We start from the raw sequence: 57671 nt of genomic DNA, 5'->3' as shown, positions 1-57671 counted from the left end.
TCCTCGCCGGGGCGTTCTCCTCCGTCCTGCTGATCCGCCTGGCGCAGCGCTCCATCCAGGAGCTGCGGATGGAGCTGTGCCGCCGGATCCTGGACACCGGCATGCGGCGGATCGAGAGCATCGGACCCGCCCGCCTGCAGTCCGCTCTCACCGACGATGTCCAGGTGATCACCGGGGCGGTCAGCAGCGTGCCCCTGCTGTCGATGAACGGCGCGATCGTCATCGGCGCCTTCGTCTACATCGGGGTGCTCTCGCTCAAGATGCTGCTCGGCATGGTCGTCGTGCTCGCCGTGGGGCTGGTGCTCTACCAGCTCCCGGTGCGCCGGGCCGGCGTCCACCTGCGCCGCGCCCGCGAGCACCAGGACGTCATGCACGGCCACCTGGAGAGCGTCACCCGAGGCGCCAAGGAGCTGAAGCTCGACCGCGAGCGCCGCGCCGCCGTCCTCGACGGCGGGGTCGGCGCCACCGGCCGGCTCCTGGTGCGGGACACCACCCGGGGCGTCTCCCTGTACACCGTCGCGGGTTCCTGGGGCCAGTTGCTCTTTCTCGCCTGCATCGGCATCATGCTGTTCGCCGGTCCCCGCTTCGGCATCCCCGCGGACGATCTGACCGGCTTCACCCTGGCCGTCATCTACATCAACACGCCGCTGGTCACGGTGCTCAACCTGATCCCGGCGATCGGCCGGGCGGGGACGGCGCTGCGCTCCCTGGCCGCCCTCGACCTGGGCGACGAGAGCGGCCTGCGGACGCCCGAGGCGCGGACCGGCGCGCAGGCCGCCGGGGCGGAAGTCCGGCTGCGCGACGCGGTCTTCCACTACGACTCCGGCTCCGACGACACCGACTTCCTGGTCGGCCCGATCACCGCCGACTTCGCTCCGGGCACCATCACCTGTCTGGTCGGCGGCAACGGCAGCGGCAAGACCACGCTGGCCAAGATGATCTGCGGGCTCTACCCGCCCAGCGGCGGCGAGATCAGCCTCAACGGCACGCCGGTGACGGGGGACCGGATCGAGGAGCTGCGGCAGAGCGTCGTCGGGGTCTTCTCCGACGTCCACCTCTTCCGCACCCTGCCGGCCCACCCGGACGCCGACGCGGAGGCCAACCGCCTGCTCGCCGAACTCGGCATGGCGGGCAAGGTGACGGTGCGCGAAGGGGAGTTCTCCACCATCGCGCTCTCCACCGGCCAGCGCAAACGCCTCGCCCTGGTCTGCGCCCTGCTCTCCGAGCGGCCCGTGCTGCTCTTCGACGAGTGGGCCGCCGACCAGGACCCGGAGTTCCGGGAGTTCTTCTACACCGACGTCCTCCCCGCCCTGCGCAAGCAGGGCAAGACGGTGATCGCCATCACCCACGACGACCGGTTCTTCGACATCGCCGACCGGATCCTCAAGCTCGACCGCGGCAGGATCGTCGACCCCGTGGCGGCGGCGGTGTCCGCCGTCTCCTGAAGTGCCGCGGCACCTGCCCGCCCGACCCGTCACCCCACACCCCGAGGAGCACAGCCATGTCCGACGCCACCGTCTACGACGTCGTCCGCAACGAGGAGGAGCAGTACTCCCTCTGGGACGCCGAGCGCGAACTCCCCGCCGGCTGGCACCGGGAGGGGACCCGCGGCACCCGCGAGGAGTGCGTCGCCCACATCGACCGGATCTGGACGGACATCCGCCCGCTCAGCGTCCGCGAACGCCATGCCCGGACCGCATGACACCCCAGACCGCCGCACGGCCCCCGATTCCTGAGGAGAGCCCCATGAGCAACGCCTCGCTCGACTATCTCCGTACCCACGTCACCGGCGACTTCGCCGACCTCCTCGTGGACGTCCGCGCCAGCAAGGGCTGCTGGCTGGTGGACCAGCGGGACGGATCCCGCTACCTCGACATGTCGATGTTCTACGCGTCGGCTCCGCTGGGCCACAACCACCCCGGTCTGCACGACGACCCGGAGCTCGACGAGGCCCTGCTCGCCGTCTCCCGCATGAAGCCGGCCAACCCCGACTTCGGCACCGGCGAGCAGATCGCGTTCGTCGACGCCTTCATGAAGGCCCTCGCCCCGGACGACATGCCGTACGTCTTCTTCATCGACGGCGGCGCGCTCGCCGTCGAGAACGCCCTGAAGGTCGCCTTCGACTGGAAGACCCAGCACAACGCGGCGCGCGGCGTCGCGGTGCGCGGCTCGCGCGCCCTGCACCTGCAGCACGCCTTCCACGGCCGCTCCGGCTACACCATGTCGCTCACCAACACCGACCCGTCCAAGACCCGGGACTTCCCGGTCTTCGACTGGCCGCGCATCCCGAGCCCGGCCGTGAACGACATGGCCCTCTGGGACGAGCCGGACCTCCTCGACGAGGAGCTGCGGTCGCTCGCCGCCGCCGAGGAAGCCTTCCGCCGCTATCCCGACGAGATCGCCTGCTTCGTCTTCGAGCCCATCCAGGGCGAGGGGGGCGACCGCCACCTGCGCCCGCGGTTCCTGAACGCCATGGCCGAGCTGTGCCGCACCCACGACGCGCTCTTCGTCGCCGACGAGGTGCAGTCCGGCTTCGGCCTCACCGGGGACCGCTGGGCCTGCGACACCCTGGGCCTGCGGCCCGACCTGATCGCCTTCGGCAAGAAGACCCAGGTCTGCGGCGTCCTCGGCGGCCGGCGCGTCCTGGAGGTCGAGGACAACGCCTTCCGCGCGTCGAGCCGCCTCAGCTCCACCTGGGGCGGCAACCTGACCGACATGGTCAGGGCCACCCGGATCCTGGAAGTCGTCGAGCGCGAAGGGCTCTTCACCGCGGCCCGCACCACCGGCGCGTACCTCCTCGACGGGCTGCGCGAGCTCGCCGCCGACCTTCCGGAACTCGTCAGCGCCCCGCGCGGCCGCGGCCTGATGTGCGCCATCACCCTGCCGGACCGGGAGGTGCGCGACCGGATCCTCGCGCGGGCCTACGACAAGCACGGGGTGATCTTCCTCGGATGCGGCGAGCGGGAACTGCGCCTGCGGCCGCCGCTGTCGGTGTCGGAGGTCGAACTCGCCACCGCCCTGGAGGCGTTGCGCGACGTGCTCAAGGAAGAGTCCACCACCGGGGGGCGGGCGTGAACCGAATAATCCGGCCCCACCCGCGTCCCTGGGCGTCCCGCCGCCTGGTCTGCCTCGGCTTCGCGGGCGGGGGGACCGTCGGCTTCCGGCCGTGGGCCCGGCAGCTGCCGGTCGACGTCGAACTGCGCGCCCTGTGCTACCCGGGCCGCGAGTCCCGCTTCGGCGACCGGGTCACGGGCGGCTGGCAGGGCCTGCTCGACGACTGCGTGGAGGCCCTCCGGAGCGAGGTGCGCTCCCCCTACGTGCTCTACGGCCACAGCATGGGCGCGCTGGTCGCCTACGAGGCCGCCCGCGTCCTCCAGGAACGCGGCGCCGAGGGGCCGGAGAGCCTGGTCCTCTCCGGGCACATCGCCCCGCAGCACTGGACCGGCACCGGCTCGGCCGCCCTGGCCGGCGCGCCGGACGAGGACCTGGCCTCCTGGCTGGAGGCCACGGGCGGCGTCCCGCGCGCCGTGCTCGCCGATCCCGACCTGCGGTCCCTCGCCGTCGACCTGCTGCGCATGGACATGGAGGCCTACTCCTCCTACCGGTACCGGCCGGGGGAGCGGCTGCGGGCCGCGATCCACCTCATGGTGGGCGAGGCCGAGCTGAGCCCCCTGCACGAGGGCTGGGCGGAGCTGACGGACGGGCCGTTCTCGCAGGAGGTCCTGCCGGGCGGGCACTTCTTCACGCCGCGGGTCTGGGGCGCGCTGCCGCGCCACATGCCCGTCTTCGCCGGAGCCGCCGGAGCCGCCGGAGCCGCCGCGACGGCCGGGGTGGCCGGGGTGGCCGGCTGATGGGAGCGGGAGAGCGCGCCCCCCGCCTCCCCTCCTCCGCGGAAGTGGTGATCGTCGGCGGTGGGGTCATGGGCACCAGCATCGCCTTCCACCTCGCGGAGGCCGGTGTCCGGGACGTCCTGCTGATCGAGCGGGACGCGCTCGGTTCGGGGTCCACGAGCAAGGCCGCGGGCGGTGTCCGCAGCCAGTTCTCGGACGCCGTCAACATCCGGCTGGGTGCCCGGAGCCTGGAGCTGTTCCAGGACTTCGGCAACCGGCCGGGCCAGGAGATCGACCTGCACCGGGAGGGCTACCTCTTCCTGCTCACGCGAGCGGAGGACGTGGCCGCGTTCGAACGCAACGTGGCCGTGCAGAACGAACTCGGCGTGCCCAGCCGCATGGTGGACGTCGCCGAGGCCCGCGCCCTGTCGCCGCTGATCTCCACGGACGGCGTGCTGGCCGCGGCGTACTCGCCCGACGACGGGTACTGCTCACCGGAGTCGGTGGTGCTCGGGTACGCGACGGCCGCGCGGCGGCTCGGCGCCCGGCTGGTGACGGGGTGCCGGGTCACGGGCGTGGAGCGGGGGGCGACCGCCTCCGGCGCCACCCGGGTCGTCACCGACCGCGGCACGGTCACGGCGGACACGGTGGTCTGTGCCGCCGGGGCCTGGTCGGCGGCGCTCGGCGCGATGGCCGGGGTCGACCTCCCCGTCGTGCCGTACCGGCGCCAGATCCTCGTCACCGGACCGCTGCCGGACGCGCCCCCGCGCATCCCCATGACGATCGACTTCTCGACCAGCTTCTACTTCCACGGGGAAGGGCCGGGCGTGCTGCTCGGCATGTCCGACCCCGACGAGCCCCCGGGGTTCGACCTGTCCCGCTCGGACGGCTGGCTTCCCCGGCTCTCCGAGGCCATGTCCGTCCGGGCCCCCCGGCTCCTCGACGCCGAGATCGCGACGGGATGGGCCGGCCTCTACGAGGTCACCCCCGACCACAACGCCCTCATCGGCGAAGCTCCCGGCACGGGGCGGTTCCTGTACGCGACCGGCTTCTCCGGCCACGGCTTCCTCCAGGGGCCGGCGGTGGGCGAGGTGGTCCGCGACCTCTACCTGGGGCGGCGGCCGTTCGTCGACGTCTCGGGCCTCTCGGCGGAGCGGTTCGCCCACGACGCGCCGCGAAGGGAACTCAACTGCGTCTGAGCGCCCCGCACCGCCCGCTCTCCCGGGGGCAGCCGAAGCCCCCCTTCTCCCGCCCGCGCGGTCCCGGCCGGCGGCCCTCCCCGACCCGGGGGCGCCGGCCGTCCCGTACCGACCGCCCGTGTGCCGCACCACGACCGTCCACACCACCCACAGGAGGAACCTCCATGCGCAGCCGACTCTCCGCCCTCGCCGTGGGCACCGCCTCTCTCGCCCTCGTGATCGGAGCCGCCGCCGCACCGGCGTCCGCCGTACCGGCCGACAAGGCGAGCGTGCTCAGCAGCTGGACCCAGACGGACGCGGGCAGCTACCGGGCCTGGGCCGCGGCCCGCGCCAACCAGGGCGCGTGGAGCGCGTACCAGTTCAACTGGTCCACCGACTACTGCTCCTCGTCCCCCGACAACCCCTTCGGCTTCCCCTTCCAGAACTCCTGCGCCCGGCACGACTTCGGCTACCGCAACTACAAGGAGGCGGGCACCTTCGCGGCGAACAAGGCGCGCCTCGACAACGCCTTCCACGCGGACCTGAAGAGGGTGTGCGCGGCGTACACCGGCGCGAAGAAGACGGCGTGCGACGCGACGGCCTGGACGTACTACCAGGCCGTGAGCGCCCTCGGCCGCTCCGCCGTCGTGGACAACGGCCGCTCCGCCTGACCCCCGGCCGGCCGCCGCCCCTGACCGCAAGGAACCCCATCATGCGTACCGCCAGGACCCGGCACTACCTCATGTGCCGTCCCACCTACTTCGACGTGGTCTACTCCATCAACCCCTGGATGGACCCCTCGAAGCCCGTCGACACCCGACTGGCCATCAGCCAGTGGGAGAACCTCCGCGAGGTCTACCTGGGCCTCGGGCACACCGTCGACACGATCGATCCCGTCCCCGGCCTGCCCGACATGGTCTTCGCCGCCAACGGCGCCACGGTGATCGACGGCCGGGCGCTCGTGGCGAGGTTCCGCGACGCCCAGCGCGTCGCGGAGGGCCCCGCCTACCACGACTGGCTGCGCGACAACGGATTCACCGACCTCCGCACCGCCGGCGCCGTCAACGAGGGCGAGGGCGACTACCTGCTGGCCGGGGACTGGCTGCTGGCCGGCCAGGGCTTCCGCAGCGACCCGCGCTCCCACGAGGAGGCACAGGAGTTCTTCGGCCGCCCCGTCGTCGGCCTGACGCTCGTGGACCCGCACTACTACCACCTCGACACCGCGCTGACGGTGCTCGACGAGCGGACGATCGCCTACTACCCGGCCGCCTTCTCGCCGGGCAGCGCCGCCGTCCTGCGCCGGCTGTTCCCCGACGCGGTCCTCGCCACGGCCGAGGACGCGGCGGTCTTCGGGCTCAACGCCGCCTCGGACGGCCGCAACGTGGTGCTCCCGGACAACGCCACGGGCCTGAAGGACCAGCTGCGCGCCCGGGGCTTCCACCCCGTCGGCGTGGACCTCTCGGAACTCCTCAAGGCCGGCGGCAGCGTCAAGTGCTGCACGCTGGAGCTGCGCGGGGCCGCCACGTAGCGGTCGCGCCCGTCCCCCACCGCGAGCCGCGGGCGAGGAACCCCTCCCGCCCGCGGCTCGCCGCTTCCGCGCCCCGCGAGGATCCGGGCGGGGCCGTCGCGTCCCCGTCCCGCGTGTCCGCGCCCGGGAAGGAGCAGAATGGCCTATGTGGTGGGATATGGGTTTTTCCGAGAGCCGGCGCGGAGCGGTGAGCCGCCGCGCGTTCACGGCGGCGGTCATGGGCGGAACGGCGGCGGCGGTCCTCGGCGGCTGCTCGTCGGGCCGGCGGGCGGAGGACGGCGGCGTGGGTGAGGAGGAGGCGCTGGCGCGCGCGTACACCTTCCTCGACCGCCGGGTCGACGAGGCGGCGGGCGGCACCCGGCAGGGACTGCCGCGCAGTTACACCGGGGGCTGGATGGAGACCCACCACTCCACCGTGGCCTTCACCTACGATGTCGCGCTCACGGTGATCGCCTACTGCGCCCGGGGGACCGACGCCGACCTGAGACGGGCCGGCGCCCTCGCCGGGACCCTGCTCGCCCTCCAGGAGGGCGACCCCGCCGGGGACGGCCGGATCCGCCAGTCGTACGTCTCGGGGAAGGTCACCGCGGCGGACGGACTGCCGGCCGTCGCCGCCGCCGACTCCTTCACCGGCGCGCAGGCGTGGACCGGCCTGGCCCTCCTCCACGTCCACCGGGCGACGGACGGCGCCGCCCACCGGACCGGCGCGCTGCGGCTCGGCGAGTGGATCCGGGACCACACGGCCTCCACGACCGGCACCCCGGGCTACACCGGCGGCGTCCCCGCCTCCGGCTCCCCCCTCACCTGGAAGTCCACCGAGCACAACATCGACGTCGCCGCCTTCCTCCGCGGCCTCGCGGACGCCACCGGCGACCGGGAGTGGGCCGACCGGTCGGCCGTCGCGACCGGCTTCCTCGACGCCCTGTGGGACGCGGACTCCGCCGCCTTCTGGACCGGCACCGGCACCGACGGCGCCACCGTCAACCGCTCGCCGGTCCCGGAGGACCCGCAGAGCTGGTCCTTCCTGGCGACCGGCGACACCCGGCACGCCGGCTCGCTGGACTGGGCGCTCACCCACCTGGCGGCCGAGGACGGCGGGTTCGACGGGGTGTCGGTCAGCGACGCCGACACCTCCAAGGTCTGGTTCGAGGGCACCGCCCACATGGCGGCGGCCCTCCGCCGGCGGGACGGCGACGGCGACGGGGAGCGGGCCGGACGGCTCCTCGCCACCCTCCGCGCGGCCCAGGCCCACGCCCCCCACGCCGACGGGTACGGCATCGTCGCCGCCTCCTCGGACGGACTGCGCACCGGCGACGGCGACACCCTCTACGCCAGCCTCCACACCGGTACGACGGCGTGGTTCGCGCTCGCCGCACAGGGCGCCGACCCCTTCCTCACGGGGTGAGGGGTCAGGTCGCCCAGAGGGCGCGGGCCGTCAGCAGGACGGCGACGAGCAGCACCGCCAGCAGCTCCCACCACAGCAGCCGCCGGTCGTGCCGCCGGTCCTCCGCGGTCAGCTCCGCCACGTGCCGCGCCATCTCCGCGTCCGCGCCCGGCTCCCCGGGTTCCGCCGCCCTCATCGTCCCGCCGCCACCTTCCCGGTCTTCTCGGTCTTGTCCCACTTCAGTTCGGCGTTCCGCCGCTCCTGCACCCAGGCCGCCACCAGACAGGCCGCGAGCAGCGAGCCGTACCCCACCAGGTGCAGCAGCACCGGCGCGAGGAACCGCATCCGGGTCCCGGTGAGCAGCTTCGCGAGCCACGCGAGGGGCAGGGCGAGGCCCATCCAGGCGTAGACCACGACCATCAGGAGCTGCGGCGAGCCGTCGTCCGCGAACAGCCCGGCCCGCTCCAGGAGCGGCAGGAAGACCCCGGGCAGCGCGGTGAGCACGAGGACGCAGGTGGAGACGAGCCCCGGATAGACCAGCGCCTCCCGCCAGCACCGCCGGAAGGTCCCCGGGTCCACCGCCGCCGCCATCAGGATGATCAGCAGGTAGCAGACCAGGTTGATCACCCACAGCCAGTGGAAGAGCTCCCACGAGCGGTCCGAGTCGGTGAAGTAGAGGAAGAGCAGCGAGGCCGAGCAGACCGTCAGCAGCACCGGGGTCGCCAGCAGCGAGTACCAGATCAGGCCGAAGAGGACCGAGCCGAGCCGGTGCCCCTCCCGCCGCTTCCACGGCCGGAACCACAGGTGCCGGTAGCGGCGGGTCACCTGGAGGTTGCCCCGCGCCCAGCGCAGCCGCTGCTTCCACAGCCCGGCCAGGTCGCCCGGCTCCTCGGCGAGCACGGTGGCGTACCCGTCGAAGACGACGCGGCGGCCGGCCAGCTGGGTCTCGAAGGTGGTGACGGTGTCCTCGGCCAGCGTGGAGGTGTCGATCCGGCCGCCGATCGCCTCCAGGCTCGCCCGGGTGTGCAGCTGCGCCCCGCCGGCCAGGCAGGCGACGACGCCGAGGACGTTCTGCGCGCGCCGGGCGGCGGCCTGGGCGGTGATGTACTCGAAGGCGATGTAGCGGGTCAGGTAGTTGCCCTGCTTCCCGCTGCCCTCCTTGATGTACGCGGTGACGGCGCCGACGCCGGGGTCGGCGAGGTGGCGGGTCATCCGCAGCAGGGCGTCGCGGTCGAAGACGACGTCGGCGTCCATCACCAGCACGGCCTCGGCCCAGTCGTCGTCGAGGACGTGGGCGAGGCCGTGGTTGAGGGTGTGGGCCTTGCCCTGGCCGCCGTCCTCCCGGCGCAGGTGCACCACCTGCCCGGGGTGGCGGGCCATCAGCTCCCGCATCACCTCCGGCGTCGCGTCGGTGCTGGCGTCGTCGACGACCACGACCCGGATGCGGTCCGGCGGGTAGCGCATGGCGAGCAGCCCCTCGACCGACGAGGTGAGCACCGGCGCCTCGTTCCAGGCCGGGATGAGGACGGCGGTGCGGGGCACGTGCGGCGGCCGGTCCTCGTACAGGTGCCGGAAGCGCTGGAGGCCGACCAGCAGGAACTGGACGACGGCGACGACCAGCGGCACCGCCCCGAGGAGGACGAGGACGGTCGCCACGACGTGCAGGATCTGGTTCAGGACGTGCACCGTTCCTCCGTCGTCGCGCCTGCCAGTGCCCGGGCGACCCAGGGGAAGCGGCCCGCGTCCCGTGCCCGGTGGGCGTCGCTGCCGGCCCCGAGCCGGACCCCGGCGCGGTGCAGCAGCCGGGCCGTGCGGACGGAGGGGCAGCGCCACTTCTCGTTCAGCTCGACCGCCGCGTCCCGCTCCCGGCAGGCCCGTACCAGCGGCTCCAGCAGCGCCGCGTCGACGCCCTCCTCGTCGAGCCCGGCCTTGGGCAGCACGCTGAACAGGTGCGCCACGTGGGCGGTGAGGCCGGCGGGGACCCGCTCCACCGCCCGGGCCGTCGCGAGGACCAGCAGCCGCAGCGCCTCGTCCGGCGCGAGCCGCCCCTCGTCGAGCAGGGCCCGTACGGCGTCGGGGTGGGCGGGCCCGTCGGGCAGCGGGAACCGGTGGTCGGCCAGCGCGACGTGCTCGATGCCCGGCAGGTCCGCCGGGAGGTCGATCCGGCCCCCGGTGTCGAGGATCTTCGCCTCCACCCCGCACACCACCTCCAGGGGCGCCGCGGCGCGCACCGCGCGGACGGCCTCCGCGTACGCCGGGAGGTGGGCGGTGTCCGCGCGCACGTGGTCGGTGAGCACCAGCGTGCGCAGTCCGGCGTCCGCCGCCGCCGCGACGACGGCCCCGGGGGAGTCGTGCCCGTCGGACGAGAAGTCGGTGTGGGTGTGCAGGTCGGTGCGCAGCGGATCGCCGTCCGGGAGCGGCCGGTCCCGCACCGCCTCGCCGGTCACGCCGCCGCCTTCCGGACCCCTCCGGCGTCCGGCGGGGCGGCCTCGGTGACGTCGCCCATGTCGCCGAGCTCGCGCGGCGCGAGGACGACGTCCTGCCAGTGGCGGACGACCGCGGTCTCCCGCTGGACGATCCGGTCCGGCAGCCGGGCGCCGAGCAGCGAGGCGACCGCCCACTTCGGCATGTCCACCCCGGCCGCCACCGTCAGCGACATCCCGCCCGGCGGGCGGGGGTTGACCTCCAGGAGGGCGGCCTTTCCGGCCCGGTCCTCGCGGACCTGGACGTTGAGGACGCCGCGCAGCCCGAGGGTGCGGACGGTGTCCTCGGCGATCCCGGACAGCTCCGGCAGGTCCAGCACCCGGCCGGCCACGACGATGCCCGAGTCCGTCTTGTCCCGGGCGCGGGGCACGGCGGCCACGACCCGCCCCGCCGCGTCCGTGAGCACGTCGACCGAGTACTCGGTGCCGGGCAGGAACTCCTGGAGCAGGTACGAGCCGTCCTGCGGGAGTCCGGCCAGCTCCTCCGCGGAGCGGACGAGGACGATGCCCCGGGAGCCGGAGCCGGTGCGCGGCTTGGCGATCGCCGGGAAGCCGCCCCCGGGCTCCGCCGCGCCGGGGGAGCCGACGAGCCGGGTGTCCGGCAGCCGCACCGCGCCCTGGCAGGCCTCGGCGAGCAGCCACTTGTCCAGGCAGGTCTCCAGCGCCTCGGCGGGGGAGACCAGCACCCGGACGCCGGCGGCGGCGAAGGCGTCGGCCGCGTGGGCGAGCGCCACCAGTTCGGCGTCGACGGTCGGCACGAGCACGTCGATCGCGTGCCGCTCGCACAGGCGCAGCACGGCCTCGGCGTAGCCGGGGGCGGCGCCGGGCGGCACCAGCATCCGGTAGGCGCGCGGCACGAGGTAGAGGCCGGCGCCGTTGGGGTCGAGGTCCGCCGCGTAGCGCTCGGCCGCTCCGTCCAGAGCCCGCAGGAAGCACACGCCGGAGGGCCCGCCCGCGCCCGTGACGAGGACCCGGGGAGGCCGGCCGAGGGGCAGCGAGAGATCGGGCCCGGAAGGGTCAGAGGAGGAGGGGGTTGCGCTCATGGACGAGCTCCAGGGGTTCGGCGTAGCGGGTCTGGGAGAAGCGGCCCCAGTAGCGGGCGGTGGAGCGCAGCAGGTCCTCGTCGAGGTACCAGCGGCTGGCGGCCTGCGAGTGGTGCGCGGCGATGGCGGCGAGCTTGGCCTCCACGTCGACCTCGCTCAGTTCGATGAAGCGGTTGGGGCGGTAGGCGACGGTGGCGGAGGGGGACTGGTAGCAGGCGAGCCGGGCCACCTTGCGGCAGGCCACGAGGGTGGCGCGGTGCACGGCCCGGTGGTCCTGGTGGGTGTCGCTCTCGGAGTGGACGACGACGACGTCCGGCGCGGTCTCGGCGACCGCCCGTTCGACGGCCTCCACGGTGGTCCGGTCGTCCGCCATGGACCCGTCCGGCAGGTCCTCCATGAGGAGGCGGGCGCCCAGCACCTCGGCGGCGCGGTGCGCCTCCTTCCGGCGCAGCGCGGGGTCGCCGCCGTTCCCGCCGCCGGACATGGTGAGGACGGTGACGTCCCAGCCGCTGTGCGCGCGGCGGTGGATGGTGCCGCCCAGGCCGATCTCGACGTCGTCGGGGTGGGCGCCGACCACCAGCATGCGCAGCGAACCCTGGCCGGAGCCCTCGACGCCCAGCGGGTCCGCCCGCTCCGCGACGGCCCGCGCGACGGCCACCGCCAGTCCCTCCGGGTCGGAGCGCTCGACCAGGTCGGCGGCCCGGCCGCGCAGCGCGGTGACCGCCAGCCGGGCGCTGGGGGCGTCGTCGGTCACGACGACGGGGATCCCGGGGTGCTGGGCCCGCCACTCCTCCAGGAACCGGCCCAGCGAGCCGTCGCCCCCGCCGAGCCCGGTGTGCCACACGGCCGCGTCCCAGAACCGCACGGGCGCGGGCGGGGCGGCGCCGGCGCGCAGGAACGCCTCCGGCGAGTCGACGGCGTGCACCGAGGAGGCGCCGTGCTCGCGCAGGGTCCGGGCGAAGCGCGCGGCGGTCTCCGCGTCCCGCTCGCCGAGGAGGATGTGCGTCCCGGCGAGGGGGGAGGGTCCGGCGCCGCCGTGGGGGGCCGCATCCGCACCATCGGGTATTTCGGACATATGGTGCACATTACAGTGTGAGATCGATCTCTCCACCGGGACGAAAGCCCCCTCCGTCCCGGGCCTCCGTCCCGGAGCGGGGACACGGCGCCGCGTTCCCGCCCTGCCCGCCCTCCCGGAAAGGTCCCGCCCCATGGAGCACGATCCCACCGGACAGGACCCCCGGACCGCCCTGGACCGCCGGGCCCTCCGCGCGCTCCTCGACGCCCAGCGCGACCGCATCGGGGCCTACGCCCGGACCCGCTCCTCCCGGCCGCGCGCCCCCGCCGCCCCGCCGGCCGACCCGCCCCCGCCGGTCCCCGCCCCCGTGCAGGAACTCCTCGACGCCTTCCCCGTGGCCGCCCTGCTCGTCGCCCCCCTCCTCGGCGCCGACGGCCGGATCACCGACTTCCTCTACCTCACCCAGAACGCCCGCGCCGTCGCCTACTCCCGCGCCCACGTCCCCGCCGCCTCGGTCCCCCGATGGTCGGGCCCGGTCCGCCTCTTCGACCGCTTCCCCGTCCTGGAGGACACCGGCCTGCCCCGCATGCTCGCCGACGCCCACCACGAACGCGCGCCCCAGGGCCCCGAGATCGTGGAGTGGTTCATCCCCCGGGCCGAAGGCCCCCCGGCCCGGCTCAGCAACGACGTCGTCGTGGCCCCCTGCGGCGACCACCTGCTCGTCACCTGGGAACCGGGCCACCGCGTCCGGATGGCCGTCGCCGCGCAGAAGCTCGTCCGCACCTGCTGGGCGGAGTGGAACGTCGCCGACGGCACCGTCGCCCCCTCCCTCGGCTTCGGCCACGTCCTCGGCCTCGCCCCCGGCGCACCCGTCCCCGCCGACCTCCTCGACCTCGCCGCCCTCGCCACCCCCGGGAGCCTCCCCGAGCTCTACCGCCTCCTCTACGAGGTCTTCCTCCGCAAGCACCGCTCCGAGTGCGCCCTACGGCTCACCGGCGCGTACGAGCGCGTCATCCGGGTCGTCGCCGAACCGGTCCGGCCCCGCGGCGGACCGGTCTGGGCCGTCCGCGCCGTCCTCGTCGACATCACCGACGACACCCGCCGCCGCGCCCTCGCCGAGGCCGCCGGCGCGGAGGCCCGCCGCCAGCGCGCCCGCGCCGAGGCCCTCGGCGAGGTCGCCGACTCCCTCCGCGAGGCCGTCCTGCCCCGCTCCCCGGGCGGCCTCGCCCCCTACGGCATCGACACCGCCGTCGTCTACCGGCCCGACTCCACCCGCTCGGGCGTCGGCGGCGACTGGTACAAGGCGCGCAGGCTGCCCGGCGGCCGGCTCCTGCTCGCCCTCGGCGACGCCCGCGGCCACGGACTGGCCGCCGTCACCCTCATGGCCAAGCTCCGCTACGCCCTGGCCGGACTCGCCTACACCGACGCCCCCGTCGAACAGCTCACCCACTGGCTCAACGACATGGCCTGCGACGACGGCGCCGAGTCCACCGCCACCGCCGTCATCGCCCGCTACCACCCCGAGCGCGGCGTGCTCCGCTGGACCTGCGCGGGCCACCCCCTCCCCGTCCTCCTCAGGGACGGCCGGGCCACCCTCCTCCCGCCCCCGCCGGGAGGCCCCGGCCTCACCCTCGGCGTCCTCCCCGACCAGCCCTACGCGGCCTCGGAGACCCCGCTGGCCGAGGGCGACGTCGTGCTGCTCTACTCCGACGGCCTGGTCGAGCGCCGCGACTCCGACCCCGACGAGGACGCCGCCCGTCTCCTCGACGCCGCCGGGGACCTCCTGCGCACCCGGCCCCCCGTCCGCGACCACGCCGGCCTCCAGGCGTACGCCGACGCCCTGGTGGCCCGGCTCGACGGCCCCCACCGCTCCGACGACGTCACCCTCCTGGCCCTGCGCCACACCTTCCCCTGACCCCCGGCCGGCGCCCCTCAGGACCCGGAGCGGAAGCCCAGCAGCGCGCTCGCCCCGACCGAGAGGGGGAGGAGGGCCTCGTAGTCCGGCGGGGGGACGCGGAAGCCGTTCTCGCGGGCGGCGCGCAGGAAGTCCCCGGGGAGGTCGATCCGGTAGTGCTCGACGTACTTCGCCAGGTCCGCGCGCCAGACGAACGTGCCGTCGGAGAGCAGGGAGGAGCCGCCGGGGACGCGGAAGGCGCCGCCGATGACGTCGGTCGTGAGTTCGGTGACGTCGAAGAGGGGGTGGCCGGCGGAGAGGTACCCGACCACTTCCGCGACCGGGTACTTCCCCTCGCCCGACCCGGGCGCGGGGACGGGGCCGCCCCAGGCCGTGTCGTAGTGCGCGTCCATTTCCCGGTAGAAGCCGATCAGCTTCACGTCAACCTTCGATCATGGGTAGGAAGATTCGCCAGTACCCGCCGTTGTCGATCTGCGGGACCTGGCCGGTGCCGAGCAGGGGGTTGGTGCCCACCCGGTCCGTGGGGGCCTTCACGGTGACGCCCATCTCGTTGGCTATGCGCTGGGCGATCCCGGAGGTGTCCGCCCCGGAATGGCACACCATCAGCCGGAGCGGACCGCCATCGTAGTTCGGATTGTTGCGGATGGCGTCCACGAGCTGGCCGCCGTTGACCGGCCCGTCCGGCATCTCCAGGAAGCCGTCCCGCGAACCGTGGGCGACCACGTCGTGGTGGCCCTCGTTCAGCACGTTGCGGAAGTTCCGCACGCTCGGCCCGTCCTCGCCGACGAGGGTGCCCGTGGGACCGTGCGTCACCGGCGCCCCCGAGGGGATGGCGTTGTCGCTCATGTAGTCCATGCCGTCCCGGCCGCCGCACGGCGCCAGCCCGAGCGGGTCGGTCCAGGCGAACGGGTTCCCCACGTAGGTCGCGGGGTTCGGGGCGGCGGCGAGGCCGAGGGGGTCGGGGGAGGTGTAGCGGCCGGTCTCGGGGTCGTAGTGGCGGAAGAGGTTGTAGTGGAGGCCGGTCTCCGGGTCGTAGTACTGGCCGGGGAAGCGCAGCGGGGTGTAGGCGGTGCTGGACCGGGCCCAGGCCGTCGTGCCCCAGAGGGTGGTGCGGGTGTGCCAGGCGATCTCGCCGCTCTCGTCGACGAGTTCGGTGGGCGTGCCGACGAGGTCGGTGGCGATGGCGAAGAAGCGGCGGTCGACCTCCCGCCCGCCGTCCGGGGTGAGGACGCGTTCCGTCTGCGCCAGCGGGGTGGTGCCGCGGTGGTCCCAGGTGAGGGCGACGGGCCGGGGCAGTTCGGCCGAGACCGTGGTCTGCTCGCAGAGGTGGGAGCCGTCCCAGGTGAAGCGGGTCTCCTCCACGACGGTCAGGCCGTCGTCGGCGAGGCGCTGCTTGGCGGTGCGGCGGCCCAGGGGGTCGTAGCGGTAGCGCCAGCGGGTGCCGTCCGGGGTGGTCACCTCCTTGAGCCGGTCCTCGGCGTCCCACGTGTACCGCCAGGTGTCGGGCTTGCGGGACAGCCGGGTCTTCTGGCGCAGGGTGACGCGCCCCCGGGCGTCGTGCTCGTACCGCACCGACCCGGCGCGGGTGAGGGAGGTCCCGTCGTAGGAGCGGGGGCCGGTGGCGTCGTGGCCGGGGTGCGAGCCGGGCCAGGAGGCGGACGTCTGGTTGCCGGCGGCGTCGTAGGCGTACCGCTCGGTCCACCCTTCGGCGGTCACCCCCGTCACCCGCCCGGTCGCGTCCAGGTCGAAGGCGCGGGTGCCCGCCAACAGGTCGGTGACGGAGGCGAGGTGACCGTCGGCGCGGTAGGAGTAGGCGCGGCGGTTGAGCGTCCGGCCGCCGGCGAGCAGGTGCTGCTCGGCCAGCCGGCCCGCGGAGTTCCAGGCCGAGGAGAGGGTGAGCGTGCCGTCGACGGTGCGCTCCACCTCCCGGCCGGCCGCGTCGTGGGTGAAGGCGACCTCGTGGCCGCCCGCGGTCAGCCGCGACGGGCGGCCCGCCTCGTCGTAGGCGTAGGTCGTGACCTGGCCGGTCGGGGTGGTGCGGCGGACGCGGCGGCCCGCCGCGTCGTAGCGGTAGTCGATGGTGCGGCCGTCGACCAGCTCGGACTTGAGCAGCCCGCGCCGGTCGTAACCGCGCAGCACCTCGCCGTCGGGCCCCGCCGCGTGGACCAGCCGGCCCGCGGGGTCGTAGCGGTAGGTGGTGACGTGGTCCGCCGTGCCCTTGGAGGTGACCCTGCCGAGCGCGTCGTAGGCGTACTCGACGGTGGTGCCGGACGGATCGGTGCGCGCCGTGAGCTGCCCGGCCGCGTCGTGGCGGTACGTCCGGACGCGGCCGTCGAAGTCGGTCTCGGAGACCAGCCGCCCCGCGGCGTCGTAGGCGTACCCCCACTCCAGCCCCTGGGGGCCGGTCACCCGGGTGAGGCGCAGGCTCGCGTCGTGCTCGAAGGCGTGGCGGGAGCCGTCGGGGCCGGTGCGGGCGGCGAGCAGGTCGAAGTGGGTGTACTCGAACCGGGTCACGCCCCCGGTCGGGTCGGTGTGGGTCAGGCGGTTGCCCTCGCCGTCGTAGGTCCACGACTCGGTCGCCCCGTCGGGCCCCGTACGGGAGGCGAGGTACCCGTCGGCGGTCCAGGCGAGGTGCGTGGACGTGCCCAGCGGGCCGGTGATCCGCACCGGGCGGCCCAGGGCGTCGCGCTCCAGCCGGGTCGTGGCCCCGGCCGGATCGGTGACCTCCACCGGCAGGCCGGCCGCGTCGCACCGGATCCGGGTGACGGCGCCGAGCGGGTCGGTGACGGCGACGGGGCGGCCCTGCGCGTCGTACGCGTGACGGGTGGTGCGGCCCGCCGGGTCGGTGGTCGCCGTCCGGTTGCCGCGCTCGTCGTACTCCAGCGACCACCGGGCGCCGTCCTGGGCGTGGACCGCGGTCGGCAGCCCCGCCGCGTCCCGCTCGGTGCGCAGGGTGCTGCCGTCCGGGTGGGTCACGCAGACCATCCGGCCGTGCTGGTCGTGGGTGAAGGCGGTGGTGCGGCCGAGGGGGTCGGTGCGGGAGAGGAGGTTGCCGTGGGCGTCGTGGGTGAAGGTGGTGGTGTGGCCGAGGGGGTCGGTGGTGGCCACCACGCGGCTGTGGCGGTCGATGCGGTGGCGGGTGGTGTGTCCCGCGGCGGTGGTGAGGGTGGTGGTGCGGTGGCCGGTGTCGGGGTCGGGGCCGGTGTAGGCGAGGGTGATCTGGACGTGGCCGGCTTCGCCGCCTTCGGCGACGACGCGGTCGAGGTCGTCGTAGGCGTAGTGGTAGCGGCTGTTGTTGGAGTCGGTCCAGGCGGTGACGCGGTGGCGGTCGTCGTAGGTGAAGGCGGTGGTGGCTCCGGAGGGTTTGGTGACGGTGGTGAGGTCGCCGTCGCGGTAGCCGTACCGCATCAGCGGCAGGTCGGCGCCCGCCTCGCCCGCCCCGGCCAGGGACAGCGCGGTGATCCGGCCCTCGGCGGTGGTCAGCCGCACCTGGTGGCCGGCCGAGTGGACGAGGGCCAGCGGCAGGCCGTCGTCGGCCCGGTCGACGGTGACGGTGTTGCCGTTGCGATCGGTGAGCGAGGCCAGCCAGGCGGTGCCGTCGCCGCCGGGTCCGTCGCCTCCGGTGCCGCCGGCGGGGGCGGTGAAGTGGCGGGTCAGACCGGTGTCGGGGTCGGTGACGGTGTAGTCGCCGGAGGCGTCACGGGCCAGGAGGGCACGGGACCGGCCCGACCCGGCGCGGGTCGGGACGCCGGGGACGGGGTGCGGGTAGGGGACGAGCAGGCCGTCGGCGGTGACGTGGACGACGCCGACCGGGTCGACCTCCAGGCGTTCGTCGACGGTGGAGGTCCACGAGGGGCCCAGGAAGCGGCCCGCCGTCAGCCCGGACTCGGTGCGGCGGGTGAAGACCAGCGGCAGGGTGCCGGGGATCGCCAGGTCGGTCTGGGGCAGGAACATCCGTCCGGAGGCGAGGTCGACCGGGTCGGTGCCGTCGGTGGTGCGCTCGCCGTCGGGACGGTTGTGCGTGCCGTCGGGGGCGTCGTCGATCAGCCTGCGCACGCGCGCGGCGTCGGCCGCGTCGGCGGCGATGCGGACGCCCTTGACCGCGGCCCCGCCACCACCGGTGGCCACGGTCAGGGCGGCGTCGGGCACCAGCCGGCCCAGACCCTCGTACGGGTCCTTCATGAAGTCGCCGATCATCTGCTTGCCGGTGCCGACCGGATCGTTGGCGGCGACGACGAGCCCGGCGGCCAGACTGTTGAGACTGGTGACGTACTCCGCCGGATGGGTCAGGTTGTACGGATCCAGCGGGTTGATCCCCCGGACGAAGTTGACCAGCCCCGCGGTGCCCTTGATGATGCCGCCGCCGACGTGATCGCCCATGATCCGCAACTCGCCCAGACCGTCGCCCAGCTGCTCCGTGTACGACGGCTTCTCCGGCGCCAGGTCCCGCGCCGCCCGGACCGCGCTGCGCGCCGTCTCCGCCGCCGTGTTCCGCTGCTTCCGCGCCTCCGCGAGGAGGTCCTGCGCCTCCTGCATCAGCTTCTTGCCGGGGTCGTCGAAGGTGGCGGCGGGGCGCGGCGGGAGGGTGGCGGGGTCGCGCTTGTCCGGGGCCTGGGCGTTGTAGCGGTCGACGGCCTTGTTGTAGTCGTCGACCTTCGCGCGGTGCGCGTCGGCGGCCTTCTCGGACGCCTGCACGCCCTCCTTCCACCGGTCGATCGCCGTCTGCGCCTGTCCCTGCGCCCAGGTCACGGTTCCGGCGAAGGCCTCCAGCGCGCCGGCCGCCTTCTCGCAGGCGTCCGCGCCGGTGAACCACTTCGGCGGCTGCGTGCTCACCGCCTTGCGCAGCGCCTCGGCCGCCTCCCCCTTCAACTCCGAGGAGTCCAGCCCCCGCAGACCACCGCCCGCGCTGTCGAACGCCTTCTGGAAACCGCGCAGCTTGCCCGCCGTCGAACGGATCTTGTCCGCACTGCCGTAGACCAGTTTGGTCTTGTCCTCGGTCTGCCCCAGGTCCATCTCGTCGACCTCGGCGCCCATCCGGTTCGCCACCGAACGCGACTGCTCGCGCACCCAGTCCGCACCGGACTCCCAGCCGACGTCCTCCAGCCGGTCCGCCGTCCAGTTCCCCGCGTCCTCGACCCGGTTGCCGACCCACTCCACGCCGTCCTCGACGGCGTCCTCCACCACGTCCGGCGTCAGGTCGCTGACGATGTCGCCTATGCCCACGCTCAGTGGCCCCCGTTCTCACCCTGCTGCTGCGCCTGTCGGGCGCGTTCCTCCGGCGACGGGCCGAAGGTGTCGTCCAGTGCCCGGTCCCACTGCTCGTCGGAGATGCCGAGCGCGTCGTTGAGCATCTGCGACTGCCGGCCGCCCTGACCCTCGGTCAGGACGGTGCGTCCGGTGTCCTTCCAGGTCTGCTCCATCTCCTGGCCGGCCTTCTCGAACGACTCGGGACTCCAGTCGGGGTCCAGGTAGTCGGGGGTGAAGACGTCGCCCCAGCCCTGCCGGGTGATCTCGTCCTCCGAGGCGTGCGGGTTGCCGCCCATCACGGAGTTCACGCCCACCTTCAACGCGCCCTCGACGTACTGGTCGTGCTCCCACTGCGTGCCCGCCGCCAGCCCCAGGCGGTTGGCGATCTCGCTCGCGTCCCGCACCAGCGCCCGCACCCCCCACTCCCAGCGCTCGCAGAAGTCCTCGAAGTCGGTCGACAGGCCGTGGTGTCCGGCCTCCATCCCCGTCATCGACAGTTCGGAGAAGCCCTTGCCCATCACCGAACCGGTGGCACCGCCCAGGTCGCCGAGACCGTCGATGGTGGCGCCCACGCCCTGCGTGAACTTCGCCACCGCCGCCTGGTCGAAGTTCAGGTCCGCCCCGTCACCGCTCATGCCCGCGGCCCTCCGTCCCGTACGTCGCGGTCGACGGCGACGCCGTCCGGGACGATCCCGGTGACCGGCGGGAAGAACATCGACCCGTCCTCGTCGGCGATGTCGACGGCCAGGCCCGCGGGCTCGCCCAGCGACGGCACGATCTCGTCCACGAGGCGGGCCCCCAGGAGCGCCGCGTACTCCACCGGCCGGCCGCCGGGCCCGTGACGCAGGGCGAACCTGGCCAGGGCGGCCTCGTCGGTGAAGCCGCAGATCCAGCGCACGCCACCGGAACGCGCCGACCACAGCCCTCCGCCGTCGACCGGCACCAGCAGGACCGAGCGCCTCATCTCGCCCACCAACGCCCGGGGATCGCCGACCCCCGCCCTCCGTTCGACGATCCGCTCCGCCAGCGCCGTCCTGGACCGCTCCACGAGCCCTTCCTCCTCCTCGACCACCGGGGACACCCTGGGAACAGACGCTCTCGAAGGCCGAGTGGTTCCGGCCGGGGCGCCCGCCCGGGCTCCGCACCCGGCCCCGGTCCGGGGCCGCCGCGGACCGGACGGTGTCCGGTGAGCGAGACGGCCCGTCCGGAACGACGCCTTCCGTGGCAGACTCGCGCCATGCAGCGGCGGCTCATTACCAGCGCCCGCGTGCCGGCACCGAGGTGACCCGGAGGCGACCCCTCCCGCCCCACCGCCCGCGCGCAGACCTCTCGTGTTCCACGAGGGGTCTTTTCGTTTTCCCGGCCCCGACACCACGGCCCCCCCGGCCCGCCAGACCTGGACAGGAACAGCCCATGGCACACGACAGCCTCACCCGCCCCGGTACGACGCTCCCCGACGCGACGCCCGCCGACACCTGCACGGTGCTCGTCTCGCTCCGGGACACCCCCGGGGCGCTGGCCCGGATCGCCGCCACCCTCGGCGGGACGCCCGTCCTGGCGCTGGCGTACGTCGTCACCGGATCGGCGCGGGCCCGCGCCGAGATCAGGCTGCCGCGCGCCCACGCGACGCGCGCCCGGAACAAGCTGAACCGCATGGTGGACACCCTGTCCGTGGGGGAGCCGGTGCCGGCCCCCGCCCGCCCCCTCTGACCCCGCGCGCTCCGGCCCCGCCCGGGAGAACGCCCCGGGCGGGGCCGGCCGAGGGGGAGCAGCGCTCAGCGCACCAGCTCCGACGCCAGCAGGTCCATCAGGAGGCCGTCGTGCCAACTGCCGTCCGCGCCGCGCTCGTACTGGCGCATCACCCCGACGGGGCGGAAGCCGGCCTTCTCGTAGCAGCGGATCGCCGCCGCGTTGTCGGCGGCCGGATCGATGACCAGCCGGTGGAAGCCCCGGTCGTCGACGAGATGGCGGGCGAGGGTGCGGACCGCGTCCGTGCCCAGGCCCCGGCCGTGGACCGACGGATCGAGGAACAGGTCGATGCCGGCGTGCCGGTAGTCCGGCTCGTCCTCGGCGTACCACTGGATCATGCCGACGATCCGGTCCTCGTGCCGGACCGTCAGGCAGTGCGTGGCGGGGTCCTCCAGGTCGGCCGCGACCTCGCCGGCCAGGTCGTCCTCGCCGCGCCAGCGGGCCCGGACCTCGGGCGTGGCCCGGATCGCGGCCAGGGCGGGGACGTCCTCGGGGACGGCGGGACGCAGGACGACGCGGGCACCGTACAAGTCGCTCATCCCCCCAGCCTGCCCCATGCCGCCGCCGGACGGGAGGTCAGCCGCCCGACGGCGTCCCGCCCCCGCGGCGCGGCGCCGGGGCCGAGGCGGAGGCGGCGGCCGGGCTCGGCGGCGGGGCCGTCACGACCTTCGGGAGGGCCGCCGGGTGGTCCTGGATCAGCCAGCGGACCAACTCCTCGCGTACGGCGCAGCGCACGGTCCACAGCGCGTCGGGGTCCTTGGCCGTGACCAGCGCGCGGACGGTGATGCCGGTCGGGGAGGTCTCCGTCACCGAGAGGTCCCAGCCGCGCCGGTCCCAGCCGGGGCAGTCGTCGAGGAAGCTGCGCAGGTGCGCCCGCAGGAGCGGCACCGGCGTGGCGTGGTCGCAGTGGAGGAACACCGTGCCCGTCATCTCGGCGCCGCCCCGGGACCAGTTCTCGAAGGGGCGCGAGGTGAAGTACGAGACCGGCAGCGTGACCCGCCGCTCGTCCCAGGTCCGCACGGTGAGGAAGGTCAGGGTGATCTCCTCGACGATCCCCCACTCGCCGTCCACGACGACGGTGTCGCCGATCCGGACCATGTCGCCGAAGGCGATCTGGAAGCCGGCGAAGAGGTTGCCGAGGGTCGACTGCGCCGCCACGCCGGCCACGATGCCGATGATGCCGGCGGAGGCGAGCAGCGAGGTGCCGAGCGTCCGGAACGACGGGAAGGTCACGAGCGCCACCGCGCAGGCGATCACTCCCACGCCCACCGACACGACCCGGGTGAGCAGGGTGACCTGGGTCCGCACCCGGCGCACCCGGGCCCGGTCGAGCGTGCGCCCGGCGTAGCGCGCGTAGGAGGACTCCACCAGCGCGGAGGCGAACCGCACCGTCAGCCAGGCCCCGCTGCCGATCAGGCACAGCACCCGGATCCGGTCGACGACCCCGGCGTAGTCCCGCGCCGGGGTCCAGTCGGCGGCGCGCACCGCCCAGCCGAGCAGGACCGTGAACAGGACGACGAACAGGGGCGTGCGGCACCGGCGCAGCAGTCCCCACAGGGGCGTCCCGGGGCGCCGGGCGTCCGCGCGCCGGGTCGTCAGGTCCGCCGCCCGCACGACGGCGTACGCGACCAGTGCCGAGCCGCACAGGGCGATCATCAGCCGCAGCGAATTCTCCATGGGCTCCGCCTCACCGCCGGCGTCCCGGTCAAACCGTCCGGGGGACCATTCTTCCGGCGGCTCCTCCTCCTCGGGGCGTACACGGTCCGGACCTCAGCCGGATTCCCGCGCGCGGGCGCCGTGCGCGAGGGTGCTGCGGACCGATCACTCCGCACCCCAGAGGAACCGACGCCCCGTGCGAAACCGCAACCAGAACCGAGACCGAGACCGAGACCGAGACCGCAGCCACGACCGGAGCCGACGTCACGTCCGGAGCCGGATGGCCGCCGTCGTGGCGGCCACCGCCGTCGCTGCGCTCCTGCCGACCCTCACGCCCGCGCTCGCCGCCGCCCCGCCGGCGGCTCCCGCCCACACGGCGCCCGCTCCCTCCACTCCCCCCTCCGCCGCGTTAGCGGAGTACACCCGGCAGCAGCCGCGGTGGGCGCCCTGCGACCCGCAGGGGCCGGCGGAGTTCGAGTGCGCCACCATCGAGGTCCCCCTCGACTACGGCCGCCCGTCCGGCCGGAAGCTCGACCTCGCGATCTCCCGGATCAGGGCCACCAGCCCCCGCGACCGGCACGGCGTCCTGCTCATCAACCCCGGCGGGCCCGGCGGCCAGGGCCTCGACATGCCCCTGTACCTGAGGTCGGAGCTGCCGGACGAGGTGTCCCGGCGCTTCGACCTCGTCGGCTTCGATCCGCGCGGCGTCGGCCGCAGCTCCCCGGTCGGCTGCGGCCTCACCGGCGACGAGCTGAACTGGCAGCGCCCCTACAAGGCCGCCGCGTTCGCCGAGGACGTGCGCTGGGCGCGGACCGTGGCGGAGAAGTGCCGGGCGGCGAACGGAGCCGTCCTGCCCCACCTCACCACCCGCAACACCGCGCGCGACATGGACCTCGTCCGCGCCGTGCTCGGCGAGCGGAGGATCTCGTACCTGGGCTACTCCTACGGCACCTACCTCGGCGCCGTCTACACCCAGCTGTTCCCGCGCCGCGCCGACCGGTTCGTCCTCGACAGCGCCGTCGACCCGGCGCGGATCTGGCGCGGCATGATCCAGGTGTGGGCGGAGGGCGCCGAGCCCGCCTTCGACCGCTGGGCCGACTGGACGGCGGACCGGCACGCCGTCTACGGACTCGGCGACACCCCGGAGGAGGTCCGCGCGACCTTCTGGGGCCTGGTCGCCCGGGCCGACCGCACCCCGATCGAGATCGACGGCCTGCGGCTGACCGGCGACGACATCAGGGTCGCCGCCCGGCCCGCCTTCTTCGCCCCCGAGTCCGCCGCCGAGTCGGTCGTCCGGCTCAAGGAGGCGGCCGAGGGAGGGGCCCCGGCGACCGCGCCGTCCCTGCGCCCGGCCCCGCCCCGGCCCGTCCCGCCGTCCTTCGCGCGCCCGTCCGCCGGGTTCCTCGCCGGCCCCGCGCTCCCGGGGACGTCCGAGGTCCCCGCGGCCCGCGAAGTTCCCGCGGTCCCCGCGGACAACATGGACGCCGCCTTCTGGTCCGTCGTCTGCGCCGACACCCGCGCCTGGCCGCGCGACCCGGAGCGGTACCGCCGTGACGCGGTCCGCGACCGGGCGGCGTACCCGCTCTACGGCGACGTCGCGTCCCACATCAAGCCGTGCGCCTTCTGGCAGCGCGGCTCCGAGCCCGCCACCCGGATCGGCAACGCCGTCGGCGCGCTCATCCTCCAGAACGAGTGGGACTCCCAGACGCCGCTGGTCAGCGGCCAGGGCCTGCGACGGGTCATGAAGGGCGCCCGGATGGTCACCGTCCTCGGCGGACAGGGCCACGGCGTCTACGGTTCCCGGTCCTGCGCCGACGCGACCGCCACCGCCTACCTGACGACGGGCCGGCTGCCGGCGGGCGACACGACCTGCCGGGCCACGCCGGAGCAGGCCGCGAACGGGCTGCGGCAGCCGCTCCCGCTGCCGGTGCCGCAGGGCCTCCCCGCTGGACGGCAGGGCTCCTGACGGTCCGACGGCCTTCGATCGCGCCGCACGGCGCCCGACGGTCTCCGCCGCCCGCTCCGGCGGACGGCGGAAACCGGAGGGCGCGCCTGGAACCTTTCGCCGCCGGCGCCCCTCATGATCGTCGGGAGGGGGACGCGGTCGGCGCCGACGACGCGTGTGCCCCCGGCCCCGCGGCCACGGATGGCGTGTGCCGCGCCGAACACCACGTGAGCAGCCGAGGACCCACCGTGCCCCTGACGTACCGCCGACGCCTGACCGCCGGCGCCGCCGCCACCCTGGTCGCCGCCCTCGCGGCCGGACTGGCCCCCGCCGCGCCCGCCTTCGCCGCCCCCGTGCCCCTCTCCGCCCCGCGGGACGCCGCCGGGGCCCCCGCGCCGGACCCGGCCGGCATCACCGCCGCCCTCGAGGCGGCCATGGCCGCCGGCGCTCCGGGCGCCATGGCCCGCTTCTCCGGCCCCGGCGGGGTCGAGAGCCTCACCGCGGGCGTCCGCGACCGGGCCTCGGGCGCGCCGATGGACATCCACGCCCGCTTCCGGATCGGCAGCGTCAGCAAGACGTTCTCCACCGTGGTGCTGCTGCAACTGGTGGACGAGGGACGGCTGGAGCTCGACGACCCGGTCAACCGCCACCTGCCCGGGCTGCTGCCCGACGACCGCATCACCGTCCGGCACCTGCTCACCCACCGCAGCGGCCTCGCGGACTACACCAACGCGATGTTCGCCGACACCGTGCCGGGCTTCGAGGCCGTGCGGAACCGGGTGTTCACGTACCAGGAGCTGGTCGACCTGTCGCTGAGCGAGCCGCGCACCACCGAGCCCGGCGCGGCGTACCGCTACTCGAACGCGAACTTCGTGGTCGTCGGCATGCTCATCGAGAAGCTCACCGGCCGGCCGGTGGACCGCGCCTACGAGCGCCGGATCTTCAAGCCGCTCAAGCTGCGCGACACCTCCTACGTCCACCCCGACACCCGTATCAAGGGCCTGGCCGTGCGGGGCTACCTGCACCCCGACGCGGCCGGCGAGCCGCTGGTGGACTCCACCGAACAGACCGTCTCCTGGGCGCAGTCCGCGGGCGCCGTCATCTCCAGCCCCGCCGACCTGAACACCTTCACCAGCGCGCTGATGCGCGGCCGGCTGCTCTCCCCGGAGATGCTGGACGCCATGACGACCGTCACCCCGACGGACGGCACGGGCACCCGCTTCTACGGGCTCGGCCTGCGCCGGTACGACCTGTCCTGCGGCGCCCGGGTGTACGGCCACACCGGCACCGTGCAGGGCTTCTACACGTACGCCTTCTCGACCCGCGACGGCAGCCGCAGCCTCTCGGCGGTCGCCAACACCTCCAACCACGGCGCCGCGAACACGGCGCTGGGCGGCACCCTGGAGGCGGCCTTCTGCGGCCCGAAGCCGGCGCCCGCGCCGTCCGCGCGCACCGCCTCCGGCACGGCGGCCGCCGACGCGGCGCCGCTGCCCGCCGAGCGGGACCTGCCCGAACGCCACTGACCCGTACGCCCCCGCGACCGGCCGCGCCGCTAGCGGCTCGGGCCGGTCGCGCCGGGGAGGCCGCGCGGTCCCGCGCAGCGGGCGCCCGTCTCCTCGACCCTGCGGCGCAGCTCGCGGTCGGACGTGATCACCAGGCACGGCCGGCCGCGGGCCTCGCGCGCGAGCGCGGCGATCAGGTCGTCCCCGCTGCCTGCGGCCTCCTCCACGCGCACGCCGGGCACGGACTCCACCCCCCGCGCCCGCCCCTCGACCACCAGCACGATCTCGTACGGTCCCGGGTACGGCCCGTCGACGGGGCCGCCGTGCACGGCCAGCCGGTCCCGCAGCCGCTCGGCGGCCCCCCGCCGGTCGCGCCACCAGCCGTCCGGCACGGAACCCACGACGTTGGCCCCGTCCACGACGAGCAGCGGGCGCGGCGGGGGCTCTTCGGTGTCCATGGGGCCAGGATGACAGCCGGGCCGGCCGGACGGCCGGGCGGGGACGCGTGTCAGACGGGCGGCACCAGGTCGCTCCCGCTGACGGTGTACGCCAGCGGCGGGTAGACGAAGTCCGTCCCCTCGTTCTCCAGCCGCCGCAGCCGGTAGAACGCGCGGCTCTGCTCGTCGTCGGCCAGGGTGAGGCGGGCGCCTCCCGGGAGGTACGCGTCCCCGCCACGGAACCGGAGGAGGGTCCTCGAGGTGCGGAAGGTGACCCCCAGCCACCGGTTCTCCGCCACCGTGCCGGGAGCGTCGAGGACGATCCGGTGCCTGAGCAGCCGGTTCGCGCCGACCGAGAACGCGACGACCCCGTGGTGGGCGAGGGGGACCTCGTACCTCTCGCCGTCCGTCTCCTTCGACGTGAAGACCAGCTTCCTGAGCGGGCCCGCCCCGGGGCGCTCGTAGCAGGAGAAGACGGCGACGAACGACCCCTCGGCCAGGTCGAGGGCCTGGTCGGAATGCGCGCCCATGGTCCGGTAGGCGTTCGTGTACGTCTCGGCGAGGGCGTTGTCGAAGGCGACCGGAAGCCCCGCGCACTCCCGGACCCGCCGGGCCAGCCGCTCGTGCACGGCCCGGAACCGCTGCGCCGGGGCGGCGTACCGCGTGGTCGTCCGTACGAGCGGCACGCCGCCCGCCTGGTCGACGCGGGTGAGCACGGCGCCCCGCCGGCCCTTCCCCACGTCCTCCCAGCGGATCGACGCGGACAGCTCCGCGAAGAGGTCCTCCCCGCCCGGCAGCGCGCACGAGAGGACCAGGTCCGCGATCCTAGGGGCGGGGGGCACGGTAGTCTCCCGCGTTCATGCTGAAGAGGAACCGGTCGCCGTAGTCGACGGGGGACGAGGTCGCGTTCTCCTCGGCGTACAGCCTCCGCAGTTCCTCCATCCCCTCTGGCGTGGGCGCCTCCAGCTCCACCACGTCCCCGCCCCGCTTGAGGAACGTGCGCCCGTCCCGGTGCACGGCCTCGGTGTCCGAACAGCGCACCACGTAGCCCAGGCGGGTCGGGAGCAGGTCCGCGTCCAGCCCCGAGGGCCGGATCTCGTGCGTATAGAGGCGGTTGGTGGACAGCGGCGCGAAGAACACGGAGCCGGGGTGCAGCGTCACGGTGAACCGCGCGGGAAGTCCGCCCTCCTCGGCCTCCCGGGCGGCCGTCTCCTTGAGGCGGAAGTGGAGCCGGGTCAGCCCGCTGGTCCCCTTCGCGCCGAGGTCGAAGGTGTCCCCGGGCATCGGGCGCAGCCGGTCCAGCCCGTCGTAGAAGGTGCAGAAGGCCATCACGCCGTGGGCGGGCATGTCCTTGGTCTTGTCGGCGTGGGCCGAGATCCTGGCCTTGGACTGCCTGCGCTCCGCCGTGGCCCCGGTGTTGCGGTAGACCTGCGCGAGGACGTGGTTGAGCGGCGCGTGGTCCCGGAAGACGGCGGCCGCCTCGCGGTTCAGCTCCCCGACGACCTCCGTGTCGGTGGGGCCGAAGCCCTCGGTCGGCCCCGAGAGGTTCGTGGAGCACCGCAGCAGCCGGAAGTGCAGCGCGTCGCCGTCCCGGGTGACGGGCGTCAGGTAGATCCCGCTGCGGTGCGCGGTGCCGGGTTTGGTGGATTCCGTGAGGGACTGGAACTCGTGCTCCGCGCGGATCCGTCCGTAGTGACCGGCGCCGGGCTCGAAGAAGCGGCGGTAGTAGACGCCGACGCCGTGCACGCGCAGGGGGATCCGCCCGACGCCGACGGGGGACCAGGACGGGTCGAGGTCCCCGTCGGCGCCCTGCGAGAGCTCCCTGACGACGAACACCCGCGCGGCGGCGCGCAGCGGTTCCCCGTCGAACCGGGAGAGGTCGCCGCACAGGTAGACGGTCCTCCCCCGGAGGTCGGGCGCGTCGGAGGCGAGCCGTTCCGGCGTCACGGTGGTCCCGAGGAACTCGCCGCCCAGCTCGGCCTCCCGCACCGTCGGGGGCGCGACCAGGACGTTCCCCGCGGTCTCGATGCGGGCTTCTGCCGGCTCTGTCGTGTACATCAGCGGTACCCGTCCTTCGCGGAGGGAAGAGGGTGGACTGGGCGAAGGGCCGATGCTCTCACGGGCCCCGGGGGCGGGCAACGGCATTCGGGGCGGGGACCGGTGGCCCGTAGGGCGCCTCCCGCCGCGCCCTCCCGCGGACCCCGCGCACCGGCCGGTTCCGGTCTTACCGACGGTTACCGGCGGGGGCCGTCCGGGCCCCGGGCGACGGCCCGCCGCGACCCGCCCGGAGACGTTCACGCTCCGTGACGAAGGGGGTGGGCGCGGCGGGATCAGACCCCGGGCGGAGGATTCCGCTCAGGGGCGGAGCGGGGGCGTTTCCGCAGAGGAGGGAGGTCAATTGGCGTCTCCGCCCTCTTTCGTACGATTCCGTTCCCGGCAACTCCCGCGCCACACTGGCGACTTTCGGCCAATCGATCTCGGCCTCTTGTAGGGGCGGTGTTAGCAGACTTCGCAGGTCTACGGGCAAGTTTGCCAACTGCGCACCGCACATGAACGGTTGACGACTACAGTGTGTGGTCGGTGATCATCGGTAGGCTCATCGCACCTGACGTCCCCTCCCCTCCCGCGCCACACCGCCCCACCTCACCCCCCAGCCCACGAGTCCCCCCAGTACCCCTCAGTACGCCGATCCTCCGGGCACGTACCAAGGACACCCATGTCACAACTTCGCGCACCCGCCCCGCGGTCCGACCGCCGCGAGGGCGGGCGGCACGGCCGCTCGGGCGCCCGCACCACGACCACCGGCACCGGCCAGAGCAGGGCCGCGGCCACGGCCCCCGCCGAAGTCCGCATACGCCCCCAGCTGCTGCGCACCTCGGTCCTCCCCGCCGTCGCGGTCGCCCTCGGCGGCGCCGCCGCCGTCCTCTTCACCCTGCGCTCGACCGGCACCACCCCGACCCCCGCGCTGTGGGCCGCGCTCACCGGAGCCGCCGCCCTCGCCATCGCCTCGGTGACCGCCGCGGCGCTCGGCGCCGACCGCGCCGCCCGGGCCGTCCTCGACCGCGTCGCCGCGCTGCGCCGCGACGCCGCCCAGGACCAGGGAGAACTCCGCACGCTCGTCGAACAGCTGCGCCGCGGTGAGGACCCGGCCCCCCGGCCCGCCCTCCCCGACGCCACCGGGGGCGACGAGTTCGACCGGCTCGGCGCCGAGCTGACCCGCTCCCACGAGGCCGCCGTCGCCGCCGTGGTCCAGGCGTCCCGGCTCTCCAGCAGCGTCGGCAACGAGCAGAAGGTCGAGGTCTTCGTGAACCTCGCCCGCCGGCTCCAGTCCCTCGTCCACCGCGAGATCCAGCTCCTCGACGAACTGGAGAACGAGGTCGAGGACCCCGAACTGCTCAAGGGCCTCTTCCACGTCGACCACCTGGCCACCCGCATCCGCCGCCACGCCGAGAACCTCGCCGTCCTCGGCGGCGCGATCTCCCGCCGCCAGTGGTCCAACCCGGTCACCATGACCGAGGTGCTCCGCTCCTCCATCGCCGAGGTCGAGCAGTACCCCCGGGTCAAGCTCGTCCCGCCGATCGACGGCACCCTGCGCGGCCACGCCGTCGCCGACGTCATCCACCTCCTCGCCGAACTCGTCGAGAACGCCACGGTCTTCTCCGCGCCGCACACCACCGTGCTGCTGCGCGCCCAGTACGTCACCGCCGGCCTCGCCATCGAGGTCGAGGACCGCGGACTCGGCATGCCCGTCGGCGAGCAGAACAAGATGAACGCCCTGCTCGCCGACCCCGACCAGGTCAACGTCGCCCACCTGCTCCAGGACGGCCGGATCGGCCTCTTCGTCGTCTCCGCGCTGGCCCGGCGCCACGGCATCGCCGTCCGCCTCCAGTCGAACATCTACGGCGGGATCCAGGCCGTCCTCGTCCTCCCGCAGGGCCTCCTCGGCGCCGACCCGGAAGGCCTCGCCCAGCACGAGCGGCAGACCGCCGCGGTCACCGGTTCCGCCCCGCTGCCGCCCCAGCAGCCGCAGCCCCAGGCACCGGTGCAGCACGACCGGCCGCAGCACCCCGCCGGCGGAACCCCCTCCGCCCCGCTGCCCCCGGCCGAGACCCCGGCCCCCGCCCCCAGGGAGGCCCCCGCCCCGGCCGCGTACCCCTACCAGCCCCCCGCCCCCGCGGCGTCGGCCGCTCCCCCCGCGCCCGCCGCCCGGCCGGAGGCGCCCGCCGCCGCCCCGAACCCCTTCGTCCCCTCCCGCACCGGAGCGGCGAACGGGTACGCGGAGCACGGTGCCGCCGCGACCGGCTACGGCTCCGCAGCGCCCCCGGTCCCCCCGGCGCCCCGCGCGGAGGCGCCCGGCCGGCCCGACCTGCCCAAGCGGCGCGCCCAGGAACACCTCGTCCCGCAGCTGCGCGACGAGCCGCAGGCCCGCCCCGCCGAGGAGCACGCCCTGCACGACCCCGGCCTGATGGCCGCGTTCCAGCGTGGGATCGGCCTCGCCGAATCCCAGCCCACCCCCCAGGAGTCGCTGCGTCACGGCGGCGCGCACAAGGAGTAGATACACGATGGCGAGCAATGTGCCGACCGGCCATTCCTCGGATCTGGACTGGCTGCTGAGCGGTCTGGTCCAGCGGGTCCCGTACACCCGCAGCGCGGTTTTGCTCTCCTCCGACGGGCTGGTGAAATCCGTCCACGGGCTCGACCCCGACGCGGCCGACCACATGGCCGCCCTCGCCTCCGGGCTCTACTCGCTCGGCCGCAGCGCCGGCGTCCGGTTCGGCGACGGCGGCGAGGTCCGGCAGGTCGTGGTGGAGCTCGACTCCACCCTGCTCTTCGTCTCCACCGCCGGATCCGGCACCTGCCTGGCCGTCCTCGCCGGCCGCGAGGCCGACGCCGCCGTCCTCGGCTACGAGATGGCCATGCTGGTCAAGAGCGTCCGCCCGTACCTGGTGACGCCCGCCCGGCAGGCGGCCGCAGCGGCGGGTGGCGCCGGTCAGTGAGCGCGTCCCCTCCACAGGAAGGCCCCTGGCTCGACGACGCGGCCGGCCGGCTGATCCGCCCGTACACCGTGAGCGGCGGACGGACCAAGCCCACCACCTCGCTCGACCTGCTCTCCCTGGTGATGGCGACCGGCTCCGCTCCGCAGCCCCACATGGGCCCCGAGCACGGCCTGGCCCTCAGGCTGTGCGACGGGCCCACCTCGGTGGCCGAGGTCGCGGCGCACTTAAGGCTCCCGGCCGTCGTCACCAAGGTCCTCCTCTCCGACCTCGTGGACTGCGGGGCCCTCACCGCGCGCGCCCCGCGCTTCCACGCCAACCCATCCGACCGTTCCTTGCTGGAGGCAGTGCTCGATGGCCTACGACAGCGGCTCTGAACGCCATGACGGTTTCGCGGCCGACCCCTTCCCCACCGCGCTGAAGATCCTCGTGGCGGGCGGCTTCGGCGTGGGCAAGACGACCTTCGTCGGCGCGGTCAGCGAGATCGAACCGCTCAGCACGGAGGAGCTGCTGACCTCGGTCAGCGCCGCCACCGACAGCCTGGAGGGCGTGGAGTCCAAGTCCACGACCACCGTGGCCATGGACTTCGGCCGGATCACCCTCGACGACCGCAACGTCCTCTACCTCTTCGGCACCCCGGGCCAGGAGCGGTTCTGGTTCATGTGGGACGAACTGTCCGAGGGCGCGCTCGGCGCGGTCGTCCTCGCCGACACCCGCCGCCTCCAGGAGTGCTTCTCCGCCATCGACTTCTTCGAGCGGCGCGGCATCGCCTTCGTGGTGGCGATCAACGAGTTCGACGGCGCCTTCCGCTACGACCCGGACGAGGTCCGGCAGGCGCTCGACCTCGACCCGACGGTGCCGATCGTCCTCTGCGACGCCCGGATCTCCAGCTCCGCCATCAGCACGCTGCTGACCCTCGTCCAGCACCTCCTCAACTCGACCCCGGCCAGCGAGCCGAGCTTCGGAGTCACGCCATGACCTACGACCCGACGGGTCACCTCCTCCTGACCCCCATCGACAAGGAGGCCCCGGACCGGGTCCGGCGGCTGCGCGAACTCGGCCTCGGGGAACGCCCGGAGCCCGCCTTCGACGAGTTCGCGCAGCGGCTCGCCGAGGTCACCGGGGCCCCGTTCTCGATGGTCAACTTCATCGACGAGAACCGGCAGTTCTTCGCCGGCCTGCACACCCCGGGCGGTTCCCACTCGGGCAGCGACCTCGGCGCGGCGGCGGCCGGCGCGGGCGGCGTCGGCCGGTTCATGGCGCGCGACCACGGCTACTGCCCGCACGTCGTGGTCCGGCGCAAGGCGCTCGTCCTGGAGGACGTCTGCGACTACCCCCGCTTCGCCGGCAACCCGGTCGTCGACGAGATCGGCATCCGCTCCTACATGGGCGCGCCGCTGATCGACCGCACCGGCGTGGCGCTCGGCACGATCTGCGTGGTCGACACCGACGTCCGGCCGTGGGGCCGGTCCGGCCTGGAGACCATCAAGGCGATGGCGGCGGAGCTGGTCGAGCAGATCCACCGCCGCGAGGACGGCATGTTCTGACCCGCGTCCGCGCGGAGGCGGGGGCCCGTACGGTACGCCGTGCGGGCCCCCGTCCGTTCCGTCACGCCGGCGTGGGCTCCAGGTCGGGGGTGCGGACCAGCTCGGAGAGCCGCTCCGACCAGCTGCCCTTGTCCTGGCCGAGGGCGACCTCGCCCAGCCGCAGGAGCTGGATGTCGGAGGTGCCGGCCGGCGCGAAGATGTGGTGCGCGTCGCGGAGGTAGCGCTCGATGGAGCGGTCGGTGAAGAGGCCGGCGGCGGCGTGGATCTCCATGGCGTTGCGGCCCGAGTCGATGGCCGACTCGACGTTCACCAGCTTCGCGTTCATCAGCTCGGTGTCGCAGGAGAGGCCCTGGTCGAGCAGGTGCACCGCGTGGTACGCGGCGAGCCGGGCGGTCATCAGCCGGGACTGCATCTGGCCCAGCTTGAGCTTCACCGTCGGCAGCTCGGAGAGCGGCTTGCCGTAGCGGATCCGCTCGGTGGCGAAGCGGGTGGTCTCCTCCAGGATCGCCGTGTGGATGCCGAGCGAGACGGCGGTGAGGTTGGCTCGCCCGTACAGCACGCTGGAGGAGTACGCCACGGCCAGGCCGTCGCCCTCGTCGCCCAGCCGGTTGGCGGCCGGCACCCGGCAGTCCTCGAAGATCAGCTCGCCGAAGCTGAAGCCGTGCAGCCCCATGGCGGGCTGCTGCGGACCGAGCCGGAAGCCCGGCCGGTCGGCCTCGACGAGGAAGGCGGTGAGCCCCTTCGAGCCCGGGCCGGTCCTGGCCACCACGCCGTGCAGGTCGCCGACGTGGCTGTTGCCGACGTAGACCTTGCTGCCGTTGAGGACGTAGTCGTCGCCGTCCCGGACCGCGCTCGCCTCCATGCCCAGCACGTGCCCGCCCGACTCCGGCTCGGTCACCGCGATGGTCGGCAGGCACTCGCCCGAGGCGACCTTCGGCAGCCAGGTCTTGCGCTGGGCGTCGGAGCCGAAGTGGACGATCTTGGCGGTGCCCAGCTGGGAGGCCTGGACCATGGCGCCCATGGCACCGCTGACCCGGGACAGCTCCTCGATGATGATCGTCTTGGCCAGGTGGCCCGCGCCCATGCCGCCGTACTCGGGGCCGATCGTCGCACCCAGCCAGCCCTGCTCGGCGATGCGGCGGGACAGCTCGTGGTGCACCGTCCGCGAGGCCTCCATCTCCTCGATGCGCGGCCTCACCTCCCGTTCCGCGAAGTCGCGGACCGTCTCCCGGAGCCGATGATGGAGCCGACTGCTGAAGTAGCTGTCCATACGAGTACCTCCCCTGCGAAGCGCCTGCCCGGCGTGGTCCGGGCAGGTGGTGCATCGGCGGTGGTCCCGTCCCGAACAGGCCGACCCGTTCATGGTGTTGATCTTTCCGGGGTGGATCAATATTGCTTCGGTCTTTGTCCGAAACAGGTGCTGTTGACGATCGCTTCCGACTGTGTTTTGCGTGATCCGGAGCCATATCGTCCGTCGGGAGACCCCCGGCGGGGGTCATCTTTCCGCCACGTGCCACTGGCATATGCCCCCCATCCGGCCCGCGGCCCGGAGTGACCCCCGCAAAGCGGTTCGTGACCACCGGGGGAAGTGCGGTATGGTTCTCTTGCACGCCGGGCCGGGGGAAACCCCAGGTCAGACGGGCAACGGGACGTGGCGCAGCTTGGTAGCGCACTTGACTGGGGGTCAAGGGGTCGCAGGTTCAAATCCTGTCGTCCCGACTCGAGAGAGTCGTAGGCCGAGGGGCCGTTTCAGAGCGATCTGAAACGGCCCCTCGGCCGTTCTCCGGACCCGGCGGGGACCGGGGCGCGGGCGGCCGCGGTCATGCCGTCGGTGACGTGCGGGCGGGGGGCGGGGCGGTGAGGAGGGTCTCGCCGGCGGCCCGGACACGGGCCAGCGCCGACGGGTACGGAAGGGCCCCGGCCTTGGCCCGGGCGTCGGCGAACGCGGAAGCGGCACGGTCCGCCTCCCCGGAGAGGCCGAGGGCGAGGGCGAGGACGAGGGTCGCCTCCACGACGAGGAGGTGCCGCTCCGCCTCCTCGGCGCGCTCCACCTCCCGCTCCATGAGCGCGACGGCCTCCGCGTGACGACCCGTCCCCAGCAGCGCCCACCCCCTCAGGCAGGCGGCGCGCGGGGTGGCGGCGGTGCGGTCGAGGAGTTCCAGGGCGCGGGCCGGACGGCCGTCGCGCAGCGCGAGTTCCGCGGAGGCCAGCCGCACCTCGTGGAGCGCCTGGTGCTCTCCCGTCCGCTCCGCCCGTTCCTCCCCGCGCGCGAGGAGGACGGACGCCTCGGCCGGGTTCCCGGCCATGAGGGTCCGGGCCAGGGCGGTCAGGGCGTACGGGAGGGTGCGCGGCGCGTACGCGCGGGCGGCTTTCTCGGCCGCCCTCGCGAACTCCTCGGCCTCTTCCTCCCGGCCGAGGAGCAGGTACAGCTCCGCCAGGTTGGTGCGTTCGAAGGCACCGGCCTCCGGACTGCCGGCCCGGTCGGCGAGCCGGGTGGCGCGCTCGCCGTAGGAGACCGCCTCGAGGAGCCGGCCCGTCCTCCGGGCGTTCTCACGGAGGATCGAGAGCACCAGGGCCTCGGTCGAGGGGTCTCCCCCCTCGACGGCGTGCGCGAGGGCCTGCTCCGCGACGGCCTGTGCCTCCCGCAGGCGCTGCGCCTGGCCGAGGGAGGTCGCCTGCTGGGCCAGGGCACGTCCGAGGAGCCGGCTGCCGGACGCGCCGCCCACCCGCGCCGCCGCCGCCGCGGACGCCCGGGCGGACTCCGCCGCTTCGGCGTGCCGTCCCTCGTAGGAGAACAGGATCGCGCGGGCCAGCCGGTGCGCGGCCACCGCGTCCGCGGGGGTCCCCGGACCGGGGGGCCACTGGTCGAGGGACCGGTGGGCCTCCTCCTGCCTGCCCTCCCGGCCCAGGGCCTCGGCGAGCCGGGCCGCGACCGCCACGGCGGTGTCCGCGGCCCCCGCGCGTTCCGCCGCGTCGAGTGCGGCCCGCAGGACCGCGGCCGCCTCCCCGTACCGGGACATCCGGTGGAGCAGGGCGCCGTGGTCGAAGCCGACCCCGGCCGCCTCGCGGGGGCGGGCGGCGACGAGGGGCGCCAGCGCCCGGTAGTACTCGTCCGCGGCCTCGTTCGCGTACAGGGCGGCGGCACGTTCGGCGGCCCGGCGCAGGAACTCCGCAGCCCGGTCGTCCTCGGCCCGCACCAGGTGCCGCGCCAGGACGTCCACCTCGTCGGGCCGGTGCCGGAGCACGGCTTCGCCCCAGGCGGCGTGGAGGGCCCGGGCGCGCAAGCGCGTGAGCAGGTCGTAGCAGGTGAGACGCAGCAGGGGATGGCGGAAGGCGAGCCCGGTGACGGTCCGGCCCGCCGTGGTGACCTGCCGCTCGGTGAGGAGGGAGGCGGCCACCGCCTCCTCCAGGGCCGTGGTGGCCTCCGCGGCGGAGAGCGGCGGATGGAGTCCGTGGCGGGCGACGTCGAGGACCTCGGCCAGGGGGGCGGTGCCTCCGGCGACGGCGACGACCTCCGTCAACCGCCTTGCCTCGGGAGCGAGTCGCGCGAGCCGCCGGGACACCAGGTGGCGGACGCCGTCGGGGGCGCACGGCGTCTCGCCGCCGGACGCCTCCTCCTCGCCCTGGCCGCCGGCACGGACGAGCTCGACGGTGAACAGGGGATTGCCCAGCGAGAGCCGCCACACCCGGTCCGGTTCCCGGACGTCGGGCCGCAGCCCCAGCCGCGCCCTGGTGTCGCTCATGAGGGCGAGCGCGTCCTGCCTGCTCAGGCGGGGGACGGCGACACGGTGGGCCAGCCCCGTGCGCAGGAGCTCCTCCACGTACAGGAGGTCCGCCTCCGGCACGGGTTCGTCGTCGCGCCAGGTCGCGAGGAAGCGGCAGCGCATCCGCCCGCCCGTCTGGACGGCGCGCCGCGCCAGCCGGGCGAGGAGGTGGTGCGTACCGGTGTCGGCGGCGTGCAGGTCGTCCAGGACGACGACCACGCCGCTCTCCTCCCCGATCTCGGTGAGGAGCCGCTCCACCCCGTGGAACAGACGGGCGCGTTCGTCGTGCGCGTCACCGGTCCGGGCGGGTCCGGGAGCGGCGGGGGACGCGCCGGCCGCCGGGCGGAGCGAGGGCAGCAGGGGCACCAGTTCCGGGTGGGCGCCGCCGATCCGTTCCCGCTCGCCGGAGCTGTTCCGGGCGAGCCAGTCGTCCAGGGCCTCGACGAACGGGCCGTACGGCGTGTGCCCTTCGGTGTCGTGCGCCGCTCCCCACAGCACCGCGGCGCCCGACCCGGCAAGGTCGTGGGCGGCCCGGGCGACCAGGCTCGTCTTCCCGATGCCGGCCTCTCCGCCGAGGAGGACCAGCGGACGGTCCGTGGTGGTGACGATCCTTCGCAGGAGTTCCCCGCGGCCTCGCAGCGGGGTGTCGGCCGCCGTCCGCACGGAGGCCGGCGGGGGCGGAGCGCCGGGGGTGGCCGCCGGCCGCGCCGGCGCGGCGGAGGAGAGGGGGGCGGCGAGCCGCCGGAGCCGTTCGGTCTCCGGCCCCGGCGCGATGCCGTGTTCCCTGGCGAGGGCGTCCCGGCAGAGCTCGTACTGGCGGACCGCCCGGGAGGGGAGGCCCTGCTCCAGGGAGGCGGACATCAGCAGTTGGTGGGCGCGTTCCTCGGCGGGCGCGTCGGACAGGAGCCGGCGCGCGGTGACGCCCGCCTCCTCGTACGCCCGGGCGGCCAGTTGCCGCTCGCCCAGGGACAGCAGGACGCGAAGCCGCAGCGCGGCGAGTTCCTCACGACGGTGCTCGGCCCAGTGGGCGTAGCGGTCCTCGGGAAGCAGTTCGCCGTCGAACGCGGCGAGCGCCGCCGTGTGGGCACCGGTGTCGGCGTCCGTGCCGTTCCCCGCTCCGGCCAGCGCGACGGCCGACAGCCGCTCGGCCTCGTCGGCGTCGATCCACACGTGGTGCGGGTGGAGGCGCAGGAGGGCGCCGTCGGACACGAGGTAGGACGACGCCGCCCGGGGGGCGATCTCGGGCTCCAGGGCGTGCCGGGCGGTGTGCAGGGCGACCCGGAGGCTCGCGAGGGCCGCCCGGGGCGTCGCGTTCGGCCAGCAGATCTCCTGGACCTGTTCCCGGTGGAGGCTGTGGCCGGGGGTGACGGCGAGCAGCTTCACCAGCACCTGGGCGCTGGGGCGGGGCCAGCGCGCGGGCAGGGCCGGGCCCCCGTCCCGTTCGGCGCGGAACCCGCCGAAGAGGCGCAGGCGCAGCAGAGGGGGCCGGTGGTCCTCGTTCTCCCGGACGTCGTCGTCCCGTCGTGCTGCGCTCATGAGGGGTGACACTTTAGCGTCACCGCCTGTGGACGCCGAGGGGCCTTCCGCGGACGGCCGTCCGCGAAAGGCCCGGTGCGGGCGGGGGCCCGGCCCCGCCGTGCCGCGGGGACGGGGTGCCCCGCGGGCGGTCAGCCGGCGGTGACCTTGCCCACCGCCGTCACGTGCGTGGAGGTGCCGTTGAGGTAGTAGCCGCCGCCCGAGAGCGCCGCCACCCGGTCGTAGCCGTAGTGGTCGGGCATGAGGGCGACGATCTCGTCCACGCCGTCGCCGTCGAGGTCGGCGGTCAGCGCCCGCTCGGAGCCCTGGGACCCGAACCCGGCGAGGGGGCTCAGGTGGTACGTCGCGGGCGTGGTGAGGACGGAGGGGTCCCAGAGGAAGGCGGCGCCGTCCTGGCCGGATCCGACGAAGAGGCTCCGGCCGCCGGGGCCCGTCATCATGCCGCCCATGTCGATGGTGGGCCCGGTGAGCAGCGAGAGGTCCTGCCCGGCCGTCCACGAGCGGATGCTCGCCTTGCCCGTGCCGTGCAGCGCGCCGGGGGTGGTGAAGAAGTTGCCGTGCAGCAGGAACGCGCCGCCGACGGTCCTCTTCAGCACCTCGCCGGTGCGGCCGTCCCGGATCTCGGTGATCAGCGGCCAGAAGCCGGGGGTGCGGGTGATCCAGGTGTGCACGACCGCGTGTCCGTCGGCGTACGGGATGTCGGGGGAGGCGTAGACGCCGTTGCGCAGGGCGGCGGCCCAGAGCCTGCTCCCCTCCACCGGGCTGGTCGGCGCGGCCCGCCACAGCTCGGCGCCGGTGCGCGCGTCGAGCGCGACGCCGTCGACGGACGGCGCGGCGACGGCGAGCGAGCCGCGGGAGTTCCACTGGGTGTGGACCCGGCCGTCGCTGACGACGGCGTTGGAGAACACCACGTCGGCGGCGGGCGCGGCGTACGTCCACAGGGGGGTGCCGGTCGCGGTGTAGGCCCGCAGCCGGTCGGTGGGGACGAGGACCTCGTCCTTGCCGTCGCCGTCCAGGTCGGCGCCGGTGGTGGTGTGGACGTACTGGCCGGGGGCGTCGATCGTCGTGCGGATCGCGCCGTCGGCACCGTTCACGACGACGGCGGCGGTGTCGGCCGCGACCAGCAGCTCGTCCCGGCCGTCGCCGTCGGCGTCCATGAGCTCGATGCCGTGGACGGCGCCCGGCAGGGTGGCCTTCCACAGCAGCTTCGGCCGCCCCGCGGTCATCGACGGGCCGTCGTACGCCCACAGGCCGCGGGACTCGCCGCCCACCACCAGGTCCTTCACGCCGTCCCCGTCCACGTCGGTGGCCCGGGCGAAGGACAGGTCGCCGCGCAGCGGCGTCACGGAGGCGACGGTGCCTTCGCGGAGCCGGTAGTCGAGGACGTTCTGCTGGCCGTCGACGGTGCGGACGTACCAGGTGCCGCGCTCCTTCCACAGCTCGGAGGACATCCCGGAGCCGACGAGGCCCTCGTGCTGCCAGAGGACGGAGCCCGAGCGGCCGTCGAGGGCCGCGATCCGGGCGAGCCGGGTGCCGGTGCGGTTCGTGCCGTCGTCGCGCCAGCGGTCCTCCTGGACGCTGAGGACGACCTTCCGGTCGGCCACCTCCACGCCCCAGATGCCGGGGCCGTTGCCGCCCGCGGAGCTCCGCTTGATCGTGTGGGACCACAGCTGCGGGGCCCCGGCCGTGCCGTCCAGCGCCCGCACGCTGCTGCTGTTGAGGGAGAGCCCCGGGTCGAGCGTGGACTCGCTGACGAGGTACTCGGCGTCCTTGCCGCCGCGCACGTCGCCGACGGTGAGGGCGAGGGGCAGGGCGTTGGCCCGGGAGTCCAGGACGGTGCGGGTGCCGTCGGCGAGGTCGTAGGCGACGACCTCGTACCGCATGCCGTCGGTGTAGTCCGCCTGCTCGACGGCGACGACGCGGTTCCGGCCGGCGTCGTGGCGCAACTGGCGGGAGTAGAGGGGGCTCTCCTGCTTCCAGCGCACCGATCCGTCGCCGGCGTCGAGGACCAGGGTGCGGCTCCTGCCGGGTGCGCCGGCCGTCTTGCGCTCGCTGTACGAGACGGCGAGCAGGTTCCCGGGCAGTTCCTGGAGCCCGCCCCAGGCGGCGTTGTCGCCCCCGCCCGTGTCGTACGTCCAGGCGGTCGTGCCCGTCAGGGTGCCGTCGGCGCCCTTCGTGAACCGGACCGCCTCGAGGGTGGCGGTGGCGGCGGCCGGGGCGCTGGTGTTGGAGCCGGGGGAGTCGGCCACGATCAGGGTGTCGCCCTGGACGTGGACGGCGCCGGCGCGGGCGTAGAGCTTCGTCCACAGGGTGCGGCCGGTGGCGCCGTCGAGGACGGAGACGAACGTGCCGTACTGGAGCGTGCTGCCGGGGCTGGTGAACGGCCGGTACGGGTTCTCGCCGACGCTCAGGGAGACGGCGAGGTCCGCGACGCCGTCGCCGTTCAGGTCGCCGGTGTCGTGGCCGAGGTCGGAGACGGCGGTGAAGGGGCTGACGGCGTTGTAGCCCATGACCACGCGGGCCGGGAAGTCCGTGGTCTGCCAGGGGCGGATCGGGGTGATGCTCCAGTCGTCCTCGTAGTACGAGGCGTTGGTGCGCGACCAGACGGTGTCGCCGTCGCGGTCGAGGCGCTGGATCACGCCCAGGCCGCTGATCGTGAGGCGGTCGCCGTCGGTGCCCTCCAGGGCGACCGTCTCGCCGGTGCCCCGGACGCTTTCGAGGGAGGCCGTCTCGGTGATCTTCAAGGCGCCGGCGGTGGTTCCGGCACCGCCGTCCCCTGTGGTGCCCGTGCCCGTGCCCGAGTCCGTGTCCGTCTCGGCGGGGGCGGTGTCGGCGGTGTCGGCGGCGGCGTACGGGTCGAAGCCGATCCGCTGCTGGAGGGTGTCGGCCTGCTCCTGGGTGAGGGTCAGGGGCCCCTGGGCGTCCTCGGCGTGGACGGCGGACGCGGTGGTCAGCACCAGGCCGGCCGCGACGAGGGCGGAGGCGAGGCGCACCCCGCGTCGGGAGGTGGGGTTCATCGGGCGCTCTCCTGGGTGAAGCGGATGGCGGTGCCGCTCTTCAGCACGTTCCGGTCGTGGAGGTAGGCGAGGCCGTCGGTGCCGGACTGGTTCTCGACGCCGACGGTGGCCGAGGCGCCGCCGGGGGCGACGTCCTTGTACTGGAGCGTGACCGCCCCGGTGGCTTCGTCGAAGAGGGCCTGGAAGCTCACGCGGACCGAGGGGTCGGCGACGAGGGCCGCGTTCTCCCAGGAGACGGTGAAGACCCGGGCGCCGGCCCTGCCGGTCGTGGCGGTGGAGACCCTGGAGGCGCGGTCGAGGGTCAGGTCGTCCCAGTAGGCGGCGACGATGCCGTTCGGCTGCGCGGCGGACGGCAGGTCGGTGTCCGCGTAGTCGCCCAGGCGCGGCGCCAGGAAGTTCACCAGGCCGTTGCTCGTGACGTTCAGGCTGTCGTACGCGACCCCGTAGAAGGAGACCGGGAACGGCGTCGGGATGGTGGCCGCGTCCTCGTCGCCGGAAAGCGCGACGGCGCTCTTCCCCTTCACCCAGGCGTACGGCACGGGGGCGCAGCTCACGGCGCCGGCGGCGTCCGTGCGGGCGGGCAGCCGGACCGTCACGGACTCGTCCCCGTCGACGGCGAGCGCGCCGGTGTGGACGCCGTCGCACAGGGCGGGAGCGGCCGGGGTGCCGGTCAGGGTGAAGGAGCCCTCGGCGACGTCGGGCAGGGTGAAGGTGCCGTCGGCGGCGGCGGTCACCGCGGCGACGGGCGCGTCCGTCAGACGGACCGTCACCCCGCCGAGGGGGCCGCCCTGGGCGTCGAGGACCGTGCCCGTCACGGCGTGGTGGGGGACGGGGGCCAGGGCCAGCGAGCCGTCGGCGGTCGTCCCCTCCTCCAGGGCGAGCGCGGTGGAGCCGCCGCGGTAGCCGTAGCCGCTCGCGGTGAGGGCGTACGAGCCGGGCGGCAGGGTGAGGCGGTAGGAGCCGTCCGCACCGGTCACGGTGGTGCGGGAGCGCTCCGGGTTCGCGGCGGTGACGGTGACGCCCGCCAGCGTCCTGCCCGTCGTGGCGTCGGTCAGGGTGCCGGTGACGATGGCGGAGGTGTGCGGCGCGGCGTCGACGGCGGCGAAGACGTCGAGCTTGCCCTCGCCCCAGACGTTGTTCATGCCGGCGGTGCCGCCGCAGTGGGTGTCGTCCACGTCGCGGGCGGAGTCGTTCAGGACCGTCCGGGTGGCGTCGAGGTTCCCGGCGAGCGACGGGGCGGCCGACCACAGCAGGGCCACGGCGCCGGCGACGTGCGGGGCCGCCATCGACGTGCCGCTGCTCAGCCGGTAGGTGCTGCCGGGCCAGGCGGAGCGGATGTCGACGCCGGGGGCGGAGATGTTCGGCTTGGCCGAGCCGTCGACGAGCGACGGGCCGAAGCCGGAGAACGGGGCGATCGCGCCGGCGGAGTCGTAGGCGCCGACGCCGTAGGAACCGGCCTGGGCGCCGGGGGCCTTGGCGGTGCTGCAGGTCACCCCGTCGCCGTCGTTGCCCGCGGAGAAGGTCTCGAAGATGCCGGCGGCCCTCCAGGCGGCGACGACGTCCGCGTAGAAGGTGGTGTTGCCGCCGCCCCAGGAGTTGTTGACGATGTCCGGGGCCATCTCGGGCCGGGGGTTGTGGCCGTTGCTGTCGGTCGGGGCGAGGATCCACTGGCCGGCGGCGAGCAGGCTGGAGTCCGAGCAGGAGCGGGCCTCGCAGCCCTTCGCCGCGATCCAGCGCGCGCCGGGCGCCACGCCGATGCCGCCGCTGCCGGCCATGGTGCCCATGGTGTGGGTGCCGTGGCCGTTGTCGTCGCAGGGGGCGGTGCCCGCGCACTGGCCGGTGGCGTCGAAGAAGTTGTAGTCGTCGGTGGAGGTGGAGCCGTTCCAGCCGCGGTAGTTGGCCTTGAGGGCGGGGTGGTTCCCCTGGACGCCGGTGTCGATGTTGGCGATGACGACGCCCTCGCCGCGGGCGCCGTACTGGGACCAGACCTGGTCGGCCCCGATGTCCGCGACGCCCCACTCCACGGCCTCCGCCGCCGGTTCCGCGGCCGCGGAACCGGCGGCGGCGTCGGTCTCGACCGCGTACGTGCGCTCCAGGACGATCCGGGCCACGTCGGGCCGCTTCGCCAGCTTCTCGACCAGCTTCGCGCCGCCGGTCACCTTCACCGCGTTGGTGATCCAGAAGGGTTCGTAGCCGGCCTTCTCCGCGTCGAGCACGGCGCGCAGCGCCTTCTGGCTCGCGTTGGCGTGGGCGCGCAGCTTCGCGAAGGCGGCCTTGGCGCGCCCCTTGTCGCCGCGTGCCGTCCGCGCCGACGAGAGGTCGGCGCGGTCCTTCAGGACGACGAAGAAGGTGGCGTCGCCGCCGCCCGCGACGGCGGCGCGGACCGCGTCGTCCACCTCGGCGGAGGCGGCCGTGGCCTGGGCGGCGGTGGTCCGGGCGGGCACGGCCTGGGAGGCGGGCACCAGGGCGAGGGAGGTCAGGGCACAGGCCGCGGTGACGGCCGCCGCCCGGACCAGTCGCGCGGCACGTGGCCGTGGTGAACGGACAGGGGAGTGCATGAGCGGGCTCCTGCGGGGTTTCCGGGACGGGGGGAGCCGTCGGCCCGTCGCCCTGCGGGACGCGGAACCTTCCGGCAGGAGGACCCTAGGGCGGCGCCGTTACCCGGCCATTACTGGATTCCTCCGTTCCGCCTCCGGGGGTGGCGCCGCTCGTGGACGGGGGGTCGGGCGCCGCGCGGCGGAGGGGAGCCGCCGGCGGCGGCGCGGGTCACCGGAGGGGCGCGGGGGCGGGGGCCGCGAGGGTGGGGGAGGAGGCGCCGCGGGCCAGCAGGCGGGGGGATCCGGTGCCGTCGGCGGGGACCGACCAGACGCCTCCGCCGTATCCGTAGGCGAGGGTGCCGGCGTCCGTCCACAGGGCCTGGTCGTCGATGCCGCGCCGTTCCGCGACCGGGTGTTCGCGGCCGGTGGCCAGGTCGAGGACGTACAGCCGCCAGGGCTCGCGCGGTCCCTCGGAGACCCGCTTCTTGAACGCGATCCGGGTGCCGTCGGGGGAGAGGGACGGGCACTCGACGTTCTCGCGCAGGGCGCGGGCCGACCAGTTCGCCAGGTCGCCCTCGACGAGGTGGGTGCGGCCGCCGGTCGAGACGGTGGCGTAGAAGCGGTTGTCGTCGGCGGCGAAGGTGACGCCCCAGTAGTTGACGTCGGGGGCGTGGTGGCGGCGCCCGCCGAGGGTCAGCGGGATCTGCTCGATGTTCTTCACCAGGTAGCCGGTGCGCAGGTCGAGCACGGAGGTGCGGGTGGAGAAGGACGAGCGGGCGTACGAGTCGCCGGTCGCGAACATCGTCCAGGCGAGCACGTTCCCCGAGGCGGAGACCCGGGCCCGGCTGGGGATGCCCGGCAGGCCGATGCGGCGCACCTCCCGGAGCCGGCGGTCGAGCACGATCGCGTACGAGCGGGCCGGGACCCCGGGGCGCCGCCGGAGGCACAGGGCGGTGCCGCCGGCCGCGTGGAAGCGGTCGCAGGCCGGGCCGCCGGCCACCCGGCCGCCGGGCGCCGCCGGGTCCACGCGCGCGACGCGTCCGGTCGCGGTGTCCCGGGCGTAGAACGCGCCCGGTCCGCCGCCGTCCAGGGTGAAGCCGGGGTCGGCGGCGCGGTCGGCGGCCCGGTGGCCCGAGGCCGCCCGCAGGGTGTAGGCGGTGGCGCCGCCGCCGAGCAGCAGGAGCGCGAGGACGATGATCCACGTGCGGGTGCGGCGGGAGACGCCGGTCGGGGCGGGCATGGTCAGTCGGTCCTCTCGGAGGGCTCGGGGGCGGCGGGGGCCGCGAGCCCCCGGGGCAGCAGGCGCGCGGAGCAGCAGACGGCGACGGCGAGCGCCAGGAGGGCGGCCACCAGGGCCGTCTCCGGTCCGCTCGCCGTCCACAGGGCGCCGAACGCGACGGCGGCGCCCACCCGGGCGAGTGCCTGGACGGTCTGGACGAGGGCCAGGCCGCCCGCCTGCCGCCCCTCGGCGAGGAAGGGTCCGGTCAGCGCCATGAGGACGCCGTCGGTGGCCGCGTAGAACGCCCCGAGCAGGACGAGGACGCCGGGCAGGACGGCCGCGTCGGGCAGCGGGGCCAGGAGCAGGCCGTAGGCGAGGAGGAGCGCCCCGTGGCCGTACAGCAGGGGGCCGCGCCGGCCCAGACGGTCGGCGAGCCGGCCGGCCGGCACGGCGAGCAGCAGGAAGACGGCGGCGGCGCCGAGCGGCAGGAAGGGGAACCAGGTCGCGTCGAGGCCGGTCCGGCGCTGGAGCAGCAGGTAGACGAAGGAGTCGCCGACGGTGGCGGCCCCGAGGAGGCCCGCGCACAGGACGGTCCGGCGGTAGCCGGGCGAGCGCGGCGCGCCGAGGAGCCCGCCCCGTGCGCGGGGCCGCCGGGGCGCGGCCGGCGGCGCCCCGCGCACGGGGCGGGCGCGGCCGGGGACGAGCAGCAGCCAGAGCAGGACGCCGAAGCTCCCGACGCAGAAGCTGACGGCGAAGACGGCGTCGTACGCGTCGGCCGTCGCCCACAGCAGGGCGAAGGCGGCCAGGGGGCCGAGGAGGGCGCCGGTGGTGTCCATCGCGCGGTGCGTGCCGAAGGCGCGGCCCAGGTCCTCGGGCGGGCTGTGCAGGGTGATCAGGGCGTCGCGCGGGGCGGTGCGGACGCCCTTGCCGAGCCGGTCGGCGGCGAGGGAGCCGGCGATCCAGCCGGTCGCGCCGCCGGCGAGGAGCAGGCCGAGCCGGGAGGCGGCGGAGAGGGCGTAGCCGAGGCCGCCGACCGTCTTGTGGCGTCCGCCGCGGTCGGCGGTGGCGCCGCCGAGGAGCCGTACGAGGGCGGTGGCGCCGGTCGTCAGGCCGTCGAGCAGCCCGAACTGGAGGGGGGAGAGGCCGAGTCCGAGGACCAGGTAGAGCGGCAGGACGGCGGTCACCATCTCCGAGGAGACGTCGGTGACCAGGCTGACCGTGCCTAGGGCGAGGACGGTGCCCGGGACGCGCCGCCTGGCCCCCGAGGGGGCGGGCGGCGCGTCGGGGCGACCGGTGGTCGCGAGGTACATCAGTGGCAGGTGTAGGTCGGGGCGGAGTCCTTGACCTGGTCGTCGGTGCCGACGTACTGCCAGGTGTAGGTGGTGTCGGTGAGGTCCAGCTTCAGCACGCCGTAGGTGCCGCTGATCCGCTTCTGGCTGTTCGGCTGGACGGTCTCGATGTCGTACGGCTCGGCGCCGCCCATGCCGCCGACGATCTCGACCATGCCGTCGGCGGTGGCCCGGCCGTCGGGGTCCTGCGGGGCGAAGCGCTCGTAGTGGTGGTCGTGCCCGTTGAGGACGAGGTCGGCCTTGGCCGCGTACAGGATCCTCCAGACGGGCTTGGAGACCGGGTCGTTGCCGTGGCCGCCGGAGGAGTACAGCGGGTGGTGGAAGTAGGCGGCGACGCAGCCCTTGGTGTTGGCGGCGAGGTCGTCCTTGAGCCACTGGATCTGCGCGGGGTCGTCGAAGGAGTTGGAGTCGAGGGCGACGAAGTGCCAGTTGCCCTGGTCGTAGCTGTAGTAGGGCTTGCCCTGCGGGTAGGCGATCGCGCCGAAGTACGCCTTGTAGCCCGCGAGCGACCCCGCCGGGTCGTACGTCTCGTGGTTGCCGGGGACGGGCCGGGTCTTCGCCTTGAAGGCGCCCCACGTCTTGTCGTAGTAGTTCCGGAAGTCGGAGAGCAGGGCGTCGTCGTACTGGTTGTCACCCATCGTCAGGTAGAAGGACGGGGCGATCCGCTGGGCGAGGGCCGCCGTCTTCGGGTGGGCGCAGGAGCTGCTGGAGGCCGTGCACTGCGCGGCGATGTCGCCGGCCGCGACGACCGTGAAGGCGCCGGTGGGCGGGGTGGTGGTGCCGGTCGTGCCGTACACCTCCACCGTCCAGAGCGAGTAGCCGTACGAGGTGCCGCGGGCGGTGCCGTACACGCGCAGGAAGCGGCCCTGGCCGGTGAGTCCGGTCCAGTCGTCCGTGCCGCCGTTCCCCGCGGTCTCGGTGGCGAGGCGGGTCCAGGTGGTGCCGTCGGCGGAGATCTCGACGCGGTAGGCCTTGGCGTAGGCCACCTCCCAGACGAGCTTGACCCGGGAGACGGTGGCGGAGGGGCCGAGGTCGACGCGCAGCCACTGCGGGTCGACGCCCTCGGCGCTGGCCCAGCGGGTGGTGGAGACGCCGTCGAAGGCCTTCTCCGGTCCGAAGGTGGAGTCCTCGACGGAGGACGAGGTGGCCGGCCGGCCCTGGGAGATGAGGGTGTCGGCGGCGGCGCCCGCCCGGTCCGGGAGGGCGAGGAGGAGCCCGCCGACGAGCAGCAGCACGGCGGCGAGCACGAGGGAGAGGGGGGTCGTGGTGCGGCGGTGTGGGGCGGAGGCGAACAGGCGCATACCTGGGCTCCCTGGCCTGAGGGGGGATGAGAGCTGGACACCGGTACGGGGCACCACGGCGTGGGCCGTCCGCGCCCGGGACATGGGCGCGGACGGCCGACCGCGTGGCGTTCGGGGCGCCACACGACGGGGTGGTGCTCGGCGGCCGGGTCAGAGCTCTCACTGAGCGCGTCACGCCCCCCGGAGGAGGTCGCCGCGCCGAGCCGCTGCCGGGATGCTAGCGGATAGTAAGGTTTCCTACCAGACTCCGGGGCGGGTCCGACGGGGGCACCCGCGCGGCCGCGCCCCCGCTTCGGCCCTACGCCCCCGGCGCCGCCGCCCCCGCCTCGTCCCGGCCCGCCTCCAGGCGCAGTTCGCGGCCCTGCCAGCGCCGCCGCAGCCAGCGGTCGTGGCTCGCGACGACGATCGCTCCGGGCCCGCCGCCCCACGCCTCCTCCAGCTCGTCGCACAGGCGCGGCGAGAGGTGGTTCGTGGGTTCGTCGAGGAGGAGCAGCTCGGGCGGACGGGCCATCAGCAGGGCGAGCGCCAGCCGACGGCGCTGGCCCACCGACAGGTGTCCCACCGGCTTGTCCAGGTCCGCCTCGGCGAGCAGCCCGAGGCCGGACAGCGGTACCCGCTCCGCCCGCTCCGGGCCCAGCTCCCGGGCGTAGGTGTCCCGGACGGTGCGACCCGCCGGGGCGAACACCGTGTCCTGGGTGAGCAGCCCCACCGACAGGGCCGGCCGGCGGCGCACCTCGCCCTCGGCCGGCAGCCGGCCGGCGAGCACCGCGAGCAGGGTCGACTTGCCCGCGCCGTTGCCGCCCGTGACCAGCAGCCGCTCGGTCGCCGACACCTCCAGGGTCGCCGGCGCGAGGCGGCCCGGCACCCGCACGTCCCGCAGGGCGATCAGCGGGCCGGGGCCGTCCGGCGCGGTCACAGCCGGCGCCGGCACCGCGAACCGCAGCGGCGGCGGCGGGGCGGCGACCCCGGTGCGCTCCAGCTCCGCGAGGCGGCGGGACGCGTCGCGCACCCGGCGGGAGACCTGGCTCTGCACCCGGCCCGCCCGGTGGCCGTACCCCATCTTCTCGTGGTCACGCGGCGCCCGGTCCGGGGCGACCCGGCGCGCCGTCACGCCCGCCGCGTGCCGCAGCTCCTCCGCCGCCGCCCGCTCCTCGGCGTGGCGCCGCTCCCAGCGCGCCCGCTCGGCCCGCTTCTCCTTCACGTAGGCGCTGTAGCCGCCGCCGTACCGGACGGGCCCGTCCACCGCCGGGTCGAGGTCGACCAGGTCGGTGCACACGGCGTCGAGGAAGGCCCGGTCGTGGGAGGCGAGGACCAACGCCCCCGGAAGGGAGCGCAGTTGCTCCTCCAGGAAGGCGGCGGCACCGTCGTCGAGGTGGTTGGTCGGCTCGTCGAGCAGCAGCGCCGTCGGGCGGCGCACGAGGAGCGCGGCGAGGGCCAGCCGGGCGCGCTGACCGCCGGAGAGCGAGCCGAGCGTCCGGTCGTGGCCGAGCGAGCCGAGGCCGAGCCCGGCCAGGGCGAGCGCGGCCCGCCGGTCGGCGTCCCACGCCTCGCGGTCCCGGGCCCGCTCCAGCACCTCGGCGTACGCGTCGAGCAGCGCGGCGTGGCCCGGGTCGTCCTCGGGCAGCCCGGCCAGCTCCTCGCCGAGGCGGTCGAGCCGGGCGAGGTCCTCGCGGGCCTCGCGCAGCGCCTCGTCGAGCACCCCGGCGAGGGTGATCCCGGGGTCGAAGGGCGACTCCTGGGGCAGGTGGCCGAGGCCGGGCGGGCGCGTGACGCTGCCGGACTCGGGCCGTTCGACCCCGGCGAGCACCCGCAGCAGGGTGGACTTGCCGGCGCCGTTCTCCCCGATCAGGCCGATCCGGCGACCCGGGGCCGCGGTGAGGGACACGCCGTCGAGGACCCGGCGGCCGTCCAGGACGCGCACGAGGTCGTGGGCGAGCAGGGCGGTCGCGGCGGACCGGGAGGAACCGGCGGAGGAGCGGGAGGAGCGGGAGGGCTGGGGCATGGGAACCGTCCGGGGTGTCGTCGGTCGGCCCGCCGGGCACGGGGCCTCGGGCGCGGGCCGCTGCGCGCGCCGGAGGGTCACACCGCGGGCGCGCCCGCGTCCCGCAGCGTCCCCTCCTCCAGCCGCAGCAGGCGGTTCACCCCGATCTCGGCGAGGAACCGCTCGTCGTGGCTGACGACCACGAACGCGCCCCGGTAGGAGTTCAGGGCGCTCTCCAGCTGGCCCGCGCTGACCAGGTCGAGGTTGTTGGTCGGCTCGTCGAGCAGCAGCAGCTGCGGGGCCGGTTCGGCGCACAGCACGCAGGCGAGGGTGGCCCGCAGCCGCTCGCCGCCGGAGAGCACGCCGACGGGCAGGTGCGCGCGGGCGCCCCGGAAGAGGAAGCGGGCGAGCAGGTTCATCCGCTCCGCCTCGGGCCGCTCGGGCGCGAACGCGGCGAAGTTCTCCGCCACCGTGCGGTCGAGGTCCAGCAGGTCCAGCCGCTGCGAGAGGTAGGCGACGCGTCCGTCGCCGCGCTTGACCTCCCCCCGGTACGGGGCGAGTTCGCCGGTGATCAGCCGCATCAGGGTGGTCTTCCCCGACCCGTTGGGACCGGTCAGCGCGATGCGCTCGGGGCCCCGCACGGACAGGTCGACGCCGCCCTCGGCGAACACGTCCCGGCCGCCGTGCCGGACCTGCATGCCCTCGCCGAGGAAGAGGGTGCGCCCGGCGGGCACCTGGGTGTCGGGCAGGTCCAGGACGAGCCGCTGCTCGTCGCGGAGCGCCCGCCCGGCCTCGTCGAGCCGGGCCTGGGCCTCGCCGACCCGGTTCGCGTGGGTCTGGCCGGCCCGGCCCGCGGACTCCTGGGCGCCCCGCTTCATGTTCCCGGCGAAGATGCGCGGCAGCCCGGCGCTCTTGAGGTTGCGGGCGGCGTTGCTCGCCCGCCGGTCGGCGCGCTCCCGGGCCTGCTGGAGCTCGCGCTTCTCCCGCTTGAGCTCCTGCTCCGCGCTGCGCACGTTCTTCTCCGCGACCTCCTGCTCGGCGCGCACGGCCTCCTCGTAGGCGCTGAAGTCGCCGCCGTAGAAGCGCAGCCGGGAGGCGCCGAGTTCGGCGATGCCGTCCATGCGGTCGAGCAGCGCCCGGTCGTGGGCGACCACGAGGAGCAGGCCGTCGAAGTCCGACAGCGCGTCGTACAGCCGGTGCCTGGCCTCCCGGTCGAGGTTGTTGGTCGGTTCGTCGAGCAGCAGCACGTCGGGCCGCTTGAGCAGCTGCGCGGCGAGGCCGAGGGAGACGACCTGGCCGCCGCTGAGGGTGCTCAGGGTGCGGTCGAGGGCGAGGCCGCCGAGCCCGAGCCGGTCGAGCTGGGCGCGGGTGCGCTCCTCGACGTCCCAGTCGTCGCCGATGGTGGTGAAGTGCTCCTCGGCGACGTCGCCGGACTCCACGGCGTCCAGCGCGCGGATCACGTCGGCGACGCCGAGGACGTCGGCGACGGTGAGGTCGCCGGTCAGGGGGAGGCTCTGCGGGAGGTATCCGAGGCCGCCGCCGACGGTGACCGAGCCGGCCGTGGGGCGCAGCTCGCCGGCGATCAGCTTGAGCAGGGTACTCTTCCCGGAGCCGTTGGGCGCGACGAGGCCCGTCCGGCCCCTGCCCAGGCTGAAGGACAGCTCGTGGAAGACGGGGGTGTCGTCGGGCCAGGAGAACGACAGGTCCGAGCAGACGACGGTGGCGTGGGACATGGAAGTGACCTCGCGGGGGAGGAAGGGGGCGGGCGGCGGACAGGGCTCCGCCCCGGGCAGACATGGGGAAAGGGGGTACGACGAACGAGCCACCCCGGCTGCGCTCCTCGGCGCGTCCGGTGGCCGTCAGATCCGGATCTCACCCGGAGATGTCGTCGTCACCCGCCATGTCTGCCGCTCTCCTCGTTTCACGATCAACGTCCTCACCAGCGTAACAGCCCGCCCTCGCGAACCGTCGGGAATTTCGCCCCCGCGCGCCACGCGGGCCGCCCCCGCCCCGGGTACGAGACCGCCCCCGCCTCGGGTACGAGGCCGCCCCCGCCTCGGGTACGAGACGGGGGCGGCCCTTCGGATCCGCTAGGCCCGGGGTGTTCCGCCGGGGTGCGGGTGCGCCTTGACGAGGGTGCACACGCCGTCCGCGCACCGGCGCTCCAGCCGGCCCCGGGAGATCGTCTGGGCCAGGCCGACCATCCAGCAGGTGGGGCAGCCGCGGAAGGCGACCAGGGCCAGCGGGGCCGCCAGCAGGGCGACCGGCCCGGCGACCGGCACCAGGGCGACGGAGCCGATGACCAGCCCGAAGCCGAGGGCGCCGCGCGCCAGGTGGCGCGGGACCGAGCTGCTGGAGAAGTCCGGGCCGGGCCGGTCCGTCTTCTCGGCGGCGGGCCGGACGGCGTCGACGGCAGGGAGGGGGTTCACGATCGCGGGTCTCCTTCGTCGGGGCGGGGACGGGCCCCCGGGCCGGGCGCCCGGTCGGTCGCCGCCAGGGAGTGGCGGAGGGCGGCGCGCGCCCGGTGGAGCCGGGACTTCATCGCCGCGTTGCTCAGGCCGAGCGCGTGGGCGACGGTCCTGCCGGGCAGGCCCTGCACGTCCCGCATGATCAGCACCTGCCGCTGCTCCCGGGGCAGGGCCCCGACGGCGGCGGCGATCCGCCGTGCCTCCAGCCGGTGCAGGACCGTCTCCTCGGCGGACGGCTCCGGGGCGCCCTCGGCTCCGGCGACCGCCGGTTCCTCGGGCCGCGCCACGAGCAGCCGGACCTGCCGGAGGCACTCGTTGCGCACGATGCGGAACATCCACGAGGCGAGCGCCCCCGACGCCCGCAGGGTGCCGATCTTCCGGTAGAGGATGATCAGTGCCTCCTGCGCCGCGTCCTCCGCGTCCTGCGGGGAGGCGCACAGCGACCGGGCGAACTTCCGCACGTGCGGCTGCGATTCCATGACGACGGTCGTCAGCGAGGCGACGTCGCCGTCCTGGGCGGCCCTGACCAGGCGTTCGTCCGGCCAGGAGAAGGGTCGGTTCATGTGCTCTTCCTCGTGCTCTGCGGGCTCCCGTGGGCGGGTGCGGATCAGGCCCGGCTCCGGTACCGCCGCGTGAGGTGCCAGCCGCACGCTCCGACGAGCAGGACTCCGACGACGACGAGGCCGGTGATCAGCATGATGTCTCCTTCCGCGTACCGGCCCGTGCGGCCGGTACGCGGATAAGAGGCGGCGGGCCCCGCGGAGGATTCGCCCCGGCGCGGATTTCTTCTACGGCCGCTCGCCGGCCGGAGCGGCGGGGGAGGCAGGGGAGGCGGGGGAGGCAGGGGAAGCCGGGGAAGCAGGTGGGGCGGGGGAGGCGGTGGCCGGTTCGCCGCGGGCCGCCCGGCGGGCGCCGGTCAGCGCGTAACAGACCAGGAGGACGGCGGTGAAGGCGAGGCCGATGCCGGCCGCCTGCCGCATGTCGGGGACCTCCACGGCGGTCGCGGCGACGGCGAGCACGCCGGCCCCGGCGACGACCGCGAGCTTGTCGCCGCCCGGGACGCCGAAGCCGGTGAACTCCTCCGGGTGCGCCTTCCGGTGCCGGCGGAAGGCCACGTACGAGGCGAGGATCAGCAGCCACACCATCAGGACGGCGAAGAGGGCGATCGACATCAGGATGCCGAAGAGCCCGCTGACGTCGTAGAAGGCGAGCAGGGCGGCCACCGCGATGCCCAGGGTGGACGCGGCCAGGGCGACGGCGGGGACCCCGCGCCGGCTGAGCCGGGCCATCGGCGCCGGGGCGAGGCCGTCGCCGCCGAGCGAGTGCAGCAGCCGGGACGCGCCGTACAGGTGGGCGTTGGCGGCGGACATGGCGGCGATGAGCACGACCACGTTGGTGACGGTCGCCGCGGCGGGCACCCCGACCTCCGAGAAGACCCGCACGAAGGGGCTCGCCTCGACGCTGCCGTCGCCGGCGGCGAGTCTGCGCCACGGGATCAGCGCCAGCACCAGGGTGATGGAGAGGAGGTAGAAGAAGGCGAGCCGCCAGGCCAGTTGGCGCATCGCGGTCCGGATGGTGCGCTGCGGGTCGGCGGCCTCGGCGGAGGCGATGGCGACGACCTCGAACCCGGCGTACGCGAACATCACCACGGACATGCCGATCCAGACGGCCTTGGCGCCGTGCGGGAGGAAGCCGCCGTCGTCGGTGAGGTGGGCGAGCCCGGTGGCCTCCGTGTCGGGCAGGCCGAAGAAGACCAGCAGCGCGGCGCAGAGCACGAAGGCGCACAGCGCCACCACCTTGACGGTGGAGAGCCAGAACTCCGTGGTGCCGAAGGACTTCACGCTGATCACGTTGACCGCGAGGACGACCGCGGCGATCACCACGATGGCCAGGGACATCGGCACGCCGGGCCACCACCACCGGATGTACAGCGCCGAGGCGACGACCTCCGTGCCGATGACCACGACCGCGCTGAACCAGTACAGCCACCGGCTGAGGAAGCCGGCCCACGGGCCGAGGTAGCGGTGCGCGACGGTGCCGAACGAGCCCGGCACGGGATGGGCGGCGGACATCTCGCCGAGCAGCACGGCGATGACGGCCACCAGCACCGCCCCGATCACGTACGAGACGATCACGGCGGGCCCGGCGACGGATATCGCGGTCCCGGAGCCGAGGAAGAGACCGGTGCCGAGCGCGGAGCCCAGCCCGATCATGGTGGTCTGACGGTGGGTCAGTGAGCGGACCAGTCCTGCGGATTCGCTGGATGCGGGCATGACGGAGGGACCCTTCCGGGGACGGGGATCAGGAGGGAGAGGGAGGAGCGGAGGAGGCGGGGGGAGGGCGGGAGCGAGGGAGCGAGGAGGCGGGGGGGGCTCAGAACTCGCTGGTGCGGAACGGCTTCGCCGGCCGGTCGAGGTCGGGCTTGCCCAGCACCTTCGACGACAGGGCGTAGATGCCGTGGTTGGTCAGCGCCCAGGCGATGTTGCGGTCCCACTCCACGTAGACCCCGTGGGTCTGGTTGCCGTACGCGTAGTCCGCCGTGTCGCGCCCGTACGCCTTGGGGACGAAGTACGCGGCGATCTCGGGCGCGGCCGGGTCGGAGACGTCGAAGAACTGCACGCCCGCGTTGTAGAAGCCGTAGCCGAGGAGGCCGGCGTCGTGGCGGCCCGGGTTGGTGTAGTAGCCGGTCCGCTTGGGGCCGAAGCTGCCCCGGCGCTGGCAGTAGTCGGCGAAGCCGGCCGTCCGCGGCGGGACGGGGCGGGGGAGGGTGCCGACGACGCGGGGGCGTGCGGGGTCGCGGACGTCGATCTGGTAGACGTCCTTGTAGGGCTCGTAGCAGTCCTCGGTGAGCGGGTAGCCGGAGTAGTAGATCATCCCGGTCCTCTCGTACTGGGAGACGTCGATGTTGTCCCCCTCGGTGCCCGCCACCGACGCCGGCAGGTCCAGGTGGGCGACCGTCCGCAGGTCGGAGGGGTCGGACACGTCCAGGACCGTCAGGCCGTAGCCGCCCATCGCGGCGAAGGCGTAACGCCCGCCCTGTTCCACGGGCTTGGGGAGGAAGAGCGGCATCCGGGCGCCCATCCAGCTGGTGCGGTTGCCGCAGCGCGGGTTCTTCCGGTAGGCGGCGTCCTCGCCGGTGCGCTGGCCCGGCAGGTGCCAGGTGTCGAGGAGCCGGGGGCGGGCCGGGTCGGACATGTCCCAGGACTGGTAGCCGGCCGAGTGCAGGTTGGTCGGGTACTCGGTGCCGGAGTAGGTGTCGTCCGGTGCCGTGGCGATGAACATGTACCGCCCGCCCGCCCAGTGGGGCACGTCGATCGAGCCGGAGCCCTGCTGCGCGGTCGCCGGGTCGGAGCGGAGCGGGTCGGCCTGGGTGGCGTCGGTGGAGACCGTCGCGAGCAGCTTCCAGTCCTTCTTGCGCGGCCCGTCCAGCCGGTAGACCTTGAAGCCCTTCAGCCCCGGCTTCTCCCTCAGCTTCCTTACGCCGTCAGGGTTGTTGTACTTGTCGAGGGGCGGGTGGTCGGAGAGTTCGGAGATCTGCCGCTTGCTCTCGAAGCTCTGGACCATGACGTAGGCGTCGAGCTTCTCGTTCCACTGGATGGTGGAGGCGCCCCAGTAGTCGTGCGCCGCCCAGTCGCCGTTGGCGCGCGTCTCGTCGCCGCCGACGTCCTCGCGGCTCAGCTTCTCCACCACCTTCACCTTCTTGACGTCGGTGACGTCGTACACGCGGCCCTCGGAGCGGTCGTACTGGAAGAGGTAGCGGCGCCCGTCGAAGTCGACGACGTTCTGCCAGGTGTGGAAGTAGTCCGGGGTGAAGTCGGCTCCCTCGTAGGCCGCTTCGACCTTCATGTTCTTGATGTACGACCGGGTGTCGTACTCCGCCCGGCGGCCCGGGAACGGGTGCTCGGCCTCCTCGTCGACCGGGGTGAGCGCGGGGTGCCGGAAGCTGCCGTCCAGCTGCATGCCGTACGCGCCGGGGTCGGCCTGTTCCGGTCGGCGGTCGGCGCAGACGGCGCGGACGTCCGGGTCGCCGGCGGCCGGACCGGCGGCCCCGGCGGTGGCGCCGGAGACCCCGGGGGCGAGCAGCGTGGCCGTCGCGGCGGCGGCGACGGCGGCGGCGAGCGCCGCGTTTCTGCGGGTGGAGCGCATGGAACGGTCCTTTCGGAGACGTGCGCGGAGGCGGAGGAGGGGACGGGGACGGGGATCGGGGGCGGGGTCAGGTGACGGTCGGGCGCTCCTGGAACTCGGGGGACCGGTGGGCGCCGGAGAGCGCGACGTCCCTCAGCTCCTCGACCGCCCGCAGGACGTCGGCGTGCGAGACGTACAGCGCGTTGAACCCGAAGCGGAGCAGGTCCGGGGCGCGCATGTCGCCGATCACGCCCCGGGCGGTGAGCGCGGCGACCAGCGGGTACGCCTCCGGGTGCCGCAGCGCGACCTGGCTGCCCCGGCGGGCCGGGTCGCGCGGGGTGACGGAGGTGAAGCCGAGGCCGTCGAGGAGGGCGTCGGCGCACTCCTGGAAGAAGCCGGAGAGCGACAGGCTCTTGCGCCGCACCTCGGTCGTCCCCACCCCGTCGAAGGCGGTGAGCGCGGCCTCCAGGGCGAGCAGGGACAGCAGCGCGGGCGTGCCGATCCTGGCCCGGCCGATGCCCGGCCCGGGGGCGTACGTGCCGGACATCGCGAAGGGCGCGGCGTGCCCGTGCCAGCCGGTCAGCGGCTGGTCGAAGCCGTCCTGGTGGCGGGCGGCGACATAGGCGAAGGCCGGTGCGCCGGGCCCGCCGGACAGGTACTTGTAGCCGCAGCCGACCGCGAAGTCCGCGCCGATCGCGTCGAGTTCCACCGGCAGCGCGCCCGCCGCGTGGCAGAGGTCCCAGTGGACCAGGGCGCCGGCGGCGTGCGCGGCGGCCGTGAGCGCGGCCATGTCGTACAGCTCGCCGGTGCGGTAGTCCACCGGCGCGTACGCGGCGACGGCGACGTCCGCGCCTTCGGCGGCCAGCACGGCGGCGGCCTCCCGGGCCGGCACCCGGCGGACGTCGAGGCCGAGCAGGCGGC

45 protein-coding genes and 1 tRNA gene (2 of these 46 only partly in view) are annotated in these 57671 nt (G+C 74.8%); 18 read left to right on the top strand and 28 right to left on the bottom strand.

What is annotated here, in order from left to right; translation table 11 throughout:
* From ACFW6A_RS06490 to ACFW6A_RS06455, 8 genes are all read left to right on the top strand, one after another.
* Positions 1-1445, top strand: the 3' portion of a protein-coding gene (locus tag ACFW6A_RS06490; protein WP_386639096.1) for a cyclic peptide export ABC transporter. The gene continues 184 nt to the left of window position 1, outside the view; 1445 of the gene's 1629 nt are visible here — the last part of the coding sequence; its start codon lies beyond the left edge, outside the window; it ends in the stop codon at positions 1443-1445.
* A gap of 56 nt (positions 1446-1501) precedes the next feature.
* Positions 1502-1702, top strand: coding sequence for an MbtH family NRPS accessory protein (locus tag ACFW6A_RS06485; protein WP_351847392.1), 201 nt, complete (start codon positions 1502-1504; stop codon positions 1700-1702).
* Positions 1703-1746: 44 nt separating this feature from the next.
* Positions 1747-3075 carry an L-lysine 6-transaminase gene (gene lat, locus ACFW6A_RS06480; protein ID WP_386480515.1) on the top strand — a complete coding sequence of 443 codons (1329 nt, stop codon included), beginning with the start codon at positions 1747-1749 and terminating at the stop codon, positions 3073-3075.
* Positions 3072-3851 carry a thioesterase II family protein gene (locus ACFW6A_RS06475; RefSeq protein ID WP_386639093.1) on the top strand — a complete coding sequence of 260 codons (780 nt, stop codon included), beginning with the start codon at positions 3072-3074 and terminating at the stop codon, positions 3849-3851. Before lat ends, ACFW6A_RS06475 begins: the two co-directional genes overlap by 4 nt.
* Positions 3851-5029: an NAD(P)/FAD-dependent oxidoreductase gene (locus ACFW6A_RS06470; protein ID WP_386639090.1), complete on the top strand. Its 1179-nt coding sequence runs from the start codon at positions 3851-3853 to the stop codon at positions 5027-5029. The genes ACFW6A_RS06475 and ACFW6A_RS06470 overlap by 1 nt, the downstream gene beginning before the upstream one ends.
* 164 nt (positions 5030-5193) lie before the next feature.
* On the top strand, positions 5194-5679 hold the full coding sequence (locus tag ACFW6A_RS06465; protein WP_386639087.1) for a phospholipase: 486 nt from the start codon (positions 5194-5196) through the stop codon (positions 5677-5679).
* A gap of 41 nt (positions 5680-5720) precedes the next feature.
* The gene (gene ddaH, locus ACFW6A_RS06460; protein WP_386639084.1) at positions 5721-6536 is read left to right on the top strand and encodes a dimethylargininase; all 816 of its coding nucleotides are present in this window, start codon (positions 5721-5723) and stop codon (positions 6534-6536) included.
* A gap of 187 nt (positions 6537-6723) precedes the next feature.
* Positions 6724-7941 carry a hypothetical protein gene (locus ACFW6A_RS06455; protein ID WP_386639081.1) on the top strand — a complete coding sequence of 406 codons (1218 nt, stop codon included), beginning with the start codon at positions 6724-6726 and terminating at the stop codon, positions 7939-7941.
* Between the two features lie 4 nt (positions 7942-7945).
* Here ACFW6A_RS06455 and ACFW6A_RS06450 read toward each other — a convergent pair whose 3' ends face one another.
* From ACFW6A_RS06450 to ACFW6A_RS06430, 5 genes are read right to left on the bottom strand one after another with little or no spacing between them, the layout of a single operon-like run.
* Positions 7946-8116 carry a hypothetical protein gene (locus tag ACFW6A_RS06450; protein WP_386639078.1) on the bottom strand — a complete coding sequence of 57 codons (171 nt, stop codon included), beginning with the start codon at positions 8114-8116 and terminating at the stop codon, positions 7946-7948.
* The gene (locus tag ACFW6A_RS06445) at positions 8113-9606 is read right to left on the bottom strand and encodes a glycosyltransferase family 2 protein (protein ID WP_351847418.1); all 1494 of its coding nucleotides are present in this window, start codon (positions 9604-9606) and stop codon (positions 8113-8115) included. The genes ACFW6A_RS06450 and ACFW6A_RS06445 overlap by 4 nt, the downstream gene beginning before the upstream one ends.
* Positions 9594-10367, bottom strand: a complete 774-nt coding sequence (locus ACFW6A_RS06440; protein ID WP_386639074.1) for a PHP domain-containing protein — start codon at positions 10365-10367, stop codon at positions 9594-9596. The genes ACFW6A_RS06445 and ACFW6A_RS06440 overlap by 13 nt, the downstream gene beginning before the upstream one ends.
* Complete coding sequence (locus tag ACFW6A_RS06435) at positions 10364-11446, bottom strand: ATP-grasp domain-containing protein (RefSeq protein ID WP_351847424.1); 1083 nt, start codon at positions 11444-11446, stop codon at positions 10364-10366. Before ACFW6A_RS06435 ends, ACFW6A_RS06440 begins: the two co-directional genes overlap by 4 nt.
* Complete coding sequence (locus ACFW6A_RS06430; RefSeq protein WP_351847426.1) at positions 11421-12521, bottom strand: PIG-L deacetylase family protein; 1101 nt, start codon at positions 12519-12521, stop codon at positions 11421-11423. The genes ACFW6A_RS06435 and ACFW6A_RS06430 overlap by 26 nt, the downstream gene beginning before the upstream one ends.
* A 133-nt stretch (positions 12522-12654) precedes the next feature.
* Here ACFW6A_RS06430 and ACFW6A_RS06425 point away from each other — a divergent pair, with 133 nt between their 5' ends.
* Entirely contained in the window at positions 12655-14376 is a 1722-nt protein-coding gene (locus ACFW6A_RS06425) for a PP2C family protein-serine/threonine phosphatase (RefSeq protein ID WP_351847429.1), read from the top strand.
* Positions 14377-14393: 17 nt separating this feature from the next.
* Here the strand turns inward: ACFW6A_RS06425 and ACFW6A_RS06420 are convergent, their stop codons facing one another.
* Genes ACFW6A_RS06420 through ACFW6A_RS06405 form a run of 4 tightly spaced genes read right to left on the bottom strand, consistent with a single transcriptional unit; the run spans position 14394 to position 20671 of the window.
* A complete protein-coding gene (locus ACFW6A_RS06420; protein WP_351847432.1) occupies positions 14394-14795 on the bottom strand; it encodes a hypothetical protein in 402 nt (133 codons plus the stop codon).
* A 1-nt stretch (position 14796) separates the two neighbouring features.
* Positions 14797-19599, bottom strand: coding sequence for a putative T7SS-secreted protein (locus ACFW6A_RS06415; protein ID WP_351847435.1), 4803 nt, complete (start codon positions 19597-19599; stop codon positions 14797-14799).
* A 2-nt stretch (positions 19600-19601) separates the two neighbouring features.
* Complete coding sequence (locus ACFW6A_RS06410) at positions 19602-20258, bottom strand: hypothetical protein (RefSeq protein WP_351847439.1); 657 nt, start codon at positions 20256-20258, stop codon at positions 19602-19604.
* Positions 20255-20671, bottom strand: coding sequence for a hypothetical protein (locus ACFW6A_RS06405; RefSeq protein ID WP_351847529.1), 417 nt, complete (start codon positions 20669-20671; stop codon positions 20255-20257). The genes ACFW6A_RS06410 and ACFW6A_RS06405 overlap by 4 nt, the downstream gene beginning before the upstream one ends.
* Positions 20672-21036: 365 nt before the next feature.
* Between ACFW6A_RS06405 and ACFW6A_RS06400 the strand changes: the two genes are divergently transcribed.
* Positions 21037-21333 (top strand): hypothetical protein, encoded by a 297-nt coding sequence (locus ACFW6A_RS06400; protein WP_351847443.1) that lies wholly within the window; start codon positions 21037-21039, stop codon positions 21331-21333.
* Positions 21334-21398: 65 nt separating this feature from the next.
* On the opposite strand, the gene ACFW6A_RS06395 is transcribed toward ACFW6A_RS06400, so the two are convergent.
* Positions 21399-21911 (bottom strand): GNAT family protein, encoded by a 513-nt coding sequence (locus ACFW6A_RS06395; protein WP_351847446.1) that lies wholly within the window; start codon positions 21909-21911, stop codon positions 21399-21401.
* Between the two features lie 37 nt (positions 21912-21948).
* Positions 21949-23049: a mechanosensitive ion channel family protein gene (locus ACFW6A_RS06390; protein WP_386487167.1), complete on the bottom strand. Its 1101-nt coding sequence runs from the start codon at positions 23047-23049 to the stop codon at positions 21949-21951.
* Positions 23050-23308: 259 nt separating this feature from the next.
* On the opposite strand from ACFW6A_RS06390, the gene ACFW6A_RS06385 reads away from it, so the two are divergent.
* Positions 23309-24994, top strand: a complete 1686-nt coding sequence (locus ACFW6A_RS06385) for an alpha/beta hydrolase (protein ID WP_386639067.1) — start codon at positions 23309-23311, stop codon at positions 24992-24994.
* A gap of 227 nt (positions 24995-25221) precedes the next feature.
* Entirely contained in the window at positions 25222-26496 is a 1275-nt protein-coding gene (locus ACFW6A_RS06380; protein WP_386639064.1) for a serine hydrolase domain-containing protein, read from the top strand.
* Between the two features lie 29 nt (positions 26497-26525).
* Here ACFW6A_RS06380 and ACFW6A_RS06375 read toward each other — a convergent pair whose 3' ends face one another.
* From ACFW6A_RS06375 to ACFW6A_RS06365, 3 genes are read right to left on the bottom strand one after another with little or no spacing between them, the layout of a single operon-like run.
* Positions 26526-26933, bottom strand: a complete 408-nt coding sequence (locus ACFW6A_RS06375; RefSeq protein WP_351847459.1) for an NTP pyrophosphohydrolase — start codon at positions 26931-26933, stop codon at positions 26526-26528.
* A 50-nt stretch (positions 26934-26983) separates the two neighbouring features.
* A complete protein-coding gene (locus ACFW6A_RS06370; protein ID WP_386639061.1) occupies positions 26984-27754 on the bottom strand; it encodes a hypothetical protein in 771 nt (256 codons plus the stop codon).
* The gene (locus tag ACFW6A_RS06365; protein WP_386639058.1) at positions 27738-28970 is read right to left on the bottom strand and encodes a hypothetical protein; all 1233 of its coding nucleotides are present in this window, start codon (positions 28968-28970) and stop codon (positions 27738-27740) included. The genes ACFW6A_RS06370 and ACFW6A_RS06365 overlap by 17 nt, the downstream gene beginning before the upstream one ends.
* Before the next feature lie 658 nt (positions 28971-29628).
* Between ACFW6A_RS06365 and ACFW6A_RS06360 the strand changes: the two genes are divergently transcribed.
* From ACFW6A_RS06360 to ACFW6A_RS06340, 5 genes are read left to right on the top strand one after another with little or no spacing between them, the layout of a single operon-like run.
* Positions 29629-31467: a sensor histidine kinase gene (locus tag ACFW6A_RS06360; RefSeq protein ID WP_386639055.1), complete on the top strand. Its 1839-nt coding sequence runs from the start codon at positions 29629-29631 to the stop codon at positions 31465-31467.
* A gap of 7 nt (positions 31468-31474) precedes the next feature.
* A complete protein-coding gene (locus ACFW6A_RS06355) occupies positions 31475-31909 on the top strand; it encodes a roadblock/LC7 domain-containing protein (protein ID WP_351105369.1) in 435 nt (144 codons plus the stop codon).
* Positions 31906-32283: a DUF742 domain-containing protein gene (locus ACFW6A_RS06350; RefSeq protein ID WP_351847471.1), complete on the top strand. Its 378-nt coding sequence runs from the start codon at positions 31906-31908 to the stop codon at positions 32281-32283. The genes ACFW6A_RS06355 and ACFW6A_RS06350 overlap by 4 nt, the downstream gene beginning before the upstream one ends.
* Positions 32261-32884, top strand: coding sequence for an ATP/GTP-binding protein (locus ACFW6A_RS06345; RefSeq protein WP_351847474.1), 624 nt, complete (start codon positions 32261-32263; stop codon positions 32882-32884). The genes ACFW6A_RS06350 and ACFW6A_RS06345 overlap by 23 nt, the downstream gene beginning before the upstream one ends.
* Positions 32881-33453: a GAF domain-containing protein gene (locus ACFW6A_RS06340; RefSeq protein ID WP_351105363.1), complete on the top strand. Its 573-nt coding sequence runs from the start codon at positions 32881-32883 to the stop codon at positions 33451-33453. Before ACFW6A_RS06345 ends, ACFW6A_RS06340 begins: the two co-directional genes overlap by 4 nt.
* A gap of 61 nt (positions 33454-33514) precedes the next feature.
* Here ACFW6A_RS06340 and ACFW6A_RS06335 read toward each other — a convergent pair whose 3' ends face one another.
* Entirely contained in the window at positions 33515-34723 is a 1209-nt protein-coding gene (locus tag ACFW6A_RS06335; RefSeq protein WP_386639051.1) for an acyl-CoA dehydrogenase family protein, read from the bottom strand.
* A gap of 375 nt (positions 34724-35098) precedes the next feature.
* On the opposite strand from ACFW6A_RS06335, the gene ACFW6A_RS06330 reads away from it, so the two are divergent.
* Positions 35099-35172 (top strand) — tRNA-Pro (locus ACFW6A_RS06330).
* Between the two features lie 101 nt (positions 35173-35273).
* Here ACFW6A_RS06330 and ACFW6A_RS06325 read toward each other — a convergent pair.
* From ACFW6A_RS06325 to kynU, 13 genes are all read right to left on the bottom strand, one after another.
* A complete protein-coding gene (locus tag ACFW6A_RS06325) occupies positions 35274-38753 on the bottom strand; it encodes an ATP-binding protein (RefSeq protein WP_386639048.1) in 3480 nt (1159 codons plus the stop codon).
* A gap of 131 nt (positions 38754-38884) precedes the next feature.
* On the bottom strand, positions 38885-41770 hold the full coding sequence (locus tag ACFW6A_RS06320; protein WP_351847482.1) for a VCBS repeat-containing protein: 2886 nt from the start codon (positions 41768-41770) through the stop codon (positions 38885-38887).
* Entirely contained in the window at positions 41767-44328 is a 2562-nt protein-coding gene (locus ACFW6A_RS06315) for a S8 family serine peptidase (protein WP_386639043.1), read from the bottom strand. Before ACFW6A_RS06315 ends, ACFW6A_RS06320 begins: the two co-directional genes overlap by 4 nt.
* A gap of 208 nt (positions 44329-44536) precedes the next feature.
* Positions 44537-45547, bottom strand: coding sequence for a hypothetical protein (locus tag ACFW6A_RS06310; RefSeq protein ID WP_351847488.1), 1011 nt, complete (start codon positions 45545-45547; stop codon positions 44537-44539).
* 2 nt (positions 45548-45549) lie between these two features.
* Positions 45550-46836: an MFS transporter gene (locus ACFW6A_RS06305; protein ID WP_386639040.1), complete on the bottom strand. Its 1287-nt coding sequence runs from the start codon at positions 46834-46836 to the stop codon at positions 45550-45552.
* On the bottom strand, positions 46836-48176 hold the full coding sequence (locus ACFW6A_RS06300) for a discoidin domain-containing protein (protein ID WP_386639037.1): 1341 nt from the start codon (positions 48174-48176) through the stop codon (positions 46836-46838). Before ACFW6A_RS06300 ends, ACFW6A_RS06305 begins: the two co-directional genes overlap by 1 nt.
* A gap of 298 nt (positions 48177-48474) precedes the next feature.
* Complete coding sequence (locus tag ACFW6A_RS06295) at positions 48475-50178, bottom strand: ABC-F family ATP-binding cassette domain-containing protein (RefSeq protein WP_386639034.1); 1704 nt, start codon at positions 50176-50178, stop codon at positions 48475-48477.
* A 77-nt stretch (positions 50179-50255) separates the two neighbouring features.
* The gene (locus tag ACFW6A_RS06290) at positions 50256-51890 is read right to left on the bottom strand and encodes an ABC-F family ATP-binding cassette domain-containing protein (RefSeq protein ID WP_386486394.1); all 1635 of its coding nucleotides are present in this window, start codon (positions 51888-51890) and stop codon (positions 50256-50258) included.
* A 357-nt stretch (positions 51891-52247) separates the two neighbouring features.
* Positions 52248-52586, bottom strand: a complete 339-nt coding sequence (locus ACFW6A_RS06285; RefSeq protein ID WP_386639031.1) for a hypothetical protein — start codon at positions 52584-52586, stop codon at positions 52248-52250.
* Positions 52583-53188: an RNA polymerase sigma factor gene (locus tag ACFW6A_RS06280; protein WP_351847505.1), complete on the bottom strand. Its 606-nt coding sequence runs from the start codon at positions 53186-53188 to the stop codon at positions 52583-52585. Before ACFW6A_RS06280 ends, ACFW6A_RS06285 begins: the two co-directional genes overlap by 4 nt.
* Before the next feature lie 225 nt (positions 53189-53413).
* On the bottom strand, positions 53414-54898 hold the full coding sequence (locus ACFW6A_RS06275; protein ID WP_386639028.1) for an amino acid permease: 1485 nt from the start codon (positions 54896-54898) through the stop codon (positions 53414-53416).
* 100 nt (positions 54899-54998) lie between these two features.
* Positions 54999-56771: a hypothetical protein gene (locus ACFW6A_RS06270; RefSeq protein WP_386639025.1), complete on the bottom strand. Its 1773-nt coding sequence runs from the start codon at positions 56769-56771 to the stop codon at positions 54999-55001.
* A 67-nt stretch (positions 56772-56838) separates the two neighbouring features.
* Positions 56839-57671, bottom strand: the 3' portion of a protein-coding gene (gene kynU, locus ACFW6A_RS06265) for a kynureninase (RefSeq protein ID WP_386639022.1). 403 nt of this gene lie beyond the right edge of the window; 833 of the gene's 1236 nt are visible here — the last part of the coding sequence; its start codon lies beyond the right edge, outside the window — the gene reads right to left on this strand; its stop codon occupies positions 56839-56841.

The organism is Streptomyces sp. NPDC058758 (assembly GCF_042746075.1).
GTDB lineage: Bacteria > Actinomycetota > Actinomycetes > Streptomycetales > Streptomycetaceae > Streptomyces.
The sequence above is the reverse complement of the archived record's forward strand: the minus strand, read 5'-3'. Positions and strand labels throughout refer to the sequence as shown.

Excerpts from the sequence above, each read along its gene's own strand:
- ACFW6A_RS06485 (WP_351847392.1), top strand. The coding sequence starts at position 1,502 with ATGTCCGACGCCACCGTCTACGACGTCGTCCGCAACGAGGAGGAGCAG.
- lat (WP_386480515.1), top strand. The coding sequence starts at position 1,747 with ATGAGCAACGCCTCGCTCGACTATCTCCGTACCCACGTCACCGGCGAC.
- ACFW6A_RS06470 (WP_386639090.1), top strand. The coding sequence starts at position 3,851 with ATGGGAGCGGGAGAGCGCGCCCCCCGCCTCCCCTCCTCCGCGGAAGTG.
- ACFW6A_RS06465 (WP_386639087.1), top strand. The coding sequence starts at position 5,194 with ATGCGCAGCCGACTCTCCGCCCTCGCCGTGGGCACCGCCTCTCTCGCC.
- ddaH (WP_386639084.1), top strand. The coding sequence starts at position 5,721 with ATGCGTACCGCCAGGACCCGGCACTACCTCATGTGCCGTCCCACCTAC.
- ACFW6A_RS06450 (WP_386639078.1), bottom strand. The coding sequence starts at position 8,116 with ATGAGGGCGGCGGAACCCGGGGAGCCGGGCGCGGACGCGGAGATGGCG.
- ACFW6A_RS06435 (WP_351847424.1), bottom strand. The coding sequence starts at position 11,446 with ATGAGCGCAACCCCCTCCTCCTCTGACCCTTCCGGGCCCGATCTCTCG.
- ACFW6A_RS06430 (WP_351847426.1), bottom strand. The coding sequence starts at position 12,521 with ATGTCCGAAATACCCGATGGTGCGGATGCGGCCCCCCACGGCGGCGCC.
- ACFW6A_RS06425 (WP_351847429.1), top strand. The coding sequence starts at position 12,655 with ATGGAGCACGATCCCACCGGACAGGACCCCCGGACCGCCCTGGACCGC.
- ACFW6A_RS06410 (WP_351847439.1), bottom strand. The coding sequence starts at position 20,258 with ATGAGCGGTGACGGGGCGGACCTGAACTTCGACCAGGCGGCGGTGGCG.
- ACFW6A_RS06400 (WP_351847443.1), top strand. The coding sequence starts at position 21,037 with ATGGCACACGACAGCCTCACCCGCCCCGGTACGACGCTCCCCGACGCG.
- ACFW6A_RS06395 (WP_351847446.1), bottom strand. The coding sequence starts at position 21,911 with ATGAGCGACTTGTACGGTGCCCGCGTCGTCCTGCGTCCCGCCGTCCCC.
- ACFW6A_RS06390 (WP_386487167.1), bottom strand. The coding sequence starts at position 23,049 with ATGGAGAATTCGCTGCGGCTGATGATCGCCCTGTGCGGCTCGGCACTG.
- ACFW6A_RS06385 (WP_386639067.1), top strand. The coding sequence starts at position 23,309 with ATGGCCGCCGTCGTGGCGGCCACCGCCGTCGCTGCGCTCCTGCCGACC.
- ACFW6A_RS06375 (WP_351847459.1), bottom strand. The coding sequence starts at position 26,933 with ATGGACACCGAAGAGCCCCCGCCGCGCCCGCTGCTCGTCGTGGACGGG.
- ACFW6A_RS06365 (WP_386639058.1), bottom strand. The coding sequence starts at position 28,970 with ATGTACACGACAGAGCCGGCAGAAGCCCGCATCGAGACCGCGGGGAAC.
- ACFW6A_RS06360 (WP_386639055.1), top strand. The coding sequence starts at position 29,629 with ATGTCACAACTTCGCGCACCCGCCCCGCGGTCCGACCGCCGCGAGGGC.
- ACFW6A_RS06355 (WP_351105369.1), top strand. The coding sequence starts at position 31,475 with ATGGCGAGCAATGTGCCGACCGGCCATTCCTCGGATCTGGACTGGCTG.
- ACFW6A_RS06345 (WP_351847474.1), top strand. The coding sequence starts at position 32,261 with ATGGCCTACGACAGCGGCTCTGAACGCCATGACGGTTTCGCGGCCGAC.
- ACFW6A_RS06340 (WP_351105363.1), top strand. The coding sequence starts at position 32,881 with ATGACCTACGACCCGACGGGTCACCTCCTCCTGACCCCCATCGACAAG.
- ACFW6A_RS06335 (WP_386639051.1), bottom strand. The coding sequence starts at position 34,723 with ATGGACAGCTACTTCAGCAGTCGGCTCCATCATCGGCTCCGGGAGACG.
- ACFW6A_RS06325 (WP_386639048.1), bottom strand. The coding sequence starts at position 38,753 with ATGAGCGCAGCACGACGGGACGACGACGTCCGGGAGAACGAGGACCAC.
- ACFW6A_RS06320 (WP_351847482.1), bottom strand. The coding sequence starts at position 41,770 with ATGAACCCCACCTCCCGACGCGGGGTGCGCCTCGCCTCCGCCCTCGTC.
- ACFW6A_RS06315 (WP_386639043.1), bottom strand. The coding sequence starts at position 44,328 with ATGCACTCCCCTGTCCGTTCACCACGGCCACGTGCCGCGCGACTGGTC.
- ACFW6A_RS06310 (WP_351847488.1), bottom strand. The coding sequence starts at position 45,547 with ATGCCCGCCCCGACCGGCGTCTCCCGCCGCACCCGCACGTGGATCATC.
- ACFW6A_RS06305 (WP_386639040.1), bottom strand. The coding sequence starts at position 46,836 with ATGTACCTCGCGACCACCGGTCGCCCCGACGCGCCGCCCGCCCCCTCG.
- ACFW6A_RS06300 (WP_386639037.1), bottom strand. The coding sequence starts at position 48,176 with ATGCGCCTGTTCGCCTCCGCCCCACACCGCCGCACCACGACCCCCCTC.
- ACFW6A_RS06295 (WP_386639034.1), bottom strand. The coding sequence starts at position 50,178 with ATGCCCCAGCCCTCCCGCTCCTCCCGCTCCTCCGCCGGTTCCTCCCGG.
- ACFW6A_RS06290 (WP_386486394.1), bottom strand. The coding sequence starts at position 51,890 with ATGTCCCACGCCACCGTCGTCTGCTCGGACCTGTCGTTCTCCTGGCCC.
- ACFW6A_RS06280 (WP_351847505.1), bottom strand. The coding sequence starts at position 53,188 with ATGAACCGACCCTTCTCCTGGCCGGACGAACGCCTGGTCAGGGCCGCC.
- ACFW6A_RS06275 (WP_386639028.1), bottom strand. The coding sequence starts at position 54,898 with ATGCCCGCATCCAGCGAATCCGCAGGACTGGTCCGCTCACTGACCCAC.
- ACFW6A_RS06270 (WP_386639025.1), bottom strand. The coding sequence starts at position 56,771 with ATGCGCTCCACCCGCAGAAACGCGGCGCTCGCCGCCGCCGTCGCCGCC.